This is a genomic window from Ensifer sp. NM-2, from assembly GCF_003024455.1.
Classification (GTDB): domain Bacteria; phylum Pseudomonadota; class Alphaproteobacteria; order Rhizobiales; family Rhizobiaceae; genus Ensifer; species Ensifer canadensis.
On record NZ_PVZR01000004.1, the window covers coordinates 172,188 to 228,770 of the forward strand.

The following is a 56,583-nucleotide window of genomic DNA, read 5'->3' on the forward strand; positions in this document are numbered from 1 at the left end:
TCGATCGGATCCAGTATCTGCTTGCGGCCCTGAAGCGCAACGGCATCCACTGGATTATCGACGGCCTGTCGTCGCCGCGTGGCGCCTATGGCGGTTTCGATGACCGCTGGGACACCGGCGGCGATGTAAAACTCATGCTACATCTGGACGATCGGACCTTTGAGCATTGGAGGCGGTTGCAGCAGGCGGTCCTCGGGCGCGTGAACCCTTACACAGGCGAAGCTCCGATCCGCGACGAGGCCCTGGCCCTGGTCATTCTGGCCAATGAGAATGGCCTGGAGTTTGAGGCGGTGGTTCATGATCGGCCCGGCCGGGCTCCCTATGACGACCGGTTGGCTCAGCCGTTCAATCTCTGGCTGAAGAAGCGTTACGGCACGACGGCGAGCCTGGCGAAGGTCTGGGGCGTGCTTGATTCCGGGGAAGTGCTTGAAACCGGCGGGATCAGGTTGCCTCGGGACCGCTATAACGACAGCCCGCGTCTGCGCGATCTTCAGGCATTCTTTGTCGAAACCGAGCGTGCCTCCACCGCACGCATGAGCAAGGTTCTGCGCGACCTTGGCTACACGGGCCTGATCACCAACTACAACAACTGGCCGTCGAGCCAGATGGCCCTCAGCAGGCGCGACCTCCAAGTCATCACGGCGAACACCTACCACGATTGGGTCGGCGGCTACACGCCGGGCAGCGAACTCCTTCAAACCAGCTCAATTGCCGATAGCGTCAACTACATCAGGATGATCGCTGCATCGCGCTGGCTCGGAAAACCGTTTGTCGTCAGCGAATACGACCACCTGTTCTGGAACCGCTACCGCTACGAGGGTGGTCTTGCCATGCCGGCCTATGCCGCCCTTCAGGGCTGGGACGCCCTTTGCCGCCACGGCCATGGACCGATCGCGCTCGCCTATGGTGAGCCGTTTCCGCATAAGCAAGCGATGCTGCCCTACGCGATCGCCCTCGATCCGGTTGCGCGCGCGGGCGAAACCCTGGCCGCCTTGCTCTATCGGCGCGGCGATGTCGCGACCTCGGATGTGACGATCCCATTTTCCGTGCGCGGCGAGGAGGATCTGACGGACGACATGCAGGCGCGCGAGCCGGAGTCTCTGACCGATCTTGCCCTGGTCGGTCGTATCGGTCTGGAACGCGCCGAGCGATTGGGTGATGCGATCGCGGTTACCCAGCCGCGGCGGGAAAGCAGCGACAATGTGCTGGCGCTGCTGCGTGCGAGCAGTAGGTTGAAGCCGGACAACGCAACGACCGTCGATGCCGGCATCTATCAAAGCAGCACCGGTGAAATCGTTCTCGATCGTTTCGCCAGGCAGCTGCGCGTAGCGACGCCGGCGACGGAAGCGATGGCGTTTGCGTCCCTGCGCGAACCGGTCGACCTCGGTGTGCTGCGGGTGGAGCGCGCCGACGGCAACGGTCTTGTCGCTCTCTCGGCGCTCGATCCTCCGGCAACCCTGTCCGACAGCCGGCGTTTCCTGTTGATCTTTGCAACCGACGCCCAGAACACGGACATGACGTTCCGTGACAGTGAAGAGAAGGTCATCGAGAGTTTTGGCCGGTTGCCGGTGTTGATCCGGCAGGGGACTGTCGATCTCTCCCTGTCGAAGACGGCGGCCAAGTGGCGCATTTCACCGGTGGGTCTTGACGGAACAGTTCACCCACCGGTCGTCGATGGCGCCGGTGCGGTTAAATTTCGCCTGAGCAACGACGGCCCGTCCGGCCCGACGACCTACTTCCTGCTGGAGTTGCGATAAGCGACGTTCGGCGAACAAGTCGGCCGTCAGGATCAATGATTGGCCACGATCTTCGGCTATCGTCATTCCTCCAAACCGTAGGAGGATGCAATGAGAACGTGGGAAGCGATGCACCCCGGCGCGCGCTGGATAGCGCCTGAAACGGACTTGCGCACCGTGGCAAGGATTATGCGTGACGAAGACATCGGCGCTCTGCCGGTCGGCGAAAACGATCGCCTCATCGGCATGGTGACGGACAGGGACATTGCGTTGCGGGCATGGGCAAACGGGCACGACGACGCTGCGTTGCTGACTGCGCGCGATGTCATGACAAGGGATATCGTCTACTGCCGCACCAGCGAAACGATCGAGGAGGCTGTTCGCCTGATGGAGAGCAAGAAGATACGGCGCCTGCCGGTGATCGATGACGAAAAGCGAATGGTCGGCATGTTGTCGCTCGGCGATATTTCGCATGCGAGCAGCCGTGAATTGACGACCGGATTGGTCAAGGCCGTCACCGCCCATCACGCATGACGTACGACTGTCCGTTTGGTTGCTGCCCTCGCCGTGTAACGGCGAGGGCGGAGATTTTCCACTGCATGTTTCCTTAAATCCTATTCGATTCAAGGATAAAAACATGCAGCCATTCAAAGCGCTACAGCAACCTTTGCGCGTCTAATATGGCGCGCGGCGCTATAGACCTGAAGCGGTGTCATCCGCTGGCGAAAAACGTCAGAAGCGGTAGGTAATGCCTGTGCCGATCAGCCAGGGATCGAGTTTGACCTTGCCCGTCACCGTGCCGGCGCCCGGCAGGGTCGCGTTGACCTCTGGCTCGAGAAACAGTTTCTTCACGTCGAAGTTGATACCCCAGTGATCGTCGAGCTTGATGTCGACACCGGCCTGCAGGGCCACGCCGAAGGTATTCTTGAGGTTGAAGCTGGAGAAGTCGCCCTGGGCTTTTTCATTGTAGAAGATGGTGTAGTTCACGCCGGCGCCGACATAGGGCTTGATCGTGTCGGTGAGATTGACGTGGTACTGCAGCGTCAGTGTCGGCGGCAGCAACCAGGCCTTGCCGATCTCGCCGAGACCGGCGATCGAACCGCTGCCCCTTGCGCTGTGCGGGGTCGTGCCCAGGACCAGTTCCGCCGCAAGATTGTCGGTGAAGAAGTAGGTGATATCGAGTTCGGGCACGACCGAGTTGCTGACGCCGACTTTTTCGCCGTCAAGTGACGTGCCATTCAACTGCAGCGATGCCTTGTCTTGGGGTAAAACGGCAAGCGCGCGGGCGCGGATCATCCATGGGCTCTGCTCGCTTGCAGCCGGTAGCTGAGCGGCGGCCTCGCTCGGCGCGGTAAGGTCCGAGGCTTGAGCCGCAGTGACCGAGGCCGCCAGCAAAACGAGTGCGGCGGCGGTTGGAAGGATGGAGCGAGTAGACATGATTCCGGACCCCCAGAAGAAGTTGAAAATTGCCATTCAGGGCATGCGGCGGCAGGGAATCTGCGGCCGGCGGCACTATGGGCAACTCCGCTCGACGGGGGGTTGTTCTAGATCAAGGTACTTTGTTCGTTGGTGAGGGGGTCGCTAACGGTAGATTCGTGAGTGACCGAAGCGCTCAGGCCGGCATGCGCGGAATGCTGGCAAGCAACCGCTGTGTATAGGGATGCTGGGGCCCCGTCAGGATATCGCGCGTCTTGCCGCTCTCGACCACCTGTCCCTTTTCGAGGATGACCATCTCTTCGCAAAGCGATGCGACGACACCAAGGTCGTGCGAAACGAACACCAGCGTCAGCGTTGCCGACAGCGTCTTGAACAGTTCGACGATCCGGATGCGGGTCGACAGGTCGAGAGCGCTGACGGCTTCGTCGGCAAGAATGATCTGTGGACGGGCGACGATTGCGCGCGCAATCGCGATGCGCTGGCGCTGTCCGCCGGAAAATTCGTGCGGGTAGCGTTGCATGGCATCGAGCGGCAGGCCCACAGCCTCCAGGGCTTGCGCCACCGCATCCTTGCGTGGACCGGCGATGCGCAGCGATTGCAGCGGCTCAGCGATGATGTCGAGCACCTTCTGGCGAGGATCGAGCGACGAATAGGGGTCCTGGAACACCGGCTGCACCGCGCGCCGGTAACGGCGCATGAACGCGCCATCGGCCGGATCGAGTGCATCGTCGCCGAAGCGGATCGTGCCGCTCGTGGGCCGCTCCAGACCGAGCAGCAGCCGCAGCAGTGTCGTCTTGCCCGAACCGGACTCGCCCACCAGTCCAACGCTGGCGCCGGCGCGCACGCTGAACGACACGTCGCTCAAAATCTTGCGGTGACGGGAATAGCCGAAGTTCACATTCTGCAGGTCCAGCATCACGATCCCGTCCGTCCAAGGGCCTCGTCGAACATGCGCGCGGCATCGACAAGCGTCTGCGTATAGTCGTGCGACGGGTTGCTAAACACGTCGACAACGGCGCCCTCTTCAAGCGCGATGCCGTCGCGCAGCACCATCACACGCTCGACCACTTCGGCAACAACAGGCAGGTCATGGCTGATGAAGAGCAGCGCCATTCCCGTTTCACGCACAAGCCCGTCGAGCAGCTTGAGGATTTCGGCCTGGGTGGTGACGTCGAGCGCGGTCGTCGGCTCGTCGGCGATCAGAAGTTTTGGGCGGCAGGCAAGCGCCATGGCGATCGCAACACGTTGGCGCTGGCCGCCCGACACTTCGTGCGGATAGGCGTTGGCAATGCGCTCCGGTTGCGGCAGGGCGACCTTGTCGAGCAGGTCGAGCACTTCGCGGTCGACCGCTGAACGCGTCGCGCGTCCCTGTTCGCGCACGAGCCTGCGGCGCACCGGCTCGGCGATCTGCTTGCCGATTCTCATCAGCGGATCGAGGGCTGTCAGCGGCTCCTGAAAGACGACGGCGGTTGCGACCCCGCGCAGCCGGTTCAGGCGCTTGTCTTCAGTGCCGACCACCTCCTGGCCATCGAGCACGATCGAGCCGGTGACGGAGATGTTCGCCGGCAAAAGGCCGGTAATGGCCATAGCGGTCATCGACTTGCCCGAGCCGGATTCGCCGATCAGTCCCATTCGCTCGCCGGAGCCGATGGAGAACGACAGGTCCGAGACCAATGTCTTGCCGCTAGCGCGGACGGTCAGGCCCTGAACGGAAAGCAAGGCGCTCATCGCGATCTCCCGCGTGTCGGGTCGCCGACGTCCCGCAGGCCGTCGGCAAGCAGGTTCATGCCAATGACCAGTGCGACGAGGGCAATGCCGGGTGCAATCGCGCCGACGGGGGCGGTATAGACCGTGCCCTGTGCCTCCTGCAGCAGCCTGCCCCAGGATGCGTTCGGCGGCGGTGCGCCCAGGCCGAGATAGGAGAGCGACGCTTCCGCGATCACTGCCAGGCCGAATTGCAAGGCGAAGTTCACCGAGAGCGTCGGCCAGATGTTGGGCAGTACATGGCGCACGACGACGCCGGGCCACGAGGTGCCGGAGGTCCGGGATGCGACGATGTAGTCCTGGCGCAGCACACGCTTGGCAAGGATCCGCGTCAAGCGGGCGACGATCGCCGAAATCGCCAGGCCAAGTGCCAGGGTCGCCGACCACAGGCTAGCACTGTCGCTGGCCGCGACCACCAGCATCGCCAGCAGCAGCGTCGGGAACGCGATCAGAATATCCAGGGTGGCGGCCATGACATCGTCGAGCAGGCGCGTCGCGAAAGCGGCGAGGATGCCGAGCGTCACGCCGATCGAGGCGCCGATCGCAACAGCGCCAGTACCGACGATCAACGCCGTGCGCGCGCCGATCATGATTTGCGTCAGGTAATCGCGGCCGAGCCGATCCGTTCCGACCCAATGCAGCAGCGACGGCGCTTCGAGCCGGCCGCCGGAGGCATTGAGCGGGTCATAGGGTGTCCAGAACAGGGTGAGGAGTGCAACCGCGACATTGAGGCCGACAAGGGCAAGCCCGATGGAAAGCGACAGCGAGTGTCTGCGGGCGGGTCTACCCGTCGAAAGGTCAAGCGCGGTCATGGCGCAGCTCCTGTCGCCCGTTCGCGCAAGCGGGGATCGATCAGCCGCTGAAGCAGATCGGCGGCAAAGCCGATCAGCAGCACCAGCAGGGTGGAGATGAACAACACGCCCTGGACGTTGGGGTAATCGCGCTGTTCGATCGCCAGCAGCAGCATCGAGCCAAGGCCGGGCAGGGCGAACACCCGCTCGACCACGACCGCGCCAAGCAGGGTCGTTGCAAGCTCGATGCCCAGGATCGAGACGATCGGCACGGCGCCGTTGCGAATGCCGTGCCGGATCAGCGCCTGCGAGAAACTGGCGCCGAGCGCACGCGCCGTCCGCAGATAGTCGCTGCCGAGAACATCTTGGGTTGCGGATCGGATGTAGCGGATCAGCGAGGCGGCCATGACCAGCCCGATCGTCAGCACCGGCAGCGCGAGCGCATAGAGAACCTGGCCCTCGTTCTGCCAGCCGCGCCGGGGATAACCGCCCGACGGAAAGAGCCGAAGATTGACCGCAAAGACGGTGACAAGCAGGATTCCGACCCAGAAGACCGGGATGGCGATGCCAAGCTGCGACACGGTCGATATGGCCGCGCCGTACCAGCGGTTGGCCTTGACTGCCGAAACGATCCCGAGCGGCACGGCGATCATAACGGCGAGCCCAAAGCCCAGCAGCGCCAGCGGCACCGTTACGGTTAGACGGGCGGCGATTTCCTCGATAACGGGCTTGCCGCTGACGAAGGACGTTCCGAGATCGAAGCGCGCAAGGCTGCCGACGAAGCGCAGGAACTGCTCCCAGAGCGGTAAGTTGGAGCCGACCTGTTCGCGCGCTGCCTCGATCTGCTGTTGATCGGCGCCGACGGAAAGCAGGGCGTTCGCCGGGTCGCCCGGCAGCAGGCGCAACAGCACAAACAGCACCACCGCCGCAATCAGCAGCGACAGGATCAGGATGGCGAGGCGGCGCAGGACATAGGCGAGAATGGTAGGCTTCCTTTCGTCCGACGGGTGTAATACCCGGGGCCGGAGCGCTGGCTTTTGCACAAAATCAACGAGGAGGCTACTGCATAATCCCTTATACCCTCATCGATTTCACGGGAATGATGCAGCACGTTTCGAACGCTGATGCGTCCTTGGCGCGCCATGACTGTCGTGTTGCTTGGAAAAGATCTGACGTAGCGTTGTCGACGCAATGAATCGCCGTCAGCTGCAAGGCAAAGGGAGCCCCCAACTCGCTCGGGGGCTCCTTACATGTACGCGACTATAACGGATCGCTTGGGAAACGAGCGATCAGTTCCCGCTCTTCTTGATGTTGTAGGCGAAGAACTGTGAGTTCAGGCCGTTGACGGGGTAACCGGTGACGGCGGAACTCGAAACCACGATCTGCGGATAGAGATAAAGCCAGTTGCTTGCCGCGTCCTCGGCGATGATGCGGTTTGCCTCCGTCAGCTTGGCCGCCTGCTCGTCGGTGTTGGCCGCAGCTTCCGATTCCTTGATCAGGTCGACAACCTTCGGGTTGTTGTATCCCCAGTAGAAGTCGGGATTGCCGTAGAACACGATGTCGCGGTGGTTGACGTGTTCCTGCAGCGTCGCCTGGAAGTCATGCGCCTTATAGACCTTGGTGTACCACTCGTTGGCGGTGATGATGTTGATTTCGACCTTGATGCCGACCTTCGCCAGTTCGCTCTGCAGGAACTGGGCAACGATCGGATGCGGATCATAGTTGGGCGTGTCGAGCTTGAACGAGAAGCCATCGGCAAAACCGGCTTCCTTCAAAAGCGCCTTGGCGCTTTCGACGTCATAGGCATCGACGCCGGTCAGGTCGACGTACCACGGATCGGTCGGCGGCACGAAGGAACCGATCAGCGTGCCGTATTCACCCCAGATCGACTGCAGAAGCTTCTTGTCGTCGACCGCGCGGGCGATGGCCTTGCGAACCTTGACGTTGTTGAACGGCTCGACCCTGTCGTTGAACGCCAGAAGCTCCTTGGTGGTCGACTGGCCGGCGGTCACCGTGAAATCAGGATTGTCCTTGAACTGGGCGATCGAATCCGGGCTCTGGACACTGGTGATGACATCGACGGCACCGGTCAGGAGCGCATTGTTCAGCGCAGTGGCATCGGTGAAGTACTGGAAGACGACTTCGCCATTGGTCGGCGCCGTGCCCCAGTACTTGTCGTTGCGGGTCAGCGCCAGCGACGAGCCGCGGCGCCATTCGTCCAGGCGGTAAGGGCCTGTGCCATCTTCACTGGCGTTCAGATCCTTCGCCGCGTCGTTGACGATCCAGACGTAGCTGAGGTTATAGGGCAGCGAGATGGAGCGGGCGGAGAGCTTGACCACCACCGTCTGGTCGTCGGGCGTCTGGATCTCGCTGATCGTCGCCAGGCTCTTCTTGCGCGAGCTCTTGGAATCCGGTGCCACGACGCGCTCGATGCTGTGCTTCACATCCTGCGCCGTCAGCGGGTCGCCGGAATGGAAGGTCACGTTCGGCCGAAGCTTGAACGTATAGGTCAGGCCGTCCTCGCTGATGGTCTGCTCGGCCACGAGGCCGGGAGCGACGTCACCCGCGTCGGTCAGCGTGAATAGCGCCTCGTAGACGTTGCCGTTGAAGGCTTCGTTGATGCCCTGGCCGGCGCCGGCGGTGTTGTCCAGATTCTGCGGTTCATAGAGCGAGCCGATGACGATGGAGGCATCCGGATCGAAGTTTGCGTCCTGCGCGAGCGCTACCGTGCTCGTCGACAGAACCATGGCCAAGGCCGCGGTGGCGAGGATAGAACGCCTTCCTTTCCGGCCCTGTCCTGAAAGTCTGCCAAAGTCGATCGTGTTGCCAGTCATTTCCCTAACTCCTGCATATATGCTCATTACGCGAGGTCGCGCTTGCCATCCGAATGTACACATCGGGCGGTTGCGGCGCATCATACAAATTCCCCACCAATTTAGTGGGAATTTTGGTTCGTTTTGTTTGGCGAAGTTGAAATTTGCACCCGCTGTTGGCATCGGCAAGCGAAGGGCGTTCCTAAAACCGGAGGGCCGCTCCCGCCGGTTCAGCGCTGCGCATATCGCTGCGACCACCGCCGCGGAATCATCAACACCAGCGTGAACAACAGACCGGAGAGGATTGTCGGGGCCCAGAGCGAGAGCTGTCCGAAGCGGTACTCGAGCATGGCGCCGACGATCGCCCCGCCAAGCATGCCGATCCAGGGCACGATCTGGATCGTCCATTGTATGTTGCCTGTGCCGATGATCCACCGGCCCAAGCCACGGCCGAAGCGGGACAGGGCGCCCGTTACATAGGTGAGACTGATCGGCAGGCCCTCGATATGCTCGACAGAGGCGTTCACGACGCCCATGGCAAGGACGATGAAATAGAAGCGCAGTTCGTTCGGCAGGTGGTCGCCACCTGCGGCGGTAAGGGCGAGGGTGACGGTGACGCCGAAAAGAACGCCGCCCGCACGAAACCTGCTTGAAACGATCGTTCCCATGGCATTGCCGACAACGAAGACCGCGAGCGAGCCGAGAAGGATGAGCGACCGCAGGATGTTGCCTTCGGCGACGGCTGTCGCGGCTCGTGTCGTGTTGCCGCTCATGAAAGAGACGAAGTCGCCGACTGTCAGCAGGCCGATGGCGTCGGTCATTCCGGCCAGAAAGGAAATGAGCGCGACCACAAGAAGCGCGGTCCCGGTTCGCTGGCGCCGCACGATCCGGCGCCTCCGCTGAAACGTCATGATGGTATCCTGCAGGGTTTTGCTGGGGCCGTTAAGTGATGTCGGTGAACAGGTGGCATTTGACCGCTTCGCTTTACTGTCAGCATTTCAGACTGAACCAATGGACGCGAGTCGGTGGCCGCTTGTCCACAGTCCACGGTCCGATTGGATCCACAATTTCATCCTGTGCCGGCAAAAGGATTCGACAGTTGCGGCATTCTGATATATCGCATGATTAATCGTTTAATCATCGATAACGGAAACCACGGCCTTGGCGCGTTCCGGACCAAAACTGACGAGGATTGCCAGAGCACTGGGCGTCTCCGCGGCGACGGTCTCCAACGCGCTCTCCGGTAAGGGGCGTGTCTCTGCCGAAATGGCCGAGAAGATCCGCGCGACGGCCGCCGAACTCGGTTATGTCCCGAGCCTTGCGGGCAGGGCGCTCCGCACCGGCCGAACCGCCGTCATCGGGCTCGTGCTTCCCGATATCGCCAATCCTCTCTTCCCGCAGATCGCACAGGCAATCGAGCTGGCTGCGTCGTCAGCCGGTTACGGCGTTCTGATCGCCGACTCCCGTGGGGACGTCACCACCCAGACCAAGGCCATCGAGCGGCTGATCGATCGCGATGTCGACGGCATGGTCATCGTGCCGCGGCGAGGGACCCGCATCGCCGATGTCGGCTGTCCCGTGGCGGTCATCGATACGCCGTCCACGCCAGGCAATACTGTTGCCGCCGACCATTGGGGCGGGGGCCGCCAGATCGCCGAGCATCTGAAAGCGCTCGGACACCAGCGTGTTCTCATCATCGGCAACAATCCCGCCTCCAACGTGCAGAACGACCGCATCGGCGGCATTCGCTCGGCGCTTGCCGAGGGCGCATTCGTCGAAACCCTGTGGATCGAACCGCTCGAGCGCGAGCAGGGCAAGGGCTGTCCGCTCGGCCTTGCCGAGAAGGTCGCGCAAGGTTTTACCGCCTTTGCCTGCGTCTCCGATCTTCATGCGCTCAGGGCGCTGACCGAACTGCAGCGCGCCGGCATCAACGTGCCGGAGAGAGCAAGTGTTACCGGCTTTGACGATCTCATTTGGTCGCCGGTGGTAACGCCGGCACTGACCACGGCGCGCATGGACATGACGCGGATCGCCGCGATTGCCGTCGAAGCACTTGTAAAAGCGATCGGCGAGCGCGACCCGACCGATGCCGCCATCGGCGCACCGGTGACCGCCGACAACGCCGAAGTGCCGATGCAGCTGGTCGTGCGCCAGTCGAGCGCCGCGCCGCCCAGAACACAGTTCCAGCCTGCCCAGACGATCGCCAACGCAAGTACGATTGCCGACGCCAGAACCTCAGCCCCCGAAGGAGAACACCAGCCATGAAGAAGATCCTGCTCGCCTCCAGCGCGCTTTTGCTCGTCGCTGCACATGCCGCTTCCGCCCAGGAAAAGACGCTGACCATTTCCGTCTACGGTTTTGCCCAGGACGCTTTCAAGGAACTGGTCTACACGCCCTTCGAAGCCAAGTGTGGCTGCAAACTGGTGGTCGAGACCGGCAACAGCGTTGAGCGCCTCGCAAAGATGGAGGCCAACAAGGCAAGCCCGGTCGTCGATATGGCCGTCGTCTCCATGGCTGACGCTCTCTCGGCCTCGCGCGCCGGCCTGATCGAAAAGATCGACAACACGAAGCTCACGAATTTCAACAAGCTCTACGATCTCGCCAAGGATCCGAACGGCGACGGCATGAGCGTCGGCTACACCTTCTACGCAACGTCGATCGTCTACCGCTCCGACAAGATGGAAGTGAACTCCTGGGCTGATCTGCTCGACGAGAAGAACGCCAGCCATGTCGCCTTCCCGAACGTCACCACAAATCAGGGCCCGCCGGCGCTCTACATGGTCGGTGAGGCGATCGGCAAGAATACGCCGGATCTGAAGGAAGCCATCGCCGCCGTCGGCGCCAAGAAGGACGAAATCGTCACCTTCTACGTCAAGTCTTCGCAGCTCGTGCAACTGATGCAGCAGGAAGAGATCTGGGCCGCCCCGATCGGGCGTTTCTCCTGGGAGGGCTTCACCAAGCTCGGCCTGCCGATCAAGTGGGCGACGCCGAAGGAAGGCCAGACCGGCGGCATGAACGTCATGGTTCTGACCAAGGGCGCCAAAAACCAGGACCTGGCGCTGGAATTCATGGACTTCTGGCTCTCGACCGAAATCCAGACGGCACTTGCAGAAAAGCTGGTCGACAGCCCGGCCAACAAGGACGTCAAGGTCGCGCCGGAAATCGCTGAAAACCTCACCTATGGCGAGGAAACCGTGAAGAGCCTCAAGCTCATTCCGTCGGCCGTCGCTCTCGACAACCGCGAAGCCTGGCTTTCCGAGTGGAACGCCCAGGTCGGACAGTAACAGCCATCGACAAACGCCCCCATCGCCGTGATGGGGGCAATTTTGCGGGTCGGCCGGCAACCTTTGAGCCGATCCCGCAGTGAATGAACGCGACGAAAGGAAGACCAGGGATGTTTCAGAACCGCGCCGAGGCACTGGCGCTCGCTTTGCCGGCGGCGGTCTTTGCGGCGATCGTCTTTCTGGCGCCCGTCGTCATTCTGCTCGCCGAAGGCTTTCGTAGCGCCGACAGCTGGTCGCTGACCGCTTATGTCGATTTCTTCACCGACCCGCTGAACCGCACGGTCTTCCTGCGCACGTTCCGGCTCGGTCTGATGGTGACTGCCGTCTCGGCCGTGCTCGGCTATGCCGCTGCCTTTGCGATCGTCAATCTTTCGCCGCGCAGCAAGGGGCAGATGATCGGCCTTGTCGTGCTGCCGCTGATGATTTCGTCGGTCGCCCGCACCTATGCCTGGATCGTCATTCTCGGGCGCACCGGCATTGTCAACCAGGCGCTGCAGCTCATCGGCCTTTCGGACGAACCGATCCGCTTTCTCTTCACCGAGACAGCCGTGTTTATCGGCCTGTTGCAGCTGTTCCTGCCGCTGATGATCCTGTCGCTGATCAGCGCGCTCGAGAACATGCCGAAGGATGCCATTCCGGCGGCGCGCGTGCTGGGTGCCAACTGGTTCCAGGTGTTCTGGAAGGTCATTCTTCCGCTCACAAAGGAAGGTCTCGTCATTGGCGGTACCCTGGTCTTCACCGGTTCGCTGACTGCCTATATCACCCCGGCAATCCTCGGCGGCTCCAAGGTGCTGATGCTCGAGACGCTGCTCTACCAGCGCGTCACCGTCGCCAATGATTTCGTCTCGGCGAGCGTCATTGCCTTCATCCTGATCGTCATGAGCTTTGCCGCCAATCTACTCCTGAAACGGCTCGCCACCGCGAGGAACAAGCGATGACCCCCCGCGTCTTTTCTCCCCTCGTCCTGTTTCTGGTGATCGCCTTCCTGATCGGGCCGTTCTTCATCATCGTCGCGGCATCGCTGTCGGGCGGCGAGACCCTGGCTTTCCCGCCGCAAGGCTTCTCGCTGAAATGGGTCGCCAAGGTCTTCACCGTCGAAAGCTTCCGTGAAAGCTTCGCCGTGTCGATGTTCCTTGCCATCGGCGGTACCGCAATGGCGCTGGTGCTTGGCATTCCCGCTTCATACGCGCTTTCGCGCTACAAGCTGCCCTTCGGCGAAACCATCCGCACGATCGTGTCGTTGCCGATCATCGTGCCGGGTATCATCGTCGGCCTGGCGCTGCTGCGCTATATCGTCGTACCGTTCGGATTCAACATCACGCTCGCGCTCTTCCTTGCGCATACGGCGCTGGTGCTGCCCTATGCTGTGCGTGTCGTCTCGGCGAGCCTCAACAATCTGCGCTCCGACATCGAGGAGGCAGCGGTGCTGCTCGGCTCCTCGCGCGCCGGAGCCTTCTTCCGGGTGGTGATACCGAATATCCGCAGCGGCATTCTCGCTGCCTTCATCCTCGGCTTTGTGACGAGCTTCAACCAGGTGCCGGTCTCGCTGTTCCTGTCCGGTCCTGGCGTTCGCACGCTGCCGATCGACATGCTCTCCTATATGGAGATCACCTACGACCCGTCGGTGGCCGCTCTTTCAGCGCTGCTCGCCTTCATGTCCATCGGCATCGTTTTCCTTGCCGAACGCTTCCTAGGATTTTCCCGCTATGTCTGACGCTTCCTTCCTCAGCCTCGAAAAACTCACGCTCGCCTATGGCGATACCGTTGCGGTGAAGGATCTCGACCTGTCGATCCGCAAGGGCGAACTGGTGGCGTTCCTCGGTCCATCCGGCTGCGGTAAGACGACGACGATGCGCTCGATTGCCGGGCTGCTGACGCCCGCCTCGGGCCGCATTAGCCTCGACGGTGTCGACATCACGCGGGTTTCCGCCAACAAGCGTTCGGTCGGGCTCGTCTTCCAGTCCTATGCGCTCTTTCCGCATCTGTCGGTTTTCGAAAACGTCGCCTTCGGCCTGCGGCTGAAGAAGCTGCCGGCAAACGACATCGAGAGGCGTGTGACCGCCGGCCTCAAATCCGTCGGCTTGTCGAAGTTCGCCACGCGCAAGCCGGCAGAGCTTTCCGGCGGCCAGCAGCAGCGCGTCGCGCTTGCCCGTTCGATGGTGATGGAGCCGAAGGTCCTGCTGCTCGACGAGCCGCTGTCGAACCTCGACGCCCGGCTTCGTTTGGAGATGCGCACCGAGCTGCAGCGCGTGCAGAAGGAAACCGGCGTGACGATGATCTTCGTCACCCACGACCAGGGCGAGGCGCTGTCGCTTGCCGACCGGATCGTGGTGATGCTCAACGGCGCCATCGAGCAGATCGGCACGCCCGAGGATATCTACAACCGCCCGGTTTCCCGCTTCGTTGCCGACTTCGTCGGCTTCGAGAACATTTTTGCAGCCGAAGGCGGCAAGCTCAAAGCCGCAAACGGCCCGATTTCTCTTTCCGAATCCCTGCCGCCTGACACGGCAGGGCTTGCGTGGCGTCCGCGCATGGTGACCCTTGGTTCAGGTCCTTTCCAAGGCACTGTGCGCGGAGCCTCTTTCTCAGGCAGCACACGCGAATACCTGCTCGATACGCCGCTCGGCGCGATCAAAGCCGAAGAGGATGCGGGCCTGGTTGCGCACCAGCCGGGCACGGAACTTACCTTCGATCTGCCGGTCGCCAAGGCGGCCCGGCTTGAGCGGTTCGGGTAACCAACTATGGGCATCTGGATCGATACGGATATGGGTTTCGACGACATCGCTGCGGTGCTCGTCGTTCTCCATGCCAATGAAACGATTGACGGCATCTCGCTCGTGTTCGGCAACACGCCGCTCGAGCAGGTCAAGCGCAATGCGGCGAGTGCGGCCATGGCATTCGGCTGGTCGTTTCCCATCCATGAGGGCCGCGCCTTGCCGGTGCTCGGCAGGCTCGAAACCGCGGAGCGGATCCTCGGGCAAACCGGCATGCCGACCGCCGGCCAGACGCTTCCGGCGGCCCCACCGCTGCCGACGGGCGACGCCTTCGCCGCGCTCTGCCGCTGGTTGGAGGAGGAGACCGAGGAGCCGCGCCGTATCCTGGCGCTCGGGCCGCTGACCAACCTCGCCGCGCTCTGCCTTGCTCGCCCGGATCTGGCCGCGAAGATCACCGACCTGACCTGGATGGGCGGTGGCGTGACCAGCGGCAACCATACGGCCTCCGCCGAATTCAACGCTTTCGCCGACCCGGAAGCACTGGCGATCGTGCTGGCGCACGAATTGCCGCTACGCATGGTCGACCTCGACCTTTGCCGCAAGGTCTTCGCCTATCCCGATGATATTGCACCCATTCGTGCCACGGGCGGTGTCAATGCCACGCTGATCGCCGATCTCTTGTCCGGCTACGTTTCCATCGGCACCAGCCGCGGGCGGCCGGGCATGGCGATCTACGATCCGACGGCCGCAGTCGCGTTCGTCAATGCCGGCGCGGTCTCCTTCCGCAAGGCGCGCATCGATGCTGAGCTTGCAGGATCGCTGACCCGTGGGCGTACAGTGGTCGAGACGCGAGAAAGCCATGCGGCCTTCAACGCCGAATACGCGACCGACGTGCATGCGGAAACGGCACGCGCCCAGATCCTCGGCGCGTTGATGAAGGAAGCCGCCAAGTGAGCCGTGTGCAGGAGCCGATGGACCTGATGGATGCCGAACTGCGCGCGCGTGCCGTTGCAGCCGCGCGTGGCGTGGCGGCGTTCGACGTACTCATCTCCGGCGGCGTTGTCGTCGACATGGTCACCGGTGAAAGGCGGGCTGCCGATGTGGGCCTCGTCGGTTCGCTGATTGCCAGCGTGCATGCCCCCGGCAGCCGCAGCGATGCCGCCTCGTTCGTCGATGCCTCCGGCGCCTTCCTGTCGCCGGGCTTGATCGACACGCACATGCATGTCGAAAGCTCGATGGTGACGCCCGCGACCTATGCCGATGCGGTGCTGCCGCGCGGCGTCACGACTGTTGTCTGGGATCCGCACGAGTTCGGCAACGTCAGCGGCATCGCCGGGGTGCGCTGGGCTGCCGATGCCATCGCTGACTTGCCGCTGCGTTGTGTTCTGCTGGCGCCGTCGAGCGTACCATCTGCGCCGGGCCTGGAACTGGCGGGCGCCGACTTCGATGCCGATGTCATCGCCACGATGCTTTCCTGGCCGGAAATCGGCGGCATCGCCGAGATGATGAACATGCGCGGCGTTATCGATGGCGATCCGCGTATGCAGGCGATCGTCCAGGCGGGGCTTGCCGCGGGCAAGCCGGTCAACGGCCATGCGCGCGGCCTTGCCGGCGCGGACCTGCAGGCTTTCGTGACCGCGGGCGTCAGCTCGGACCATGAACTGGTTTCCTCTGACGACCTGATGGCCAAGCTTCGCGCCGGGCTCTCGATCGAACTGCGCGGCTCGCACGATCACCTATTGCCCGAGTTCGTCGAGGCGCTGAATACACTCGGCCATCTGCCGCAAACCGTGACGCTTTGCACTGACGATGTCTTTCCTGATGATCTCGATCGCTCGGGTGGGCTCGACGACGTCGTGCGGCGGCTCGTGCGCTATGGCCTAAGGCCCGAATGGGCGCTTCGCGCCGCGACGCTGAACGCCGCGACCCGCCTCGGCCGTGCCGACCTCGGCCTCATCGCCCCCGGACGGCGCGCCGATATCGTGATCTTCGAGGATCTTGCCGATCTCGCGGCCCGTGCCGTGATCGCCGGCGGCAAACAGGTCGCCGATGCCGGACGGATGATCGATGCCCTGCCGAGGACCAATGTAGAAGCGCTCGCTGGCACGATGAAAATCGAGCCATTGAGCGAGACCGATTTCGCCATTGCGTCGACCGGTTCAAAGGTGAGGGTCGCTACGGTCGATCGCCCGCGCTTCACGCAGTGGGGCGAGGTTCTGGCCGCGGTCGAGAATGGCTTCGTCGTTCCGCCGCAAGGCGCAACGTTGATCGCCGTCGCTCATCGCCACGGCCGCGCCGACAGCAAGCCGCGCGTCGGCCTGCTTACCGGTTGGGGAGAGTGGCGCGGTGCATTCGCGACCACCGTTTCACACGACAGCCACAACCTGACAGTCTTCGGCGGCAATGCCCGCGACATCATGGAGGCGGCCAATGCCGTCATCGCCGCCGGTGGCGGCATGGCTGTCGCATCGGCGGGCAAGATCGACGCGGTCCTGCCGTTGCCGCTCTGCGGCCTCGTCTCCGATGCACCGTTGGCCGATGTGTCTGCCGGCTTTGCCGCCCTGCGCGATGCTGTCGGGCGGATCGTCGATTGGCAGCCGCCTTACCTCGTCTTCAAGGCCTGCTTCGGGGCAACGCTTGCCTGCAATGCAGGGCCGCACCAGACCGATCGCGGCATCGCCGATGTGCTAACCGGAAAGCTTCTCGAAAATCCGGTGCTCGAAGTCCTCTGAGGCATCAAGCACGGCGACGATTGTCGCCCTCAGACTGCTGACAACGTCAGTACGAGGAGTAAGGAAGGCTCGGCGTTAGCCAAATTCTCCTTCATTCCTGTGCCTGTCACAGGAATCTGGCCAGCCCAAGTCCTTGGGCTGAACGGTCTTTTGACCTGACGGACGTCAGCTCGCTGGATTCCGGCACGGGGCAGGAATGAGGCAGAACTGAGCGAGCCTTTCGTCAACCAGGCATTCTCAAGCTTTGTCATCATGCTCAGGCGTCGATTGACGCCCCGCTGATCCCTTCGGCAACCACCGGCCTCTACCGAAGGGGCGCGACGTTTCGGAGCAGCGGACATTCTGAGCGACGGCGATACATGTTCAGAGGCCGGCCGAAGCACTCAGTTCCTGTTCCACCAATGTCGTCCAGAAGGTGGTGCCCGGACCAATCGCGTCGTCGTTGAAGTCATAGGCCGTGTTGTGGTGCAGTGCGCCGTCGACGGCGGGTCCGTTGCCGAGCCAGACGTAGCAGCCGGGAGCTTCGAGACCAAAGAAGGCGAAGTCGTCGCCGGCGGTCGATGGCGGAAACTGCGTGCGGGTCTTTTCGCCGAAGACGGCACGGGCTGCCGAAAGGGCGCGTTCGCTGGCGCCGGCGTCATTGACCACGGGCGGAATGCGACGCTCGAACGCGTAGTCGACCTTGATGCCATACATCTCGGCCGTACCGCGCGCCAGCCGGCCGATCTCTTCCTCGAGCTGATCGCGAACATGAGGCGTGTAGGCGCGCGCCGTGCCGCCGATCTCGACCGTATCGGGAATGACGTTGAGCGCCTTCGGGTCGCCGGCGCGAACGGAGCAGGCGCTGACGACGGCCGGCTGTAGCGGATCGACGACGCGGCCGACGATCGATTGCAGTGAGGCGAGGAACGTGCCGGCTGCCGTCACCGGGTCGCGGCCGAGATGCGGCTTGGCGCCGTGGGTGCCGACGCCGCGGAAAGTCAACCGCCAGCTGTCGGACGAGGCGAGCTGCGGTCCGGCGACGACGGCCATCTCGTCGGGGGCAAGGCCAGGCATGTTGTGCAGGCCGTAAACCGCGTCGCAGGGGAAGAGCCGGAAGAGGCCATCCTCGACCATGCGCTTGGCACCGCCACGACCTTCTTCGGCCGGCTGGAAGATGAAATGCACCGTGCCGGAAAAATTGCGCGTCCTGGCGAGATGGCGGGCGGCGCCAAGCAGCATGGCGGTGTGGCCGTCATGGCCGCAGGCATGCATCTTGCCGGCTTCCTTCGATTTGTATGGCCGCTCGGCCAACTCCGGCATGGCGAGGGCATCCATATCGGCGCGAAGGCCGATGGAGCGGGTGCCGTTGCCGATCTGCAGCGTGCCGACGACACCGGTTTTTCCAAGGCCCCGGTGGATTTTAAGCCCGGCTTCTTCAAGCAGTTTCGCGACCAGATCGCTTGTGCGAACCTCCTCGAAGCCAAGCTCCGGATGGGCGTGGAGATCACGACGGAATTCGGTGAGGAAGGGCAGATCGTTGGTGATCCCATCTGGCACGCGCATTGTCTGGCAGTTCCTTGCATGTCTGTCGGAGAAGGGCCGTCGAATTCCCCAGATTTGCGTCTGCCGGGGCGCCCTTTCGGTTTGATCGAAGTGGTAAACGGTATAGACGAAAACCGCCGGAACCAGAACAGTGCGCCGGCGTTTTCATTGCCTTTCGTTCGAAGCCTTGGTGGCGCAGAAGAGGACAGTACCGATGCAGCCGCATGAATTCTGGCAGGATGTGTTCCCGCCGAAAAGTTTCGATACTGGAAGCGGTTATCGGGATTTCTTCCCGGCAACTCTCGAAGACGGTCGCCAGATCCTGTTGCCGATCCGGCAGCTCTCCGATGGCAAACACGCGCTGGCCTCGCTGATCATCAACCAGGCGAGTTTTGCGGTCGAAGAAGCGCTGGCAACGGAACTGGCCACCAGGCTCGCGCCGTTAAAACCGGATGTCATCGCCGGTCTGCCGACGCTGGGGCTGACCCTCGCAGCTGCCGTCGCCCGCAAGCTCGGCCATGCCCGTTACGTGCCGCTCGGAACGTCGCGCAAATTCTGGTATGTCGACGATCTCTCTGTGCCGCTGTCGTCGATCACCACGCCCGACCAGAAGAAACGGCTCTACGTCGATCCGCGCATGCTGCCGCTGCTTGAGGGCAAGCGCGTTGTGCTCGTCGACGACGTCATCTCCAGCGGCACGTCGATCGTTGCCGGCTTGACGCTGATGGAGACTTGCGGCGTCGAGCCGATCGCAATCGGTGCAGCCATGCTGCAGACCGAGCGTTGGCGACAGCCTCTGGCCGATCTTGCGCCGCGTTGGCCGGAGTGCGTGGTCGGTGTGTTCCGCACGCCGTTGCTGGCCCGAGGGGAAGACGGCGCCTGGCGCGCCGCCTGAGCCTTATCGCCGATAAAGTGCCCGCGCTATTGCGCCGGCCGGACCTCGTAATAGACGGTCGCAGCAGTGCCGGCGGTCTTGGCGATGGTGTAGACGTCGTAGGACGCCTGCGGATCGTTGCCCATGCCAAGCGAACCTGCGGGCATGCCGGGCACGGCAATGCCAGCAATGTCCGGCTTTTCGGACACAAGCTTCTGTACTGCCTCAAGCGGCACATGCCCTTCTACGACATAACCGTCGATGACGGCGGTGTGGCACCCCTCCATGTCGGCCGGCACGCCGAGCCGGGACTTGATCGGCGTCATGTCGGCTTCGTCGCGGATATCGACCTTGAAGCCTGCTGCCTCCATGGCTTCCGCCCATTGTTCGCAGCAGCCGCATTGCGGATCCTTGTAGATCGTCATCGGGCCTGCTGCGATCGCCACACCGGCCGTGAGCATCGTCATGCCCATGATCGCACCGGCGATGAAATGTCTGCGGTTGAGGTCCATCATCGGACGCTCCTTTCTTTTCAGTTCGGCCTCGTCGTCCAAGGCCCGGAATTGTCGTTATACCGGGCCTTGGACATTGGATTACTTGATCTCGGTCACAGTGAGCTTGCCATCGACCCGGTCGGCGACGAATTCGATCGCAGTGCCTTCCTTGAGCTTGGCCAGTATCGCATCATCCTTGACCCGGAACACCATGGTCATCGCAGGCATGTCGAGGTTCTTGAGATCTTCATGGGCGATGGTCACCTTCTTGGCCGAGGCGTCGAGCTTCTTGACTGTTCCCTTGGTGAATTCCGCAGCTTGGGCGGAAGCGGCGATGGCGAGCGCGGCAAACAATGTGATGAGCGTTTTCATAGTGTCATCCTTTCAGTGGGTTACAGTCACTTCTTCACGACTTCGAGCGGCCCATGCATGCCGGCGTCGTAGTGGCCGGGGACCAGGCAGGCGAACTGGAACGTGCCATTGTTGGTGAAGGTCCAGACGATCTCGCCGGATTTGCCGGGCTCGAGCCGGATGGCGTTCGGATCAGCGTGTTCCATGTCCGGAAACTTCTCCATCGCGGCCTTGTGCTCCTGGATCTGCGCCTTGTCGTCGAGCACGAACTCATGTTCGAGTTCGCCGACATTCTTGATGGCGAAGCGCACGGTCTGCCCCTGGCGGACCTTGATGCTTGCCGGCGTGAAGATCATCTTGCCGTCGTCGGTTTCCTTCATCGTCACGCGTACGGTCTGGGTCGCCTTCTTGGCGTCGCCCGGTTTGCCGACCGACATGACATCATGACCGCCGGCGTGAGAGCCGCTGGCCAGCATCGGCGAGGCGAGCGAGGAAGCGGCGAGGAACGCCAGCGCGAAAAGTGTCGTCTTCATCTTTGTTTCCTTGGTTGCATTGGAAGAGGTCATTGCGGTCAGCCCTTTTTTGCGGGAGGCGGCGTAATCACTGTCTTGGCATCGGTTGCCCGGTTGGTTTCCGGCAACGCGCCGGTCCATTCCCAGGCCTGCGTTCCCGGCGGGTTTTCGTACCAGCCGGGGTCGCTGTAATCGCCGGCGGAGATGCCTTCGCGCACCTTCACCACCGAGAACATGCCGCCCATCTCCAACGCGCCGTGCGGGCCCCAGCCCGTCATCATCGGGATGGTGTTGTCGGGAAGCGGCATTTCCATTTCGCCCATGTCGGCCATCCCGGCCGTGCCCATGGGCATGTAGTCGGGCTTGATCTTGCGGATCTTGGCCGCGACCTGGGTCTTGTCGGCGCCGATGAAGGTCGGGATGTCGTGGCCCATCGCATTCATCGTGTGGTGCGATTTGTGGCAATGGATCGCCCAATCGCCTTCGTACTTGGCGTCGAACTCGTAGGCGCGCATGGCGCCGACGGGGATGTCGATCGAGACCTCCGGCCACCGGGCTTCCGGGCGAACCCAGCCGCCATCGGTGCAGGTCACTTCGAAATCGTAGCCGTGCATGTGGATCGGATGGTTGGTCATCGTCAGGTTGCCGACGCGCACCCGCACCCGGTCGTTCTTGGCAACAACCAACGGATCGATGTCCGGGAAGATGCGGCTGTTCCAGCACCACATGTTGAAGTCCGTCATCTCCATGATGCGCGGAACATAGGTGCCGGGGTCGATGTCATAGGCGTTGAGTAGGAAGACGAAGTCGCGGTCGACCCGCATGAAGGCCGGATCCTTCGGGTGAATGACGAAGAAGCCCATCATGCCCATGGCCATCTGCACCATCTCGTCGGCGTGCGGGTGGTACATGAAGGTTCCGGACTTCACGAGATCGAACTCGTAGACGAACGTCTTGCCCGCAGGGATATGCGGCTGAGACAGTCCACCGACGCCATCCATCCCCGAAGGCAGGATCATGCCGTGCCAATGGATCGTCGTGTGCTCCGGCAGCTTGTTGGTGACGAAGATGCGCACCCGGTCGCCTTCGACCGCCTCGATCGTCGGCCCGGGGGACTGGCCGTTATAGCCCCAGAGATAGGCGGTCATGCCGTCGGCCATCTCGCGTTCCACCGGTTCGGCGACGAGATGGAATTCCTTGACGCCGTTGTTCATCCGGTGCGGCAGCGTCCAGCCGTTGAGCGTAACGACCGGGTTGTAGTCCGGCCCGCTCGTCGGCACGAGCGGCTTCTGGGTGGCGGCGTTGTCCATGCCTGCCGCCTCCGGCAGGCCGGATGTCGAGGTTTGCGCCCAGGCGGTGGTAGAAACGAGTGCCGCGCCGGCACCGAGGATTTGTCGTCTGTTGAACATGGTCATCGTTCCTTTCAATCCGCATCCGCTGCGGCAGGAGCGGCGGTCTCGACCGCAGTGCCTTCTTCCCCGCCGCCATGGATGGCCGTCATCAGATCGGCGTCCGCCAGCCAGAAATCGCGTTTGGCGTTGATGGAGAGGATCACCGAGTCCACCTTGGCGCGCGTGTCGGCGAGCATTTCGAAGGTGCTGGTGATCATGCCGTTGTAGCTGAGGGTGGCCTCTTCCTCGATCTTGCTGCGCAAGGGCACGACGTTGTTGCGATAATGTCTGGCGATATCGTAGCGCGATCGATAGGCCTGATAGGCCGAGCGAGCTTCCGAGCGGACGTTGACGGCCTTCTCGGCAAGCAGGTTGGCAGCGCGCATATGCGCCAGTTCCGCCTTGCGCAAGCGCGCCTGGCCGGTGTCGAAGATCGGGATGGAGAACTCCAACTCACCCTGGCCGGTGGTCTCGACCTTGGTGTCCCCGTCTTCGCGTTCGCGCTCGGCTTCTGCCCCTGCGACGAGCGTGAGTTCGCTGACGAAGCGTGTCGCGTCGGTCAACCGATAGGACTTTGCCACGGCCTCAAGCTCGAGGCGGGCCATCTGCAGGTCGACACGGCGCTTGAGCGCTTCGCCCTCGATGCTGTTCCGGTGGGCGAGGGTCTTCGGCAGGTCGGGCAGTCGGTTCGGGACCTGGTAGTCGGCGTCCGCTCCCCAGAGACCCATTTTCCGGGTGAGGCTTTCCTTGGCAAGTCGTGCCGCAAGCCGGGCTTGCGCCACCTGGCCGGCGAGTTCGGCATTGAAGACGTGCTCGCGTGCCTGGTCACCCTTGCCCATAGAACCGGTTTCGCCCAGCTTGGCGGCGAGTTCGGAGGATGCGTCGGCTGCGGCCTGCGCCCGGTTGAGCTGCCCGACCGTTTCCCAGGCCGAAACCGTCTCGACCCATGCGCGCCGGGTTTCTGCCGCAAGCGCAAGCGTTCGAAGGGCCGCCGCAAGTTGCGCCTGGCGAAAGCGGGTGTCGGCAACGGCGATGGTCTTCTCCCGCGTCATGAGCGCCAGGATATTGGTGGTGATCAGCCCCTCAATGGCGCGATAGGCTTGAAGCTCCGGCGCCCCGATCCCGGTGGTACCGATCGAAACAGTCGGGTTGAGGAGCATCGTTGCCTGCCAGGCATCCGCCGACGCATCGCCCAGATCCGCATAGGCGGCCTGCAGGCCCCTGTTGTTGAGAAGCGCGATCTGCACGGCGGTGTCGGCATCGACCGATTTGCGTGCCAGCAGGGCTTTCACCTGTGCTTCAGCCTTTGCGGCCTGCTCGCGGTTCTGGATCCAGACGCTTCTCTTCGCAGTGCCTGCGCTGACCTTGGCCTCGACCGCGGTAAAGCCGGCGTCCTTTGCCGAATATTCTGCGGTTGTGGTGCAGCCGGCAAGCGCCAGCGGCAAGCCGATGATCGCGGCGAGCTTGAACCTTTGCCTGCTCATGATGCGCCTCCCTTGGCGGGAGACTGGGCGTCGTTGAGCGGCACCCAGCGTTTTGGACCGACAGGCTCACGGTGGACATAGCCGGCAACAGGGCTTCGGTAAGCCTGACCGCCGGCGCCAGTGGAACTTTGCGAGGGATCGGCGAGGCTTGTGACCTCGGCAGGCATCGTGGTGGCGCATCCGCCCAAAAGGATGGGCAGGAGCGCCATGGGAAACAGACGTTTCATGGTTCAACCTGAAATGTGAATGATGGATATCGGCGTCCGACCGGCAAAGCCGGGCAGGCCAAGACCGCGCGTGCGGTCAGCTGTTCACGAAATCAGGCTCTTGGAGGGCGATGCAGACCAGCGGGCTCGCCTGGGCTGAGTTGCGACTGCAGGCCGAAGCTTAAAGCGGAGCGTGGAAGACCGAAGCGGGCTTCACCGGCGTCGGCAAGAACGGCAACGGACGCACAGAAGGTCTTGCAGCAATCCTTCTTGTCGGCCTTGCTGCTATCGCCGATGGGTTTTGCCTTGCCGCTTTCGGCACTTGGGCAATGCTCGTTCAGCGCTGAGGCACTGATATCGACCGAGGCATCTGTCTGCATCGCCGCGTGCTTTTGCATCGCCGCGTGCATCTGCATGGCTGTGTGTGATGCGACATGGGTCATGCCGGCGGCGCTGGAAAAGGGCAGCACAGCCAGCGACAGCATCGTCACCAGCTTGAGCATCGTCAGCAGACGCTGATATGCAGTTCGTACCTTTTCCATCATCAATCCGTAGAAACGCTGTCGATTCCTGTCAATGCTACCGGCGGGACCGAGGCTCACGAATGCGTGAGCCTCGGTCAGTTTCGGTCTTCAGGCCTGTCGGCGATTGCGGACCGGGTCGATGCCGGCCGGGCCGAAGCGCGCGGGCTCGAGGGCCTTGCCCGGTTCGTTGGCCATGTCGGCGAGATCGTCGAGGATCGGGCAATCCGGTCGTCCGTCGCCGTGGCAGTTGGCGGCCAGATGCTTGAGCGTCCGGCTCATAGCCTTCAACTCCTCCGCCTTGCGCTCGAGGATATCGACGTGTTCGAGCGCGATCTTCTTCACCTCACTGCTGGCGCGCGAACGATCGCGCCAGAGTGTCAAGAGGTCGGTCATCTGCTCGACGGTGAAACCGAGATCGCGGGAGCGGCGGATGAAGCGCAGGGTGTGGACGTCGTTGTCGCCGTAGTTGCGATAGCCGGCCTCGCTGCGATCGGCCGGAGGAATGAGGCCGATCGTTTCGTAATAGCGGATCATCTTCGTCGAGACGCCGGAGGCGCGTGCGACTTCGCCGATGTTCATGGCTTCACCTTTCAAGAGGCGCGCAGAGCGCGGGCATTCATGTCGAATATAGGAACTCTCCCCGGCGGACGCCATGCGGGCGTGTCCCGCCGGGGAGAGGCTTTGATGTTATCGCGCCGCTGGCGTTTGCGCGACGACGCCGCGAAAACCCCTCAGCCGAAGCGCGTTTCCGAGCACGAAGACGCTGGAAAGCGCCATGGCACCGGCGGCGAAGATCGGCGACAGCAACAGGCCATAGGGCGGATAAAGCGCGCCCGCTGCAACCGGGATCAGGACCGCGTTATAGGCAAAGGCCCAGAACAGGTTTTCTTTGATGTTGCGGATCGTTGCCTTCGACAGCGCGATCGCGTTGGGCACGCCCAGGAGATCGCCGGACATCAGCACAACATCGGCGCTTTCGATCGCGACATCGGTGCCGGTACCGATCGCAAGTCCGACATCGGCTTCGGCAAGAGCAGGCGCATCGTTGATACCGTCGCCGACGAAGGCGACGGCGCAGCCGTCAGCCTTCAGGCGCTTCAGAGCGGCAACCTTGCCGTCGGGCAGCACCTCGGCGATGACTTCGTCGATCCCGAGCTTGGCGGCGATCGCTTCGGCCGTCCGGCGGTTGTCGCCGGTAATCATCGCCACCTTGAGACCGAGATCGTGCAACATGCGGATCGCCTGCGGCGTCGTTTCCTTGATCGGGTCGGCAACGGCGATGATGGCGGCAAGCTTGCCGTCGATTGCTGCATAGAGCGGGCTCTTGCCTTCCGACCCGAGGCGGGCTGCCTGGTCGGCAAACACCGAGACGTCGAGCTTCAGCCGGGTCATCAGCCGATCGGCGCCGACATGGATGCTCCGCCCATTCACCGTGGCGCTCGCGCCGAATCCGGGAACAGCCTCGAAGTTCGCGGCGGTCGGAATGGCGATGCCTTCGGACTTCGCCGCTTCGACGATTGCCTCGGCGATCGGGTGTTCCGATCGGGTTTCGACGGCGGCGACGAGTGCAAGCACCTCGCTGCGCTCAAAACCGGCTGACGTGTCGAGATCGGTCAGTTCCGGGCGACCCTTGGTGAGCGTGCCCGTCTTATCGACGGCAATGATCTCGGCATTGCGCAGTGTCTGCAACGCCTCTCCCTTGCGGAACAGCACACCCATCTCGGCGGCACGACCGGTGCCGACCATGATGGAGGTCGGGGTCGCTAGGCCCATCGCGCAGGGGCAGGCGATGATCAGCACCGCGACGGCGTTGACGAGCGCGAAGGTCAGCGCGGGATCCGGGCCGAAGACGAGCCAGATCGCGAAAGTAAGGACTGCCATGGCGATGACGGCCGGAACGAACCAGGCCGTCACCTTGTCGACCAGCGACTGGATCGGCAGCTTGGCGCCCTGGGCCTGTTCGACCATGCGAATGATCTGGGCAAGCACAGTGTCGGCACCGACCTTGGTGGCGCGGAAGGTGAAGGAGCCTGTTTTGTTGATGGTGCCGCCGACGACGTCGGCGCCGGCGATCTTCTCGACGGGAACCGGCTCGCCGGTGATCATCGATTCGTCGACGTAGGAATTGCCATCGACAACGGTACCGTCGACTGGCACGCGGTCGCCGGGGCGCACCAGCACGGTGTCGCCGGCATGCACGTCGGCGAGCGGAATCTCGATCGTTTCCCCATCGCGAACGACGCGCGCCGTCTTTGCCTGCAGGCCCATCAGGTGCTTGATCGCTTCCGAGGTGCGGCCCTTGGCGCGGGCTTCAAGCACCCGACCGAGCAGGATCAGCGTCACGATGACGGCCGCGGCTTCATAATAGACGTTGGCCGTGCCCTCGGGCAAAAGCCCAGATGCGAAGGTGGCAACGACCGAATAGCCCCAGGCGGCGGCCGTGCCGATGGCGACGAGCGAATTCATGTCGGGCGCGAGACGCAACAGGGCCGGTATGCCCTTCTGGTAGAAGCGCAAGCCCGGGCCGAAGAGCACGAGCGTCGTCAACACGAACTGCAGATACCAGCTCTCCTGCATGCCGATATTGATCATGACGAAGTCGTGCACGGCCGGGATGAAGTGCGAGCCCATTTCCAGGACGAAGATCGGCAGCGTCAAGGCTGCGGCAACCAGCAACGCGCGGCTGAGACGCCGGCTTTCGCGCTCGCGCTTTTCGGCCTCCTCATCGGTGTTCGCATCGCCGGTGATGCGCTTGGCGTCATAACCGGCGGCGCGCACGGCCTCTTCGAGACTGGCGACTGTTGCAATGCCCTTGGTGAGGCGCACCGAGGCGCGCTCGGTCGCCAGGTTGACGCTGGCGTCAGCGACGCCGGGCACCGCTTTCAATGCCTTTTCGATACGGGCGACACAGGAGGCGCAGGTCATACCTTCGATTGCCAGCTCGATCGATTCCTCAGCGGCGCCATAGCCGCTGTTTTCGATTGCCTTGACGATGTCGGCGGTCTTGGTCGATCCATCGAACCTGACATCGGCCCGTTCCGTTGCAAGGTTGACAGAGGCGGATGTCACCCCTGGGACTGCTCGGATGGCATTCTCGACGCGCGCGACGCACGAGGCACAGGTCATTCCCTCGACCGGTATGCTGGCCGTCAGGGCGTTGCCGGCGATTGCTACGGCGCTCTTCGTTTCGATGGTGGTCACGGATCCCATGATCGTGCTCCTTTTCCTTTTCTTTTATCGGAAGATGGGGCTTCCAACGATGGGAAGGTCAAGGGCGGTTTGAAACATTTCTTCATGCAGCAAGGCATCGCATTCAAATGCTCAGTGCTGGTGATGCGAATGCACGACGGCGTGACCCTTGCCACGTGCAATCAGCCAGCGATTGACGGGAAACGCGGCGGCCCCGGCAACAAGGAGCGCGACCGCAAGGCTCGCCCAGAAGAGGAGAGACGTTACGCCTGCATCCATCGCTCCGGGGATGAACAGCATCAGGGCGTTGTCGACGATTTCCATGATGACGATGGACGCCGTGTCGGCGGCAAGCGCCAGCTTCAGGACCACCGCGAACGGCATGCCTGCCTTCAGCAGCGGAAACATGGTCAGGCCGTAGCCGAAGACAAAGGCAAGGAAGACGGCGAGTGCAATGGTCTGGACATTGCCCCAACCAAGCGCCGAGCCGATGACCATGCCGAGCACCTCGCCGATGGCGCATCCTGTCAGGCAATGCACCGTGGCAGAGAGCGCGAGACAGTTGAGTGACATGCTTTCGGGTTTCGAGGGACTGGCGGTCACGCTGCGGTGATCATGTCGGTGCCCGTCGTGTTCGTCGTGTTGCATGCTCGGTCTCCGTGAAGATGCGGAGCCGGCAAGCTAGAGCTTCCCACCGTTGTAGGGTCAAGGCGTGCGGCGGCGTCAAACGACAAACGCCCCGGCTTTGGGAGCCGAGGCGCGCCAACCGGTGACTGGAGGCACCGTTGCGATCTTGATTTAGAGCTGGCGGCCCTCATAGCCTGCCGTCTTCAGCGCGTCGGCAATCGGGCCGGATGCGGCGGCGGTGCAGACGCTGATTTCGCGCGCGCCGAGATCGATCTTGACGGTTGCCTGCGGATCAACGCTCAGGATCGCCTTTTGCACGACGCCGGCGCAATGTCCGCAGGTCATGTTGTCGATCTTGTAATTCTGCATCGCTTGTCTCCTTCTTTTCGATGTGAGACAAACATGAGGTTTCCCACCGTTGGAAGGTCAAGAGGCCATTCCACTATATTTATTCGGCGTGCTTCGGCCGCCGAACCCGGTGGCGAAAGTGCCAGGAATCGGCCTGCCAATCGGCCGCAACTGCTCCGAAAAATTTGAAAGTCTTTCCTTGTCGAACCCTGGAATAGACGGCTAGCAGTCGGCCGCCGGACGACGCACAATCCGAAGGCTGTGCACAAGGGCATTCGCGTCGTCTCAAGGGGGCGGACGATCGCCCGCCCGGCACGGACCGGAAATGGTCCGTGATGCGATCGCACCGGATAATTCGGGGATGATCGAAATGCACTGGTCGGGTACTGGAGGAGACTGTGGCCCGATCTCTGTCGTTCGGCTGCGTCGTCGCGACGCCGCCAAGGGAGGAAATATGTTTGAACGACTATTCAAGTTAAACGAGCATGGGACGTCCGTGCGCACTGAGGTGATCGCCGGCGTCACGACATTCCTGACGATGTCCTACATCATCTTCGTCAACCCCGACATTCTGTCGTCCACGGGCATGGATAGGGATGCCGTCTTCGTCGCGACCTGTATTGCCGCGGCGCTCGGCTCGGCCGTCATGGCGCTCGTCGCCAACTGGCCGATCGGCATGGCGCCAGGCATGGGCCTCAACGCCTTCTTTGCGTTTACCGTCGTCGCAGCCCTCGGCTTTACCTGGCAGCAGGCGCTGGGTGCCGTGTTCATCTCGGGCATGATCTTCCTGATCCTGACGGTAACAGGGGTCAGAAGCTGGTTGATCGCCGGTATCCCGCATTCGCTCAGAAGCGCGATTGCGACCGGTATCGGTCTTTTCCTCGGCATCATCGCGCTGAAGAATGCCGGCATCGTCGTCGACAATCCGGCGACGCTGGTCGGTCTCGGCGACCTGAAGCAGACCGGACCGCTGCTGGCGATCCTTGGCTTCTTCGTCATTGCAGTGCTCGATTCGCTCAAGGTCCGCGGCTCGATCCTGATCGGCATCCTCGTCGTCACCATTCTGTCGATGCTACTGGGGGTGAGTGAGTTCAAGGGCATTGTTTCCGCGCCGCCGAGCATCGCGCCCACCTTCATGCAGCTCGATATCATGGGCGCGCTCCATGGCGGCTTGCTCCACGTGATCCTCGTCTTCGTGCTCGTCGAAGTCTTCGATGCCACGGGTACGCTGATCGGTGTGGCCAAGCGCGCCAAGCTGGTGGAAGAAGGAAAGCCAAGCCGCCTCGGCCGGGCGCTTCTGGCCGACAGCACCGCCATCGTTGCCGGCTCGCTGATCGGCACCAGCAGCACCACCGCCTATGTCGAAAGCGCCTCCGGCGTCCAGGCAGGCGGTCGCACGGGCCTGACGGCGCTGACCGTCAGCGTGCTCTTCCTTGCCGCCCTGTTCTTCTCGCCGCTGGCAGCGGCCGTTCCGTCCTATGCGACGGCACCGGCTCTGCTCTATGTTGCCGGCCTGATGATGCGCGAACTGACGGAAGTTGACTGGGACGACCTGACGGAAGCGGCGCCTGCCGCACTCACGGCACTGGCCATGCCCTTCACCTACTCGATCGCCAACGGCCTTGCCTTCGGCTTCGTGAGCTATGTCGTGCTCAAAGTGTTCACCGGCAAGTGGAGCGTCATCCATCCGGCAACGCAGCTGGTCGCAGCGCTCTTCATCGTGCGCTTCGCCTTCTTCGCCGAATAGGAAAAAGGCCGGGGCAGACAACGCCCCGGCCTCACATAACTTCCCCCGCGAAGCTGGCCGGACTGCAGGCGTTTCCTGCGGCTCCGGTCTTTTTGCGTTTGGCGGTGGTTGGTGGCGCGAGCGCTCCTCAATCAGTATTGCCCGGCCGGCAGATGCACCACGAGGCCGTCAAGCGCGTCGGAAACAGTGATCTGACAGCTGAGCCGGCTTCTTTCGTCCGGATTGACGACGCAATCCAGCATATCCTGCTCCTGATAGTCGGGCGATGGCAGCCGGCCGGCCCATGTCCCGTCGATATAGCAGTGGCAAGTGCCGCAAGCGCAGGAACCGCCGCATTCGGCGGCGATGGCATCTATGCCGTTCTGCACGGCTGCCGACATCACCGACTGGCCGATTTCGGCCTCAACCTCGGTCGATTTCCCCTCGGCATCCACAAAGACAATTCTGGGCATTGCATGGTCTCCACTCAAATCTGAAATCGTGCGAATTGCTTCGCGCTGGAGGGCGCATCTGTTGGCGTTCAGGCCGGCTTGATGGCGATCTGCAGCCGCTTGGGGCCGCGCACCGAAAGGCCTCGCTTGTATTCGGGCTCTTCGTCGACAAGCTCGATCGTCGGGAAGCGCCGCAGCAAGGTGCTGAAGATGATGTCCATGTCGAGCCGGGCGAGATGGTTGCCGAGACAGAAATGCACGCCACCGCCAAAGGCCAGATGCCTGTTGGGGGTGCGACCGATGTCGAACGCATCGGCGTTTTCGAACTGCTTGGGATCGCGGTTGGCAGCGCCATAAAGCACTCCGAACTTCGTGCCGCGCGCGAAAGTCCGCCCGCCGATTTCCACGTCCTCGATGCAGTGGCGATGGAAGAACGGCAGCGGTGACTCGTAGCGGAACATCTCCTGCACGGCCGTCTGGATCAATGCAGGGTCCTTTCGCAGCCGCGCCATCTGTTCGGGAAACCGCAGCAGCGCATGCATGCCGCTTCCAAGCACGTCGATGGTCGATCCATGGCCGGCCATCAGGATCAGCATGCAGGTCGAGATGAACTCGTCTGAATTCATCGCGCCGGCACGTTCGGCCTCGATCAGGACCGAGATGAGGTCGTCCTTGGGGTTTCGCTCGCGCTCGTGTTTCAGAACCGTCAGGTATTCGTAGAATTCGGTGGTGTTGGTCTCGGCGATGCGCTTGCGTTCATCCGACCGGTCGACGTCGAAAAACTGGACGATGTTCTCCGACCAGATGCGCAACTGGGGACAGTCTTCGTCCGGAACGCCGAGCAGTCGGCCGATGATGTGACCGGGCACGTGGGCGGCGAGATCATCGACGAAATCGATCTGGCCGCGATCGGCGAGGCTGTCGATCAGCCTGTCGACATAGGCCTGGATCTGATCGCGTAGCTTGGCAATCATCGCCGGCGTGAACAGTTTGAAGACCTGTCTGCGCAGCCGGTCGTGTACGGCGCCATCGCTGTCAAGCAGGCTAAACTGCACAAAGCGGGAGTGGTGCGGCATGTCGTGCCAGTTGCCGGCGCGCTGGATCCTGGCGATTTCCTCTGATGTCGCGATGTCCTCGAGCGAGCGAACCATACGCTTGTCCATGACGATTGCCGAGACATCCTCGAAGCGCGAGGCCAGCCAGATGTCGAAGTCCTCGTAATAGTGCAGACCGTCCTTGTCGCGCAGCGCCTTGTAGGTCGGATAGGGATCGCGCGCGAAATCGGGGGACAAGGGAGTAAACGCGACCTCCACCTGGCTCTCCGTCGATAAGGTCTCTGCCATTTGCCGCACTCCCTGCAAAAACTGCATGATAGCGTCATCAGGCAGTACTGGGAAATGCAGCAATCTCGCGAGATAATGGACAAAACTCGCATCGCCATGCAGAGTGTCGCGCATGTTGGCTGAGCGCGAAGAGATCTATTTTCACACACCGGCACGTTTTGCAGGCGCGTTCCCCTACAAGGCGCTGGTTGCCGGCGCGCGGGTGGCGTTGCCGGAGGAGTCGCCGATACGCAAGCGCTTCCATCAGCACGTGCTCGTTCACACCACCTCGGGGCAGGGGCTGATAGAAGTGCGCGGGCAGCGGTTCGTCGCCGAGGAGGGCCTGTCGGTCTGGCTCGACACGTCGCAGGCCTATGAACATCGCTGCGCGCCCGACGCCCGTGAATGGCGATATCTCTGGATGGGTGTCGAGGGACATGGGTTGGACGAGGTCTATGCCTTCCTCAATGTGCAGCAGTCGCCGTTGTTCGAGCCGTCGGATCGCGAGGCGGCCCGCGTCGCGTTCCAGGCCGTCATCGGCTATCTCGACGATCGCTCGTCGGCAACGGATGCGCTGGTCAGTGCGGCGATTGCCGGCCTGATCGCCAACCTGAGTGCGCCGCGATTGGTGGGTGCTGCCGCACCCGACGATTCTGCCTCACGCGATCGCATAACCAGTGTGCTTGCCGCAGTCCGAAAAGACCTTGCCAAAGCCTGGACGATCGATGAGCTTGCGGTCCTCGCGCATCTCAGCCCATCGCAACTGTTTCGGAGATTCAAGGACACCATCGGTACGACGCCGATGGACTGGCTGCGCCATGAGCGCATCAACCAGGCAAAACGTCTGCTGGTCGAGCCGGAGGCGAAGGTTTCGGCAGTCGCGGCGCACTGCGGCTATCCCGATCCCTATCATTTCTCCCGCGATTTTCGCCGTTTGACCGGCTACACCCCGACGAGATTCAGGCGTGACGGTGGGTACTAGGGCTCGTGAACGAAAGGATGACGGGACCCACTCCGGTAGAGCGGGTCCGTCCTCTGGTGTCAAACCCGCCGTCAGCGCAGCAGGAATGGTTGCTCGAAGAAATGCTCCTCGAGATTGACGCCTTCGCCGCCGCGGTCGACCACGGCAAAGTCCGAGACGTCTTCCAACGGCGTCAGGATGCCGTGCCAGACATTGCGGGCGATATTGACGCCCTGGCCGGGCGCGGTCCGGAAGGCGATCGGTTCGCTCGGACCTTCAGCCGTCTCCTCCGAAACGACAACCAGGAACGGATTGTCGGTCAGGGGAATGAAGGCCTGACTGCCGAGCGGATGCCGTTCGACCATGGTCAGCTTCAACGGCAGCGGATAGGGCTCGCCGCGCACGAGGCTGATCATCGGCCGGGCCTTTTCGCCGGCGGTTTCGATCTTGGCGAGATCATGGTAGCGGGTGCATTTTCCACCGTTGATGGGAAAGCTGTGGGCGTTTTCAGTCTCGATCACGTCGCCGAATGGCGCGAATGCCTCGCGTGTCAGCGGCTTTATCTCGATCTCCTTCATGTGACGCTCCTCCGTCCTATGTTGGTCGTTTACGGGGTGCCGGCCCTTGCAATGCGCCCGAAGACACGCAGCCGGCTGACGCCGCCATCGGGGTAGATGTTGAGACGAACATGGGTGGCGCAACCGACCTCTTCGATCAGGTCAGGGCCGTACTCATGAATGCTGTCGGCGCTCAGTTTCTGGCGCGGGAGCACGTCCCGCCAATAGAGCGAAGATGCTGTTAGCGCCGCATCGACCGTACAGTCCGTCTCGCCGTGGTCGGCCGCCTGCACCGAACAGGCGTCGGGATAGTTGCCCTTGAAATGGGCGGTATCGACGATGATGCGTTCGATCGACGTGCGTGCGGCCAGCCTGACGATGATCCAGTCGTTGCCGGGTTCGCGCCGCCGTCGCGTCTCCCAGCCGTCGCCCATGTTGATCCCCCGCCCGGGTGCCAGCAGTCGTTGATGGCCGTAGTGGCCGTTGGAGAAGACGACGATCCGGCCGCCGAGCAGCGAGGATGCGAGATCGACCACGTCGTCGCCGATCCGATCCCGGTCGAGGGCGGGCGTGCCATAGACCCGCAACCGGGCAACGCCACCGTCGGGATAGATCCGCAGCCTGATATGGCTCCAGGTCCCATCTGCAAGGGCTGCGAAGTAGTGATGGGCGCTTGGACCAAGCGGGCTCATGCCCAAGAGCTCGGTCCAAGCGGTTGCTTCATCCGGCCCATCAGGCGCCAGACAGGCGTCGATTGCGCAGGCGGAGGGGTAGTTGCCGGTAAAATGCGTCGTATCGACGTCGAAGCCGGCGATCCGGCCGGTGGCGGCAAGCGCGACGATCGCATGGTCGTGGCCGGGACCGCGTCGACGCCGCGTTTCCCAGCCATCCATCCATTTGCCGTGTTCGTCGTAGACGCCGGGATGAAAGACAGCGGGACAATCCTGCAACAGCCGTTCGAGCGGGGCGAAGAACTCGTCGGTGGCAAACACCGGCCTTGCCCCGAGGCCGGCGGAGGCGAGATTGATCGCCTTGCGCGCGAAGTCAGGCAGGCCGACGCTGTCGATCGTCATCGCCTGCACTCAGCTCGGCAGCATGTCTTTGAGGCGGAGAAGAGCAATCCTTTCCACCTGCCGGCAGGCCGTCTCGAGCTCGCTGTCGCGATCGTTCTCGATCCGGGTTTCGAAGGCCGCCAGGATGTCCTCCTTGCTGCGGCCTCTGACCGCGATGATGAAGGGAAAGCCGAATTTTTCGACATAGGCGCTGTTGAGTTCGGTGAAACGCGTGCGTTCAGCATCGGTCAGGGCGTTAAGGCCGGCGGAAGCCTGCTCGCTGGTCGAGCTTTCGGTCAGCCGCTTTGCCTGCGCCAGCTTGCCGGCGAGATCCGGGTGGGCGTTGAGCACGGCAAGACGCTCTTCCGGCCTCGCCTCGCGGAAGACTGCAGTGAGCGCTGCAGCAAGCCCGATCGCCGTGTCGTTGGCGGCCGATAGCTCGCTGGCAAAGGCGCGCCTGGCGATCCAATCGGAATGTTCGAAAACGCCACCGAAGCGAGCGACGAAATCAGCCTCGGAAAGCTGCGATGGACGGTCGTCCCAGGCCTTGAAGGGATAGGTCTTTGCCCAATGCCGTGCGATATCGACGCGACGAGCTAACCAGACCTTTTCGTGGCCCTTCACGTAGTCGATGAAACGCGCAAGCGCTGCGGCGCGACCCGGCCTGCCGACAAGGCGGCAGTGCAGGCCGATGCTGAGCATCTTTGGTGCGCCGGCCGCACCTTCCGCATAGAGCACGTCGAAGCTGTCTTTGAGATAGCTGAAGAACTGGTCACCGCTGTTGAAGCCCTGCGCCGTTGCAAAGCGCATGTCATTGGTGTCGAGCGTGTAGGGAATGACCAGCTGGTGGCGGCCCGCATGTTCATGCCAGTAGGGCAGATCGTCGGCATAACTGTCCGAGACGTAGTCGAAGCCGCCAGTCTCGGTCACCAGATCGAGCGTGTTGTCCGAACAGCGACCGGTGTACCAGCCGCGCGGCGGTTCGCCGGTGACGATCGTGTGCAGCCAGATCGCCTCTGTGATCTCTGTCCGCTCCCGCTCAGGGCTGAATTCCTTGTGCTCGATCCACTTCAGACCGTGCGAGGCGATCTCCCAGCCGGCGTCTTGCATCGCGGCCAGCTGCGCCGGGGAACGCTTCAGCGCTGTTGCGACGCCATAGACTGTCGCGGGCACGCCCTTTTCCGTGAACATGCGATGAAGCCGCCAGAAGCCGGCGCGGGCGCCGTATTCATAGATCGATTCCATATTCCAGTGGCGCTGTCCGGGCCAAGCCTGCGCACCGACGATTTCCGAGAGAAAAGCCTCTGATGCGGCGTCGCCATGCAGCACGCAGTTCTCGCCGCCTTCCTCGTAATTGATCACGAATTGCACGGCAATCCGCGCCTCGTCGGGCCAGACGATGGTGGGGTTCGGGCCATGGCCGTGAAGATCGCGGGGGTATCTCATGCAAGCAGTCCTCCAGACATTTGTCTCTGCACCTCGATTCCTAACGGGATTTTTCCGCCGTCATTCCCCCCAAAAATTTTGAAAGTCTCGAATGATCCGCCCGCTTCTCAATGCACTGGCTCACCGGGATACTGCGAAATGGAAAGATGACTTCGGGAGGAGCAAGACGCATGCAATCTCATGGTGGAAACGACGGCCGTCTGACGACCCATGTACTCGATACGGCCAGTGGCAAACCGGCCAAGGACCTGCGCATCGAGCTGTATCGCATCGAGGGCGAGCGCCAGACGCATCTGCGCTCGGTCAGGACGAATGATGACGGACGCTGCGATCAGCCGCTGTTGAGCGGATCGCTGATGCAGGCCGGCACCTACGAGCTGCATTTCCACGCCGGCGACTATCTTGGGTCCGAAGCTGCGCGCGGCGCCAACCCGTTTCTCGATGTCATCCCGATCCGTTTCGGTATCGACGATCAGGCGGCGCACTATCATGTGCCGCTGCTCTTGTCGCCCTACGGCTATTCGACCTATCGCGGGAGCTGATCAGCAATGACCATTCAGATACGCAACACGATCCGTTTTCTCCTGAACCACCGCCTTGTCGAGCTTTCCGACGTTTCTGCGGTGCAGACATTGCTCGATTTCCTGCGCATCGATCGCAACCTGCGCGGAACCAAGGAAGGCTGTGCCGAGGGAGACTGCGGCGCCTGCACGGTGCTGGTCGGCCGCCTGCTCGGCGGGCAGCTCAAGTATGAATCCGTCAATGCCTGTATCCGCTTTGTCGGTTCGCTCGACGGCTGTCACGTGGTGACGGTGGATTCGCTGGCAACACCGGGTGGTCCACTCCATCCCGTCCAGCAGGCGATGGTCCAGACGCACGCGTCGCAATGCGGCTTCTGCACGCCTGGCTTCGTGATGTCGCTCTACGGGCTTTGGATGGAAAACGCCAAGCCGTCGGTCACCGAAATCGAGAAGGCGCTGCAGGGCAACCTGTGTCGCTGTACTGGCTATGCCGCGATCATTCGCGCGGCCGAGGCGATTTCGACCATCGGCGATCTGGGGAAGGATCCATTGTTTGCCGAACGCGATCGTATCGCCGGCGAACTCGCAGCCCTTCAGGATGGCCGCCGCGTGGTGATCGGCGAGGGAGCGGAACTGTTCATGCTGCCGGCTTCCGTCGATGATTTTGCCGATGTGCTCGAAGCCAATCCGAAAGCGACGATCGTTGCCGGCTCGACCGACGTCGGCCTCTGGGTCACCAAGTTCATGCGCGATATCGCGCCGGTCGTGCATCTCACGCACCTGGAAGAACTTCGTCGCATCACCGTCGACGACAAGGGTGTGACGCTTGGCGCTGGTGTCAGCTATGCCGAAGCCTATCCCGTCATTACCGAACATTTCCCGCAATTGCGCGAGCTTTGGGACCGGATCGGCGGACAGCAGGTCCGCAACATGGGTACGGTCGGTGGCAACATCGCCAACGGATCGCCGATCGGCGACACGCCGCCGGCATTGATTGCGCTCGGCGCGTCGGTGACGCTGCGCAAGGGCGCTCGCCGCCGTACCGTGGCGCTCGAAGATTTCTTCATTGCCTACGGCAAGCAGGATCGCGAGCCCGGTGAATTCGTCGAAGCGGTTCACATTCCTTTCCTCGAAGCTGACACCAGCTTTGCCGTCTACAAGATCACCAAGCGTCTGGATGAAGACATCACCGCCGTCTGCGGCGCATTCCGCCTGACATTCGACGGTGCCGGTGAAGTCGCTGACGCGGTGATCGCCTTTGGCGGCATGGCCGGAACACCGAAGCGGGCTGTTCATGTCGAGGCGGCGCTGAAGGGCAAGGCCTGGCAGGAGCCAACGGTCGAGCAGGCGATCTCCGCCTTCGATCAGGACTTCACGCCGCTTACCGACTGGCGCGCCTCGGCGGAGTATCGCCAACTGGTGGCCAAGAACCTGTTGCGCCGCTTCTATCTTGAAACGCAGGCGACCGGAAACATCCGGATCGACCGCAACATTGCCGTAGCCGTCTAGGAGGTGAGACCCATGAATGTGATGCAGCCCATCGACCGCATCCGCGGTGGCGTCCACGAAAACGAACGGCACGAGTCCGGCCACAAACATGTGTCGGGAACGGCCGAGTATATCGACGATATTCCGGAACCGGCCGGCACATTGCACGGCTATCTCGGTCTGTCCCAGCGCGCCCATGCCGATATCCTGTCGATCGATTTCGACGCGGTCAGCGCCAGCGAGGGCGTCATCGGTATCCTCACAGCTGACGACATCCCGGGTGAAAACGACATCAGCCCCGCCCACAAGCACGACGATCCGGTGTTTGCAACCGGCAAGGTCGAGTTCTACGGCCAGCCGATGTTCGCCGTCATCGCCACGTCGCGTGAAGCCGCGAGGCGTGCAGCCGTCAAGGTCGAGGTCGAATACCGCGATCTGCCGCATGTGACCGACGTGCTTGAGGCTGCTGCCGCGAACTATCCTCTGGTCATCGATCCGCTGAAGCTGGAGCGTGGCGACATCGAAGCCGGTTTTGCCAAGGCGAAGAACATCGTCGAAGGCGAGATGCGCATCGGCGGTCAGGACCACTTCTATCTCGAAAGCCAGATTTCCTTTGCCATTCCCGGCGAGGACGATGAGGTCCTGGTTTATTCGTCGACCCAGCATCCGAGCGAAACCCAGCACATGGTGGCAACCGTGCTTGGCGTGCCGTCCAACGCCGTGACTGTCAATGTGCGCCGCATGGGTGGCGGCTTCGGCGGCAAGGAAACGCAGGCCAACATCTTCGCCGCCGTGGCGGCCCTGGCCGCAAAGAAATACCGTTGCGCCGTCAAGGTCAGACCTGACCGCGACGACGACATGTCGGCAACCGGCAAGCGTCACGACTTCCACGTCGACTACAAGGTCGGCTTCGATGACGAGGGCCGGATCGAGGCGGTCGATGCGGTGTTTGCGGCGCGCTGCGGCTTTTCCGCCGATCTCTCTGGACCCGTGACCGATCGCGCGCTCTTTCATGCCGACAACTGCTACTTCTATCCGAACGTCCGTCTTCGTTCGAAGCCGTTGAAGACCAACACCGTCTCGAACACTGCGTTTCGTGGCTTCGGCGGCCCGCAGGGCATGGTCGGCGGCGAGCGCATGATCGAGGATGTCGCCTATGCTGTCGGCAAGGATCCGCTCGAGATCCGCAAGCTCAACTTCTATGGCGGCGAGGGCCGCAATCTCACGCCCTATCACCAGACGGTCGAAGACAACATCATCGGGCGCATCATCGAGGAGCTCGAAACGTCGGCCGATTACGCTGCGCGTCGAGAGGCCGTGATCGCCTTCAACCGCGAAAACCACATCATCAAGCGCGGCATCGCGCTCACCCCGGTCAAGTTCGGCATCTCCTTCACCAAGACCGAGTACAATCAGGCAGGCGCCCTGGTGCACGTCTATACCGACGGGTCGATCCACCTCAACCATGGTGGTACCGAGATGGGGCAGGGGCTTTACACCAAGGTTGCCCAGGTGGTGGCCGACGAGTTCCAGGTTGATCTCGATCGCGTCAAGGTAACGGCGACGACGACGGGCAAGGTGCCGAATACGTCGGCGACAGCAGCGTCCTCCGGTTCGGATCTCAACGGCATGGCGGCCGCCAATGCGGCGCAGCAGATCAAGGCGCGGCTGGTGCGCTTTGCCGCCGAACGCTGGAATGTTGCCGAGGCCGATGTCGCCTTCGAGCCGAACACAGTGCGGATCGGCGCGGAACGCTTGCCCTTTGGCGAGTTCATCAAGCTTGCCTATGGCGCCCGTATCCAGCTGTCCGCCGCCGGTTTCTACAAGACGCCGAAAATCCACTGGAACCGCTCGGAAGGCCGCGGCCGTCCGTTCTTCTATTATGCCTATGGCGCGTCCTGCTCCGAAGTCAGCGTCGATACGCTGACCGGCGAATATCAGGTCGATCGCACCGACATCCTTCACGATGTCGGCCGATCGCTGAACCCGGCACTGGACCTGGGTCAGGTCGAAGGCGCGTTTGTTCAGGGCATGGGCTGGCTCACGACAGAGGAACTGTGGTGGGACGCCAAGGGTCGGCTGCGCACGCATGCGCCGTCGACCTACAAGATCCCGCTTGCCTCCGATCGACCGCGCGTGTTCAACGTTCGCCTGGCGGAATGGTCGGTCAACCGGGAGGAAACGATCCGGCGGTCAAAGGCCGTCGGGGAACCGCCGTTCATGTTGGGCATTTCGGTTCTGGAGGCGTTGTCGATGGCAGCGGCGAGCGTTGCGGAGTATCGTATTCCCCCGCGCATCGACGCACCGGCGACGCCGGAGCGGGTGCTGATGGCGATCGAGCGGCTGCGAGCCGCCGCAAGGCAAGGGGCTGTAGCACAGGCTTGATGGCGATGGTTGCGAGCCGAGAGGATATCAGGGACTTCCTGCGTCGCGAACCGGACTGCGTTCTGGTCGAGGTGACGGGTGCCGCAGGCTCGACGCCGCGCGACACCGACGCCTGGATGCTGGTGGCGCCGGACGGCCTCTTCGGCACCATCGGCGGCGGCCAGCTCGAATATATGGCGATCGACCACGGTCGTCGCGCGATGAAGCGCGGCGATGGCGCCGACACGATGACGGTCCCGCTTGGCCCCGAGATCGGTCAGTGTTGCGGCGGGCGCGTCGCGCTCGCCTTCACGCGCATCGATCGGGAGAAAGCCGCCATGTTGATTGAACGCAGCGATCTGGAGATTGCCAGCCGCCCCCATGTCTACGTCTTCGGCGCCGGGCATGTCGGTGATGCGCTGGCGATGGCGCTATCGCTTGTGCCGGTGCGCACCATTCTCGTCGACACCCGCGAGGACGAGCTTTCGGCCGCCGATATCCACGGTATCGAGACCTGCCTGACCGCGATGCCCGAGGCGGTGGTCCGCGATGCGCCGCGCGGCAGCGCCTTCGTGATCCTCACCCATGACCACGCGCTCGACTTCCTGATTGCAGCCGAGGCGCTCAGGCGTGACGACGCTTCCTATGTCGGCATGATCGGCTCGAAGACCAAGCGTTCGACCTTCAAGAACTGGCTGTCGCGGGAAATCGGCCGGCCCGATCTTTTCGATCGTCTTATCTGCCCGATCGGCGGCACGGCCGTGAAAGACAAGAGGCCGGCGGTGATAGCGGCCCTGGCCGCAGCCGAGATCATGACCGCCGCGCTCAATCATCATTGGGAGGCGCCGGCTGTCTCCTCGGTCAAGCCAGGCAAGCGCGTCGGCGCCTGACGCTCAGGCGCTTTGGCGCGGCCGGATGATGCAATCGCCGACCTGGTCGAATTCACCCAGTTCTTCGGCGTGACGCTGACCCCATTCGCACAGGGCAAGCAGGACCGGCTCGAGGCTCTGGCCCAGTGCCGTTGCCGAATATTCCACCCTTGGCGGCACTTCGCGAAAGATCTCGCGATGAACGAGGCCGTGTTCTTCCATCTCGCGAAGCTGCTGGATCAGGACTTTCTGGCTGACGGCCGGTACGAGCCGTCGCAACTCAGAGAGGCGCCTCGGACCGTCGAACAGGTGATAGAGGATCACTGCCTTCCATCGCCCGGAGATCACCTTGAGCGCACGCTCGGATGGCAGTGATGGCAGTCTCTTGATGATATCGGCCATGGTTACCAATCGGTCAGTATGGAACAAAAGGGTGTGTAGAGCCAAACGGGAGTCTAAGGCTAATTATGGATCAAGGCCAGTCAAATGAGGTTGAGATCCATGAAAGCAATCCGGTACCGCTCCTTCGGGAGCCCTGAAGTCCTTGAGCTGATCGATATGCCGAAGCCGGTGCCCGCGCACGGCGAAGTGCTGGTGCGGGTCGGGGCGATCGGGCTCAATTTCTTCGAAGTTCTGATGCGGCAGGACCGATACGCGGTGACACCTGGTTTGCCGATGGTGCCGGGTGTCGAGATCGCGGGCATTGTCGAGGCGCAGGGCGAAGGCGTGAAAACGCCGGCGGTCGGCACGCGTGTCGCCGTGCCGATGTTCGCCTTCGGCCGCGGGGCGGGCGGGTGCGCCGAATATGTCGCGATCGACGCTGACGCACTCGTGCCGATCCCCGGCGACGTTTCGTTCGAAGTGGCGACAGCGCTGATGATCCAGGGGCTGACGGCGCTTCATCTCGTTCGGCAAAGCAATCCGCAGGGAAAGACCGTGCTGGTGACTGCTGCGGCCGGCGGTGTCGGCTCGCTGCTCATTCAGCTTGCAAGAGAGGCTGGTGCAAAAGCGGTAATCGCGCTTGCGGGCGGCAGCGAGAAGGTCGCGTTCACACGCTCGCTCGGCGCGGACCTTGCAATCGACTACAAAGCAGCGGATTGGCGGTCGGAGCTTGGACAGCATCAGGCAGGTGGGTCAGTCGAGACGATCTACGACATGGTCGGCGGATCCTTCACCAAATCCGCGCTTGGTGTTCTGGCGCAAGGCGGTGAGCTCGTCTTCGGCGCGATGGGGCGCTTCGAACTCGAAGCCGCTGACGTCGAACAAATGCTTTCGGGCAATCAATCCCTGCGTGGGTTCGCTCTATTGCCGTTGCTCACGCCGTCCGCCCTGAAAACCGATCTCGGCGATCTGTTCCGTCGCGTGGAGGACGGGCGGCTCAAGGTCCATCTGGGTGGTCGGTTTCCGCTGGAACAGGCGGCAGAGGCGCACCGTGCCATGGAAACACGAAGCACGACCGGTAAGATCGTGCTCGTGCCTTAACCGATCAAGCAGAGCGCTGTTTTAGGCGGGGCTGTTAGGCGAGCATCTTGCCGATCAGCCGCTGACAGCGCTCCGCCATATAGTCGATCATCAGCCGAACCTTCGGGTCCTGGAAGCGCTTGTGCGGATAGATCGCCGCCAGTTGCACGCCGAGCGGCGGTGTCGAGGCAAGGATTGGCACCAGCTCGCCGGTGTTGATGTAGCTCTTCACCTCGAAGAGAGGCTTGTTGATGATGCCGCGACCATCGAGCGCCCATTGGGTCAACACATCGCCATCATCCGAATCGTAAGGCCCGGTCACTTCGAGCTTCCTGACACCCTCAGGCGTCTGCAATGTCCAGAAGTACTCCTTGGAACCGGGATAGCGCAGCAGCAGACAGTCATGTTTGTCGGCGATAAGCTCGTCGGGTGTTTGCGGCACGCCGCGCTTCTCGAAATAGGCCGGTGCGCCGCAGACGACGCGCTCGCAGTTCATGATGCCACGCATGCGCAGGTTCGAATCTTCGAGGATGCCGAGCTTGAAGGCGACATCGACGCCTTCCGACAGGATATCGACATTGTGGTCGGAGAGCCTGAGCCGCACCTCGATATCCGGATATTTGTCGTGAAACTCCGGAATGCCCGAGGCGATCAGCCGCCGACCTATCCCCAACGGAGCGGTAATCTTCAGCGCACCCTTCGGATTGTGCGACAGATCCGCGATGGCGTTCTCCGCCTCATTGACAGCTTCGAGAATCTTGACGGCACCGTCGTAGAACACACGGCCGTGCTCCGTCGGGGTCAGCTTGCGCGTCGTCCGATTGAACAGCCGAACGCCCATGTGGCGCTCCAACTCTTTGATTCTATTACTGGCAACCGCCGGCGTTACGCGCTGGTCGCGACCAGCTGCCGACAGGGTTCCAAGCTCTACGACGCGTACGAAGACGCGAACATTGTCCAGATATGACATGCCTCCCGATCTCTCCTCCGGGCACTATCTAACGCATCCATTCCGTCGCGATTTTATAGATTTTTTTGAAAGTGTTGGTGAACCAGCGACGTTCCCGCGGCCTCCAGCAATGACACATAATGCGCCACGGAGAAATGGGAGAATTGCATGTACGAGTATGCCATAGCCTGGGATTGGCTCACCTTTGCCATGAGATGGCTACACGTCATCACCGGTATCGCATGGATCGGTTCGTCGTTTTATTTCGTCGCGCTCGATCTTGGCCTGAAGAAAAGACCCGATCTGCCTGTTGGAGCCTACGGCGAGGAATGGCAGGTCCACGGCGGCGGCTTCTATCATATCCAGAAGTATCTGGTGGCTCCATCAAACATGCCGGAGCACCTGATCTGGTTCAAATGGGAATCCTACGTCACCTGGCTTTCCGGTTTCGGCATGCTGTGCATGGTCTATTACGCCGGCGCTGACCTTTACCTGATCGACCCCAATGTGCTCGACGTATCGAAGACGACGGCGATCGCCATTTCGCTGGCATCGATCGGCTTCGGCTGGCTTGCCTATGATGCGATCTGCAAGTCGCCGGCCGGCCGCGACAACACCAAGCTGATGGTGCTCCTGTATTTCATCCTCGTCGGCATGGCCTGGGGCTATACGCAGCTTTTCACCGGCCGCGCCGCCTTCCTGCATCTGGGCGCCTTCACCGCGACGATCATGTCGGCGAACGTCTTCTTCATCATCATCCCGAACCAGAAGATCGTCGTTGCCGACCTGATCGCCGGCCGCACGCCGGACGCCAAATACGGCGTCATCGCCAAGCAGCGTTCCACGCACAACAACTACCTGACGCTGCCTGTGCTGTTCCTGATGCTGTCGAACCATTATCCGCTGGCCTTCGGCACCCAGTACAACTGGATCATCGCCTCGCTGGTGTTCCTGATGGGCGTCACCATCCGCCACTATTTCAACACCCGTCACGCCGACAAGGGCAATCCGACCTGGACGTGGCTTGCGACCGCGCTGCTCTTCATTGTCATCATGTGGCTGTCGACCGTGCCGAAGATCCTGAGCGGCGACGAGGAGGCGAAGGTTTCGGCGGCGCAGCAGCCGTTCGTTACCGCCGAGGCCTTTCCGAAGGTTCGCGACACCGTGCTTGGCCGCTGTTCCATGTGCCACGCCAAGGAGCCCGGCTGGGAAGGGCTGGTCGTGCCGCCGAAGGGCGTGACGCTGGAGACCGACGGCGAGATCGCCGCCCACGCACGCGAAATCTATCTGCAGGCCGGCCGTTCGCACGCGATGCCGCCGGCCAATGTCACCGGCATATCGGACGAGGAGCGCAAGCTCCTCGTCGCCTGGTATGAGACGGTCGTAAAGGGAGAGAAGGTTCAATGACCGATTTGCTGATCCGCGGCCGCGTGCTGACGTTTGTCGAGGCGCCCAAAGGCATCGACGACCACGCCTCCTATCGCTACTTCGAAGATGGCGCCGTGCTGGTTCGCAACGGCAAGATTGCCGATATCGGCGAGCATTCGGACGTTGCCCGCAGGGCCGGGCCAGCAGTCAAGGTTGCCGATCATCGACCGAACCTGGTGTTGCCGGGCCTGATCGACACGCATCTGCATTTCCCGCAGACGCAGGCTATCGCGTCCTATGGTGCGCAATTGCTCGAATGGCTGAACACCTACATTTTCGTCGAGGAACAAAAGTTCCGCCAGCCGGAGCATGCTCAATTCATTGCCGGCCGGTTCATGGACGAACTGCTTTCCAACGGCACCACCACGGCCGTTGCCTATTGTTCGGTGCATCCGGAGAGTGTCGATGCCTACTTCGGCGCTGCGGAAAGCCGCGGCATGCTGATGATCGGCGGCAAGGTAATGATGGATCGCAATGCGCCCGATGCGCTGCGCGACACGCCTCAACTCGGATATGACGAGACGAAGCAACTGATCGGCAAGTGGCACGGCCGCGGCCGCGCCCACTACGCCATCAGCCCGCGTTTCGCCATCACCTCGACGCCGGAACAGATGGAGATGAGCCGGGCGCTCGTCGCCGAACATCCGGAATGCTACGTCCAGACGCATCTGTCCGAAAACAAGGACGAGATCGCCTTTGCGACGTCGCTCTACCCGGAAGCGAAGGACTATACCGACATCTATGCACGCTACGATCTTTTGACCCGCAAGACGTTGCTCGGGCACTGCATTTACCTCAGCGATCGCGAGATCTCGGTTCTCGCCGAGACCGGCGCCGTCGGCACTTTCTGCCCGACCTCGAACCTGTTCCTCGGTTCGGGCCTCTTTGACCGCGACCGTTTCGACAAACTCGGCGCGCGCTGGTCGGTGGCAACGGACGTCGGCGCCGGCACCAGCTTCTCGATGCTGGAAACCATGGATGAGGCCTACAAGGTTCTTCATCTGCAGGGTCAGCGGCTTTCGCCGTTCAACTCGTTCTACATGATGACGCTCGGCAACGCGCGGGCGCTCGATCTCGACGACCGCATCGGCTCGCTGCATATCGGCGCCGACGCCGATATCGTCGTGCTCGACAGTCGCGCCAAGCCGTCGATGGAGCTGAGAATGCGCGTGGCCAAGACGCTCGCCGAGGAACTCTTCATCCTGCAGACGATGGGCGACGACCGATCGGTGGCCGAAACCTATGTTGCCGGCAAGCCGATGAAACATCTTGCCAGCAACCAGGCAGCCGAGACAGAAGCCACAGGCGGCCGGAAATTCGAGACGGTCTGAACCATCGCGGAAGCGTGGTCTCCCAACGTTCGACGCTGAACGTTCCAATCAACGCCGTACGCAAGCCTCCCCCACAAGGGGAGGCTTTCTTGTCAAAGATCTCCTTATCAGAGATCTTCGGGGCGCTTGCCGCCCATGGCCCGGGTCAAGGCATCGGCGCGCTCGCGCACGACCGGTCCCAGCACCAAGAGCTTGTCGTCATTGACGCGCACGGATGGTCCTGAGATCGAGATCCCGGCGATCGTTTCCCCATATTCGTTGAAGATCGGCGCTGCCACGCAGCGCATGCCGAGCGTGTGTTCCTCGTCGTCGATCGACCAGCCGCGCTGGCGGATCTTCTGGATGTCCTGCAGCAGCGCCGACAGGTTGTCGCGTGTCTTGTCGGTGAAATGCGCCAGGTCGCGTCCAGCCAGCAGATGCGCGACATCCTTGTCGGCCCAGGTCGACAGGATCGCCTTGCCGATTCCGGAGGCATGGATCGGCCCGCGCCGGCCGGGGCGGAAGAAGGCCCGCATCGGGGCATGGCTTTCCACCTGCGAGATGAAGACGACATCGCCGCCTTCTTCGATGCCGATATTGGCAGTCTCACCGCTTTCTTCCATCAGCTGTTTCAGAAACGGACGGCTGATGGTGCCGAGCTTGCGGAAGCGCAGATAGGCGTTGCCGATCTCGAATGCCTTGAGGCCGATCGTCCAGGCGCCGGTGTCGGGGTCGTTCATCACCATGCCGTGGTTGGCCAGAGACGTCAGCAGCCGGTGCACGGTCGATGGCGCCATGCCTGTGACATCGGACAAGTTCGTCAATGTCGAGCCGTCGCTTTCGGCAACGACCGCCAGCAGCGTCAGGCTACGGTCGAGCACCTGCACGGAGCCGGGCGCTGCGTTTTCGCCCGCCTTTCGGCCGCGTTTTCCCTTGCCTGTCGCATCCATGATCCATCCTCCAGCAGCCGAGTCATTCCTATCATCCTCTAGCAGGACCAGGATTGATTGTTTCGAAATTCTTGAAGATGTTTATTTCCATCTGGTGGAAATGAATTCCATTTAAATGTTGAACATTGATGACAATGGGGTATCGTCTCATCAAATAGGAGGAGTTCCCATGGCTAAGATGCGTGCCGTTGATGCGGCTGTTTACGTTCTTGAGAAAGAGGGCATCGATTGTGCTTTCGGCGTGCCCGGTGCGGCAATCAATCCGTTTTATTCCGCTCTGAGGGCGCGCGGCTCGGTTCGCCACATCCTTGCCCGCCACGTAGAGGGCGCCTCGCATATGGCGGAAGGCTACACCCGCGCCAAGCACGGCAACATCGGCGTTTGCATCGGCACGTCAGGCCCGGCCGGCACCGACATGATCACCGGCCTTTACTCGGCTTCCGCCGACTCGATCCCGATCCTCTGCATCACCGGGCAGGCGCCGCGCGCCCGCCTGGACAAGGAGGATTTCCAGGCCGTCGATATCTCCAAGATCGCAGCACCTGTCACCAAGTGGGCTGTCACCGTCATGGAGCCGGCGCTGGTGCCATTCGTCTTCCAGAAGGCTTTTCACCTGATGCGCTCCGGACGACCGGGGCCGGTGCTGATCGACCTGCCGGTCGACGTCCAGCTGGCCGAGATCGAATTCGATCCCGAGACGTATGAGCCGCTCGAGCCCTACAAGCCGAAGGCGACGCGCGCGCAGGCCGAGAAGGTCATTGCGATGCTGAACGAGGCCGAGCGGCCGTTGATCGTCGCCGGTGGCGGCATCATCAATGCCGACGCCTCGGATCTCTTGACCGAATTTGCCGAGATCACCGGCGTTCCTGTCATTCCGACACTGATGGGCTGGGGTACGATCCCGGACGATCATCCGCTGATGGCCGGCATGTGCGGCCTGCAGACGTCGCATCGCTACGGCAATGCCAGCATGCTCGCCTCCGACTTCGTGCTCGGCGTCGGCAACCGTTGGGCAAACCGCCACACCGGCAACATACCGACCTATACCGAGGGTCGAAAGTTCGTTCACGTCGATATCGAACCGACGCAGATCGGACGCGTCTTCGCGCCGGATTTCGGCGTCGTCTCAGACGCGGGGGCAGCGCTGAAGCTCTTCCTTGACGTTGCGACGGAATGGAAGACCGCCGGCAAGCTGCGCGACTGGTCGGGCTGGGCGCAAGAATGCCGCGAGCGCAAGCGGACCATGCTGCGCAAGACCCATTTCGACCAGACGCCGCTAAAGCCGCAGCGCGTCTATGAAGAGATGAACAAGGCCTTCGGCCGCGACACCTGCTATGTGTCGACCATCGGCCTCAGCCAGATCGCCGGCGCGCAGTTCCTGCACGTCTACAAGCCGCGCAACTGGATCAATTGCGGCCAGGCCGGTCCGCTCGGCTGGACCCTGCCGGCTGCCCTTGGCGTGCGTGCCGCCGATCCCGATAGGCCGATCGTCGCACTTTCCGGCGACTATGATTTCCAGTTCATGATCGAGGAACTGGCGGTCGGCGCCCAGCACAAGCTGCCCTACCTGCATGTTGTCGTGAACAATTCCTACCTCGGCCTCATCCGCCAGGCGCAGCGCGGCTTTAACATGGACTTCGAAGTCAGCCTCGCCTTCGACAACATCAATGCGTCTGAAGACGCGGAGAAGGGCTATGGCGTCGACCATGTCGCCGTTGCCGAGGGTCTCGGCTGCAAGGCGATCCGGGTGCGCAGCCCCAACGAGTTCCAGGAAGCGTTCGACCGCGCCCGCGCCCTGATGGATGAGCACCAGGTTCCCGTCGTCATCGAGTTCATCCTCGAGCGCGTCACCAACATCGCCATGGGTGCGGACATCAACTCCGTCGTCGAGTTCGAGGAACTGGCGGCGCGTGGCGAAGATGCACCGACCGCGATCGAAGCGCTTCTCGATTGAAAACTATCACAAGGAGGAAAAATCGCATGGCGAAGTTCGCTGCGAACCTGACAATGCTGTTTACCGAGGCGCCGTTCCTCGATCGCTTTGCCCTTGCTGCAAAAGCCGGCTTCGAAGGCGTCGAGTATCTCTTCCCCTACGAGTTCGAGAAGGTCAGCCTGCGCGCCGAGTTGCAGCGTTACGGTCTGAAACAAGTGCTGCACAACCTGCCGGCCGGCAACTGGGCCGGCGGCGAGCGCGGCATCGCCATCCTGCCCGACCGGATCGACGAGTTCCGCAAGGGCGTGGCGAGCGCCATCGACTATGCGACCACGCTTGATTGCAAGCAGGTCAACTGCCTGGTCGGCATCGCGCCGGACGGGGTCTCGGAAGCCGTGCTGCGCACCACGCTGGTCGCCAACCTCAAGCTGGCCGCGAGCGAACTGGGCAAGCAGGGCATTCGCCTGCTGATCGAGCCGATCAACCACTTCGATATTCCCGGCTTCTACCTCAACACGGTCGAGCAGGCCGCTTCGATCATCGACGAGGTCGGCAGCGACAACCTCTTCATCCAGTACGACCTCTACCATCAGCAGCGCACGCAAGGCGAACTCATCGGTACCTACAGGCGCTTTGCCGGCCGCATCGCCCACGTCCAGCTTGCCGATAACCCGGGCCGCAACGAACCGGGTACGGGCGAGATCAACTATCCCTACGTCTTCGATGCGCTCGAAGAGGCGGGCTACGACGGCTGGATCGGCTGCGAATACAAGCCGCGCACGACCACGGTCGAGGGCCTTGGCTGGCTTGGCACCGAGCGCAAGCGCACGCAATCCGCAGACATCATCAAGATCAGGAGTTAAGCACAATGGCAACGATCGGCTTTATTGGACTGGGCATCATGGGTACGCCGATGGCACGCCATCTGCAGGATGCCGGGCATACGATCATCACTTCGAAATTTGCGATCCCGCCGCGGCAGGAACTGCTCGACAATGGCCTGACGTTTGTCGAGACGCCGAAGGCACTTGCCGAGGCGGTCGACACGATCATCCTGATGCTGCCGGACACGCCTGAAGTGAAGGACGTTCTCTTCGGCGAGAACGGCGTCGCCTACGGCCTTTCCAAGGGCAAGTTGGTCATCGACATGAGCTCGATCTCGCCGATCGAGACCAAGGAATTCGCCAAAAAGGTCCGCGAAACCGGTGCGGAATACGTCGACGCACCAGTCTCCGGCGGCGAAGTCGGTGCCAGGAACGCTTCGCTTTCGATCATGGCCGGCGGCTCTCAGGAGAGCTTCGACCGGGCCTTGCCGTTGTTCCAGCTGATGGGCAAGAACATCACCCTCGTCGGCGATTGTGGCGATGGCCAGGTGACCAAGGTCGCCAACCAGATCATCGTTGCGCTGACGATCGAGGCGGTGTCCGAGGCGCTCGTCTTCGCGTCGAAGGCCGGCGCCGATCCGGCACGGGTTCGCGAAGCGTTGATGGGTGGTTTTGCCTCCTCGCGTATTCTCGAAGTGCATGGCGATCGCATGATCAAGCGCACCTTCGATCCGGGCTTCCGCATCTCGCTGCACCAGAAGGATCTGAACCTGGCGCTGCAGGGCGCAAAATCCCTCGGCATTTCGCTACCGAACACGGCAGCGACGCAGGAGCTGTTCAACAACTGCGCCGCCAATGGTGACAGCGGGCTTGACCATTCCGGCCTGGTGCGTGCCCTTGAGCGCATGGCGAACCATCAGGTCGCCTGAAGCACCGCTACGACAGCATGAAAATACGCATGATCGACCGGCGGCCCGTTCCGTCTGCCGATCGTGCCTCCGGGCGGCGGAAGGAGGAGCCGCCGCCCGAGATCTTGGATGAAGGGGAGAGACATGGCAGCCATTGCCGATCCGCGCACGTTTCTGGAAACGCTGTTCACATCGGCGGTTGCCGCTGCCGACCCGGCACTGGTGATTGCCGCCAACCTGCCGGAGCGGCCGAAGGGCCGGACCGTCGTCGTCGGCGCCGGCAAGGGTGCGGCGCAGATGGCACAGGCCTTCGAGCGACATTGGGATGGTCCGCTTTCCGGCGTCGTCGTCACCCGCTACGGCTACGCAGCCCCTTGCCAGCGTATCGAGGTGCTGGAAGCATCGCATCCGCTGCCGGATGAAAGCGGTCTGCAGGCCTCTCGGCGCCTGATCGCCGAGGTCAGCGGCCTGTCGGAAGACGATCTGGTCGTTGCTCTTGTCTGCGGTGGTGGATCGGCCCTGCTGCCGTCACCACCTCCAGGCCTTTCGCTGGACAATGAAGTCGCCGTCAACCGGGCGCTGCTCGCCTCGGGCGCGCCGATCAGCGCCATGAATGCGGTGCGCAAGCACGTCTCATTGATCAAGGGTGGCCGGCTCGCGGCCGCGGCCTATCCGGCGAAGGTCGTTTCACTCATCGTATCTGATATTCCCGGCGATGACCCGGCGCTGGTCGCCTCCGGTCCGACCCTGCCCGACGCAAGCACTCGTGCCGACGCCCTGAAGATCATCGAGCGCTATGGCCTGCAATTGCCCGAAAAGGTTCTGGCGTGGCTCGCCGATCCGGCTGCCGATGCGCCGTCGCCGTCCGACCCGCGTTTCGCTGCCAACGAAGTACGCCTGATCGCATCCGCTTCCGTCTCGCTCGAGGCGGCTGCCGCCAAGGCGCGGGAGGCCGGCATCGAGGCAATCATTCTCTCCGACGCGATTGAAGGCGAGGCGCGTGACGTCGGCAGTGTTCACGCGGCAATCGCCCGTGAGGTCGCAGGCCGCGGCCGCCCCTTCGCGAAGCCCGTTGTCGTTCTTTCCGGCGGCGAGACGACCGTTACCATGCGCGGGGCAGGCAAGGGCGGACGCAACAGCGAGTTCCTGCTGTCGCTGGCCCTTGGCATTGATGGCGCCGTTGGCGTTGCGGCGCTTGCCGCCGATACCGATGGCATCGACGGTTCCGAGGACAATGCCGGCGCCTTTGCCGACGGAACGACGATCGCCCGGCTCGCCGCACAGCGGCTCGACGCCTCAGCACTCCTGCAGCGGAATGATAGCTGGAGTGCCTTCGACGCGCTCGGTGATATCTTCAAGCCCGGGCCGACCGGCACGAATGTCAATGATTTCCGCGCAATCCTGGTGCAATAGGACGCGAGGATGGGTGCCTAAGACATTGGTGCCGCTGGGTCAGGCGGCGCTTCGGGCGAAGTGGCAGCTGACCGTGCCGTGATTGCCGAAATCCGCAACGAAGGTGTCGCCGCTGCGCGCCTCCACCGCACGCACGAACGAGCCGGAAAGCACGATCTGGCCCGGTTCGATCGCGTCGCCATACTGCGCCAAGCGGTTGGCGAGCCAGGCGATGCCATGGGCGGGATGATTGAGAACGCCCGCCCCCAATCCGGCTTCTTCCACTTCGGCGTTGCGCGAGAGGATGGCGCCCATCCAGCGCATATCAACCGCGTCGGGGCGCATCGGTCGTCCGCCAAGGATCAGCCCGGCATTGGCCGCATTGTCGGCGATCGTATCGGCGATCCCTCGGGCTTGCTGTGTCTCGGGATCGCGTCTGACGATGCGGGTGTCGAGGATCTCAAGCGCGGGGATCACGAAGTCGGTGGCGTTGAGCACGTTCAGGATAGTGACGCGCGGCCCTTTGAGCGGCGCCTTCATCACGAAGGCGATTTCGGCCTCTACGCGAGGCTGGATGAAGCGATCGGCGGGAATGGTTGAACCATCCTCGAACAGCATGTCGTCGAACAGCACGCCGGAATCCGGCGTGTCGATATCAAGCGCCTGCTGCATGGCCTTTGACGTCAGCCCGATCTTGAAGCCGATGATCCGTCGGCCGAGGTCCCGCTTGCGCCGCACCCAGGCGGATTGAACCGCATAGGCGTCGTCTATCGTCATCCCCGGATGTTTGAGGGATAACAGGCCGACCTGGCTGCGATCGATTTCGGCCTGGTGAAGGCTCTCGGCTGCTTGCGAAATCTCGGCAGGGCTGAGCATGCGACCGTTTTCCTCTCGCACGGACGTCATCCATAGCCTTGCGATGGCATCCGAAGGACTTCGAGCTTTGCGCTGACGTTCAAGGCCCGGATATCATCGCCGAAACAATCGGGATAGGAAAGGGTTTGATCGCAAGACCCCTCGTGTCAGACGGACTGCGTTGCCAGCATCATGCCGAGGCCGATGAGGATCGAACCGCATGCCCGCGGGACCAGGCTGCTCTGGCCGGTGAAGCGACCAAGGGTCAGGGATGCGAGTATCACAGCGGCGACATCAGCGGCCGACAACGCCAGATTGACCAGCATGCCGAAGACCAGGAACTGCAGGGAGACCGGCATTGCCGCTGCCGGGTCGACGAATTGCGGCAGGAACGTCACGAAGAACAACGCCGTCTTAGGGTTGAGGATTTCGACGAGGATGCTGTCGCGCAGCACGCCGGGCTTGGCATCGGTCTTATGCGTATCATGCTTGCCGATGCCGAGCAGCATCGTGCCGCCAAGCCAGACCAGATAGACGGCGCCGGCAAGTTTGATTGCCGCATAGACAAACGGTGCATGGCTGAGAAGGGCGGCAAGCCCGAGGGTTGCGGCTGCAATATGCACATAGCAGCCGATATGGATGCCGAATGCGGCCAAAAAACCGGCTTTGCGGCCATGCGCCAAGGTCTGCGCCGTCATGTAGAGAATGGCGGGCCCCGGCATGCAGGCAAAGATCGCCGTAGCGACCGCAAACGAAATCCAGTGCTCGATCGAGGGCATCGCAGTTCCTCCGGTTTGCCGGCTGCCCCTCCGGCAGCGTGGCATTCGGCCCGACCCCGTCGGTGCGGAATCGGGTCGGCAGAGAACTACGCTTGGTTGTAGATCGGCGACATACGGCAGGTGCCGTATTTCGGAGCCTCGAACCTGCGGCCAATGATGTGGTGGTTAAGGGAATGTCACCGCTGGAGCCGGCGCGGCATGCGGATTTCAGCCAATGGGCAGGCCGATGCGCACAGCGTAGGCGGCGAGTTCGGCAGCGCTATGCAGGCTGAGCTTGCGCATCAGGTTTTCGCGGTGCTTGCGCGCGGTGAGCGGGCTGATGCCAAGCCGTTCGGCAATCTCGCGAGCCGTCAGGCCCTGAGCCGCGAGCGAAAGGATCTGCATCTCCCGCCGGGTCAGGGGAATGGGCGAAAGCGCTTCGTCGGTCGCGGACGGCAAGGTCCGTCGCTCCGGGTGGCTGACGGCAAAGCGTATCGATTGTGCGAGGTAGATTTCGTTGGCGCCAAGCGCGTCAACGGCAGAGGCAAGCTCGGCCGGGTCGCCGTTCTTCGTGAGATAACCGCTTGCGCCCGCATCTATGGCGGCGCGGACCGTTCGCGGTTCGATATTGGCGGTCAGCACTAGGATCTTCATTCTCGGAGCCAGTTCCCTGATGTCGGCGATGAACTGGATGCCTGCCACGCCCGGCATGCCGAGATCGAGGGTCAGAAGGTCTGCCGGCTCACTTCTCGCAAGCGCCAACACGGCTTCGCCGTCGGCGGCCTCGGCAACCACGGATATGCCCGCCATCGTCGAAAGTAGCATCTTCAAGCCTTCGCGAACGATGGCATGGTCGTCGGCAACGATGACGTTCATGGCCTTCGACATTTCAGCAATCCTTCATTGATATCAGCAATTGTCCGCAACCATAAACAGGTTCGCGTGCGGAGGCGATGCAAACAGCGTGAGCGACTGCAACCTCTCCTGATAGAACTACTATTTCGTCAATCTTACGCGGTGCTGGTCGCAAATTTGGTCATTCCACTACCGGTTGCCATTGATCCGAAGGAGTGGATGCGGTGAGACCCGTTGGCGGGATGCACCGTAACCCTCCATACGCGGACAGTCGGGCGCCTCGGCGGTATTCTGACCGTTCACGCCGGGTCGAGCGACGTGCGCAAACTGCAGCCGACTGAGGGTCTCATCTATTCGATAAAGACGCGCACGCTGGCGGCCCGACCCACGGCGTCGATGACCGTGAGGGTGGAATAGCCGGCGCCATCGGGCTGCCATTGCGTCGTCCGCCGGCGGGTCGGATCGGGCAACGGCTTGCCATTTGCGAGCCACCGGAAGGGCGCGCGGCCGCCCTGCAGCTTCAAAGTAAGCGGTGACATGGTCTCATGGTCGATGCCAAGTTCGACACGCGCGCCCTCGGGCGGAAAGACGATCTGTGGCGCCGGCTCGCGCGCCGAGGCGTTGACGAGGCCGCTTGCGGTCATCGAGAAGCGGCGCTGGCTGATCGGCAGCTCGATTTGGGAGATGCGCACAGCGCCCGGCGGTGCATCCGGCAGCGGCGTGATCGGCAATCCGGATTTGGCAAAGCCTTCAAAGAGAATGGGCGCGGCCGCGCCATAGCCGGTCAGCCCCGGAACGGCGCCATTGTCCGGCCGCCCGACCCAGACCCCGAGCACATAACGGCCGTCGTAGCCGACCGACCAGGCGTCGCGATAGCCATAGCTGGTGCCGGTCTTGTAGGCGATGCCGCGCTGCCGGCTTCCCGCCGGCGGCAAGACGGCCGAGAGCACATCCGAGACATGCCAGGCGGAAACGGGCGAAAGCAGCGGTTCGCCGTCGATCAGACCGGCCGTGCCGGTGATGCCATCGCCGAGCCGCACCGGGAAGCCGCGATTAGCAAGACCCGCATAGAGCTGCACGAGATCGCGCAGCGTCAGGCCGACCCCGCCAAGGCCGATTGCCAGCCCGGGTGCCTCGCCTGCGGGCAGCACAGGCTTCACCTCGGCGCGGCGGAACCTGACCATCAGCCGGGCAGGGCCGACGACGTCGAGCAGGCGAATGGCCGGAACGTTGAGCGACAGTTGCAACGCCTGGCGCACGCTGACGTCGCCTTGGTAGCTCATGTCGAAATTGCGCGGGCGGTAACCGAAGAAATCGGCCGGTCGATCCTCGATAATGGTTTCCTGGCTGACCAGGCCCTCCTCGAAGGCGAGACCGTAGATGAAGGGTTTTAGCGTCGAACCGGGC

General features: G+C 62.5%; 54 protein-coding genes (2 of these 54 running past the window's edge). 23 read left to right on the top strand and 31 right to left on the bottom strand.

The window, feature by feature from the left end:
* On the top strand, positions 1–1,757 hold the 3' portion of the coding sequence (locus C6558_RS10295; protein ID WP_107027207.1) for a glycoside hydrolase. The gene continues 409 nt to the left of window position 1, outside the view; the window shows 1,757 of its 2,166 coding nt (coding positions 410–2,166); its start codon lies off the left edge, out of view; the stop codon is at positions 1,755–1,757.
* 90 nt (positions 1,758–1,847) lie between these two features.
* Positions 1,848–2,270: a CBS domain-containing protein gene (locus tag C6558_RS10300; protein ID WP_025428557.1), complete on the top strand. Its 423-nt coding sequence runs from the start codon at positions 1,848–1,850 to the stop codon at positions 2,268–2,270.
* Between the two features lie 198 nt (positions 2,271–2,468).
* Here the strand turns inward: C6558_RS10300 and C6558_RS10305 are convergent, their stop codons facing one another.
* From C6558_RS10305 to C6558_RS10335, 7 genes are all read right to left on the bottom strand, one after another.
* Positions 2,469–3,173, bottom strand: coding sequence for an OmpW family protein (locus C6558_RS10305; RefSeq protein WP_107027261.1), 705 nt, complete (start codon positions 3,171–3,173; stop codon positions 2,469–2,471).
* A gap of 175 nt (positions 3,174–3,348) precedes the next feature.
* Positions 3,349–4,095 carry an ABC transporter ATP-binding protein gene (locus tag C6558_RS10310; RefSeq protein WP_107027208.1) on the bottom strand — a complete coding sequence of 249 codons (747 nt, stop codon included), beginning with the start codon at positions 4,093–4,095 and terminating at the stop codon, positions 3,349–3,351.
* Positions 4,089–4,901, bottom strand: coding sequence for an ABC transporter ATP-binding protein (locus C6558_RS10315; RefSeq protein ID WP_025428560.1), 813 nt, complete (start codon positions 4,899–4,901; stop codon positions 4,089–4,091). Before C6558_RS10315 ends, C6558_RS10310 begins: the two co-directional genes overlap by 7 nt.
* The gene (locus C6558_RS10320; protein ID WP_057211290.1) at positions 4,898–5,749 is read right to left on the bottom strand and encodes an ABC transporter permease; all 852 of its coding nucleotides are present in this window, start codon (positions 5,747–5,749) and stop codon (positions 4,898–4,900) included. The genes C6558_RS10315 and C6558_RS10320 overlap by 4 nt, the downstream gene beginning before the upstream one ends.
* On the bottom strand, positions 5,746–6,696 hold the full coding sequence (locus tag C6558_RS10325; protein WP_256371971.1) for an ABC transporter permease: 951 nt from the start codon (positions 6,694–6,696) through the stop codon (positions 5,746–5,748). Before C6558_RS10325 ends, C6558_RS10320 begins: the two co-directional genes overlap by 4 nt.
* 321 nt (positions 6,697–7,017) lie before the next feature.
* Positions 7,018–8,475 (bottom strand): ABC transporter substrate-binding protein, encoded by a 1,458-nt coding sequence (locus C6558_RS10330; RefSeq protein ID WP_245449152.1) that lies wholly within the window; start codon positions 8,473–8,475, stop codon positions 7,018–7,020.
* Positions 8,476–8,771: 296 nt separating this feature from the next.
* The gene (locus C6558_RS10335) at positions 8,772–9,452 is read right to left on the bottom strand and encodes a YoaK family protein (RefSeq protein WP_107027210.1); all 681 of its coding nucleotides are present in this window, start codon (positions 9,450–9,452) and stop codon (positions 8,772–8,774) included.
* A 250-nt stretch (positions 9,453–9,702) separates the two neighbouring features.
* Here C6558_RS10335 and C6558_RS10340 point away from each other — a divergent pair, with 250 nt between their 5' ends.
* From C6558_RS10340 to C6558_RS10370, 7 genes are all read left to right on the top strand, one after another.
* Positions 9,703–10,806 (top strand): LacI family DNA-binding transcriptional regulator, encoded by a 1,104-nt coding sequence (locus C6558_RS10340; RefSeq protein ID WP_025428565.1) that lies wholly within the window; start codon positions 9,703–9,705, stop codon positions 10,804–10,806.
* Positions 10,803–11,825: a polyamine ABC transporter substrate-binding protein gene (locus C6558_RS10345; protein ID WP_025428566.1), complete on the top strand. Its 1,023-nt coding sequence runs from the start codon at positions 10,803–10,805 to the stop codon at positions 11,823–11,825. The genes C6558_RS10340 and C6558_RS10345 overlap by 4 nt, the downstream gene beginning before the upstream one ends.
* A gap of 110 nt (positions 11,826–11,935) precedes the next feature.
* Positions 11,936–12,763, top strand: a complete 828-nt coding sequence (locus C6558_RS10350; RefSeq protein ID WP_025428567.1) for an ABC transporter permease — start codon at positions 11,936–11,938, stop codon at positions 12,761–12,763.
* Positions 12,760–13,539, top strand: a complete 780-nt coding sequence (locus C6558_RS10355; RefSeq protein ID WP_107027211.1) for an ABC transporter permease — start codon at positions 12,760–12,762, stop codon at positions 13,537–13,539. Before C6558_RS10350 ends, C6558_RS10355 begins: the two co-directional genes overlap by 4 nt.
* A complete protein-coding gene (locus C6558_RS10360) occupies positions 13,532–14,560 on the top strand; it encodes an ABC transporter ATP-binding protein (RefSeq protein ID WP_107027212.1) in 1,029 nt (342 codons plus the stop codon). Before C6558_RS10355 ends, C6558_RS10360 begins: the two co-directional genes overlap by 8 nt.
* Positions 14,561–14,566: 6 nt before the next feature.
* Positions 14,567–15,493: a nucleoside hydrolase gene (locus C6558_RS10365; protein WP_107027213.1), complete on the top strand. Its 927-nt coding sequence runs from the start codon at positions 14,567–14,569 to the stop codon at positions 15,491–15,493.
* Between the two features lie 17 nt (positions 15,494–15,510).
* Positions 15,511–17,271 carry an adenine deaminase gene (locus C6558_RS10370; protein ID WP_371412256.1) on the top strand — a complete coding sequence of 587 codons (1,761 nt, stop codon included), beginning with the start codon at positions 15,511–15,513 and terminating at the stop codon, positions 17,269–17,271.
* Positions 17,272–17,634: 363 nt separating this feature from the next.
* Here C6558_RS10370 and C6558_RS10375 read toward each other — a convergent pair whose 3' ends face one another.
* Positions 17,635–18,816, bottom strand: coding sequence for a M20 aminoacylase family protein (locus tag C6558_RS10375; RefSeq protein ID WP_107027215.1), 1,182 nt, complete (start codon positions 18,814–18,816; stop codon positions 17,635–17,637).
* A 193-nt stretch (positions 18,817–19,009) separates the two neighbouring features.
* Here C6558_RS10375 and C6558_RS10380 point away from each other — a divergent pair, with 193 nt between their 5' ends.
* Complete coding sequence (locus C6558_RS10380; protein WP_057211279.1) at positions 19,010–19,690, top strand: phosphoribosyltransferase; 681 nt, start codon at positions 19,010–19,012, stop codon at positions 19,688–19,690.
* Between the two features lie 26 nt (positions 19,691–19,716).
* Here C6558_RS10380 and C6558_RS10385 read toward each other — a convergent pair whose 3' ends face one another.
* The 11 genes from C6558_RS10385 to C6558_RS10430 form a co-directional block, all read right to left on the bottom strand.
* On the bottom strand, positions 19,717–20,181 hold the full coding sequence (locus C6558_RS10385) for a DUF411 domain-containing protein (protein WP_057211389.1): 465 nt from the start codon (positions 20,179–20,181) through the stop codon (positions 19,717–19,719).
* 81 nt (positions 20,182–20,262) lie between these two features.
* Positions 20,263–20,535, bottom strand: a complete 273-nt coding sequence (locus C6558_RS10390; protein ID WP_025428575.1) for a copper-binding protein — start codon at positions 20,533–20,535, stop codon at positions 20,263–20,265.
* A 26-nt stretch (positions 20,536–20,561) separates the two neighbouring features.
* Positions 20,562–21,047 (bottom strand): plastocyanin/azurin family copper-binding protein, encoded by a 486-nt coding sequence (locus C6558_RS10395; protein WP_057218308.1) that lies wholly within the window; start codon positions 21,045–21,047, stop codon positions 20,562–20,564.
* Between the two features lie 38 nt (positions 21,048–21,085).
* Complete coding sequence (locus tag C6558_RS10400) at positions 21,086–22,435, bottom strand: multicopper oxidase family protein (RefSeq protein ID WP_057218306.1); 1,350 nt, start codon at positions 22,433–22,435, stop codon at positions 21,086–21,088.
* A gap of 14 nt (positions 22,436–22,449) precedes the next feature.
* Complete coding sequence (locus tag C6558_RS10405) at positions 22,450–23,901, bottom strand: TolC family protein (protein ID WP_057211275.1); 1,452 nt, start codon at positions 23,899–23,901, stop codon at positions 22,450–22,452.
* Positions 23,898–24,128: a hypothetical protein gene (locus C6558_RS39640; protein WP_063963374.1), complete on the bottom strand. Its 231-nt coding sequence runs from the start codon at positions 24,126–24,128 to the stop codon at positions 23,898–23,900. Before C6558_RS39640 ends, C6558_RS10405 begins: the two co-directional genes overlap by 4 nt.
* Before the next feature lie 92 nt (positions 24,129–24,220).
* Positions 24,221–24,649 (bottom strand): hypothetical protein, encoded by a 429-nt coding sequence (locus tag C6558_RS10410; RefSeq protein WP_113567519.1) that lies wholly within the window; start codon positions 24,647–24,649, stop codon positions 24,221–24,223.
* Positions 24,650–24,739: 90 nt separating this feature from the next.
* Positions 24,740–25,210, bottom strand: a complete 471-nt coding sequence (cueR, locus tag C6558_RS10415; RefSeq protein WP_025428581.1) for a Cu(I)-responsive transcriptional regulator — start codon at positions 25,208–25,210, stop codon at positions 24,740–24,742.
* Between the two features lie 108 nt (positions 25,211–25,318).
* Positions 25,319–27,841: a heavy metal translocating P-type ATPase gene (locus C6558_RS10420; protein WP_107027216.1), complete on the bottom strand. Its 2,523-nt coding sequence runs from the start codon at positions 27,839–27,841 to the stop codon at positions 25,319–25,321.
* Between the two features lie 111 nt (positions 27,842–27,952).
* The gene (locus C6558_RS10425) at positions 27,953–28,468 is read right to left on the bottom strand and encodes a DUF4396 domain-containing protein (RefSeq protein WP_057211269.1); all 516 of its coding nucleotides are present in this window, start codon (positions 28,466–28,468) and stop codon (positions 27,953–27,955) included.
* 150 nt (positions 28,469–28,618) lie between these two features.
* Positions 28,619–28,816 (bottom strand): heavy-metal-associated domain-containing protein, encoded by a 198-nt coding sequence (locus C6558_RS10430; protein ID WP_107027217.1) that lies wholly within the window; start codon positions 28,814–28,816, stop codon positions 28,619–28,621.
* A 433-nt stretch (positions 28,817–29,249) separates the two neighbouring features.
* Here C6558_RS10430 and C6558_RS10435 point away from each other — a divergent pair, with 433 nt between their 5' ends.
* Positions 29,250–30,542, top strand: coding sequence for an NCS2 family permease (locus C6558_RS10435; RefSeq protein WP_025428585.1), 1,293 nt, complete (start codon positions 29,250–29,252; stop codon positions 30,540–30,542).
* Positions 30,543–30,673: 131 nt separating this feature from the next.
* On the opposite strand, the gene C6558_RS10440 is transcribed toward C6558_RS10435, so the two are convergent.
* On the bottom strand, positions 30,674–30,994 hold the full coding sequence (locus tag C6558_RS10440; RefSeq protein ID WP_025428586.1) for a 2Fe-2S iron-sulfur cluster-binding protein: 321 nt from the start codon (positions 30,992–30,994) through the stop codon (positions 30,674–30,676).
* Positions 30,995–31,062: 68 nt separating this feature from the next.
* A complete protein-coding gene (locus C6558_RS10445; RefSeq protein ID WP_107027263.1) occupies positions 31,063–32,316 on the bottom strand; it encodes a cytochrome P450 in 1,254 nt (417 codons plus the stop codon).
* Positions 32,317–32,428: 112 nt separating this feature from the next.
* On the opposite strand from C6558_RS10445, the gene C6558_RS10450 reads away from it, so the two are divergent.
* Positions 32,429–33,277: an AraC family transcriptional regulator gene (locus C6558_RS10450; protein WP_057211266.1), complete on the top strand. Its 849-nt coding sequence runs from the start codon at positions 32,429–32,431 to the stop codon at positions 33,275–33,277.
* Between the two features lie 71 nt (positions 33,278–33,348).
* On the opposite strand, the gene C6558_RS10455 is transcribed toward C6558_RS10450, so the two are convergent.
* Genes C6558_RS10455 through puuE form a run of 3 tightly spaced genes read right to left on the bottom strand, consistent with a single transcriptional unit; the run spans position 33,349 to position 36,311 of the window.
* Positions 33,349–33,834, bottom strand: a complete 486-nt coding sequence (locus C6558_RS10455) for an ureidoglycolate lyase (RefSeq protein WP_057211263.1) — start codon at positions 33,832–33,834, stop codon at positions 33,349–33,351.
* A gap of 29 nt (positions 33,835–33,863) precedes the next feature.
* The gene (gene alc / locus C6558_RS10460; protein ID WP_084814347.1) at positions 33,864–34,886 is read right to left on the bottom strand and encodes an allantoicase; all 1,023 of its coding nucleotides are present in this window, start codon (positions 34,884–34,886) and stop codon (positions 33,864–33,866) included.
* A gap of 9 nt (positions 34,887–34,895) precedes the next feature.
* The gene (gene puuE, locus C6558_RS10465; RefSeq protein ID WP_084814348.1) at positions 34,896–36,311 is read right to left on the bottom strand and encodes an allantoinase PuuE; all 1,416 of its coding nucleotides are present in this window, start codon (positions 36,309–36,311) and stop codon (positions 34,896–34,898) included.
* A 170-nt stretch (positions 36,312–36,481) separates the two neighbouring features.
* On the opposite strand from puuE, the gene uraH reads away from it, so the two are divergent.
* From uraH to xdhC, 4 genes are read left to right on the top strand one after another with little or no spacing between them, the layout of a single operon-like run.
* Entirely contained in the window at positions 36,482–36,853 is a 372-nt protein-coding gene (uraH, locus tag C6558_RS10470; protein WP_025428592.1) for a hydroxyisourate hydrolase, read from the top strand.
* Between the two features lie 6 nt (positions 36,854–36,859).
* A complete protein-coding gene (gene xdhA / locus C6558_RS10475; protein ID WP_057211257.1) occupies positions 36,860–38,341 on the top strand; it encodes a xanthine dehydrogenase small subunit in 1,482 nt (493 codons plus the stop codon).
* A gap of 12 nt (positions 38,342–38,353) precedes the next feature.
* Positions 38,354–40,705, top strand: coding sequence for a xanthine dehydrogenase molybdopterin binding subunit (gene xdhB, locus C6558_RS10480; RefSeq protein ID WP_107027218.1), 2,352 nt, complete (start codon positions 38,354–38,356; stop codon positions 40,703–40,705).
* A complete protein-coding gene (gene xdhC / locus C6558_RS10485; protein ID WP_025428595.1) occupies positions 40,705–41,574 on the top strand; it encodes a xanthine dehydrogenase accessory protein XdhC in 870 nt (289 codons plus the stop codon). The genes xdhB and xdhC overlap by 1 nt, the downstream gene beginning before the upstream one ends.
* Positions 41,575–41,577: 3 nt before the next feature.
* Here xdhC and C6558_RS10490 read toward each other — a convergent pair whose 3' ends face one another.
* Entirely contained in the window at positions 41,578–41,955 is a 378-nt protein-coding gene (locus C6558_RS10490) for a helix-turn-helix domain-containing protein (RefSeq protein WP_025428596.1), read from the bottom strand.
* 99 nt (positions 41,956–42,054) lie between these two features.
* Here C6558_RS10490 and C6558_RS10495 point away from each other — a divergent pair, with 99 nt between their 5' ends.
* Positions 42,055–43,035: a zinc-binding dehydrogenase gene (locus C6558_RS10495; protein ID WP_057226689.1), complete on the top strand. Its 981-nt coding sequence runs from the start codon at positions 42,055–42,057 to the stop codon at positions 43,033–43,035.
* A 34-nt stretch (positions 43,036–43,069) separates the two neighbouring features.
* Here C6558_RS10495 and C6558_RS10500 read toward each other — a convergent pair whose 3' ends face one another.
* Positions 43,070–43,984 carry a LysR family transcriptional regulator gene (locus tag C6558_RS10500; RefSeq protein ID WP_025428598.1) on the bottom strand — a complete coding sequence of 305 codons (915 nt, stop codon included), beginning with the start codon at positions 43,982–43,984 and terminating at the stop codon, positions 43,070–43,072.
* 147 nt (positions 43,985–44,131) lie between these two features.
* Between C6558_RS10500 and C6558_RS10505 the strand changes: the two genes are divergently transcribed.
* On the top strand, positions 44,132–45,370 hold the full coding sequence (locus C6558_RS10505) for a urate hydroxylase PuuD (protein WP_025428599.1): 1,239 nt from the start codon (positions 44,132–44,134) through the stop codon (positions 45,368–45,370).
* Positions 45,367–46,722: a guanine deaminase gene (gene guaD / locus C6558_RS10510; RefSeq protein WP_057211253.1), complete on the top strand. Its 1,356-nt coding sequence runs from the start codon at positions 45,367–45,369 to the stop codon at positions 46,720–46,722. Before C6558_RS10505 ends, guaD begins: the two co-directional genes overlap by 4 nt.
* Positions 46,723–46,829: 107 nt before the next feature.
* Here guaD and C6558_RS10515 read toward each other — a convergent pair whose 3' ends face one another.
* Entirely contained in the window at positions 46,830–47,651 is an 822-nt protein-coding gene (locus C6558_RS10515) for an IclR family transcriptional regulator (RefSeq protein ID WP_025428601.1), read from the bottom strand.
* 169 nt (positions 47,652–47,820) lie between these two features.
* Here C6558_RS10515 and gcl point away from each other — a divergent pair, with 169 nt between their 5' ends.
* From gcl to C6558_RS10535, 4 genes are all read left to right on the top strand, one after another.
* A complete protein-coding gene (gene gcl / locus C6558_RS10520; RefSeq protein ID WP_025428602.1) occupies positions 47,821–49,605 on the top strand; it encodes a glyoxylate carboligase in 1,785 nt (594 codons plus the stop codon).
* Positions 49,606–49,631: 26 nt separating this feature from the next.
* A complete protein-coding gene (gene hyi, locus C6558_RS10525) occupies positions 49,632–50,447 on the top strand; it encodes a hydroxypyruvate isomerase (protein ID WP_057211251.1) in 816 nt (271 codons plus the stop codon).
* 5 nt (positions 50,448–50,452) lie between these two features.
* On the top strand, positions 50,453–51,337 hold the full coding sequence (gene glxR / locus C6558_RS10530; RefSeq protein ID WP_057211249.1) for a 2-hydroxy-3-oxopropionate reductase: 885 nt from the start codon (positions 50,453–50,455) through the stop codon (positions 51,335–51,337).
* 123 nt (positions 51,338–51,460) lie between these two features.
* Entirely contained in the window at positions 51,461–52,729 is a 1,269-nt protein-coding gene (locus C6558_RS10535; protein ID WP_057211247.1) for a glycerate kinase, read from the top strand.
* A gap of 39 nt (positions 52,730–52,768) precedes the next feature.
* Here the strand turns inward: C6558_RS10535 and hpaH are convergent, their stop codons facing one another.
* The 4 genes from hpaH to pbpC form a co-directional block, all read right to left on the bottom strand.
* Positions 52,769–53,584: a 2-oxo-hept-4-ene-1,7-dioate hydratase gene (hpaH, locus tag C6558_RS10540; RefSeq protein ID WP_057211245.1), complete on the bottom strand. Its 816-nt coding sequence runs from the start codon at positions 53,582–53,584 to the stop codon at positions 52,769–52,771.
* 146 nt (positions 53,585–53,730) lie between these two features.
* The gene (locus C6558_RS10545) at positions 53,731–54,342 is read right to left on the bottom strand and encodes a LysE family translocator (RefSeq protein WP_025428607.1); all 612 of its coding nucleotides are present in this window, start codon (positions 54,340–54,342) and stop codon (positions 53,731–53,733) included.
* Positions 54,343–54,549: 207 nt separating this feature from the next.
* Positions 54,550–55,209, bottom strand: a complete 660-nt coding sequence (locus C6558_RS10550; RefSeq protein ID WP_057211243.1) for a response regulator transcription factor — start codon at positions 55,207–55,209, stop codon at positions 54,550–54,552.
* A gap of 317 nt (positions 55,210–55,526) precedes the next feature.
* Positions 55,527–56,583, bottom strand: the 3' portion of a protein-coding gene (pbpC, locus tag C6558_RS10555; RefSeq protein ID WP_057218119.1) for a penicillin-binding protein 1C. It continues 1,025 nt past the right edge of the window; only the last 1,057 of its 2,082 coding nucleotides appear in the window; the start codon falls outside the window, past its right edge — the gene reads right to left on this strand; it ends in the stop codon at positions 55,527–55,529.

Excerpts from the sequence above, each read along its gene's own strand:
- C6558_RS10300 (WP_025428557.1), top strand. The coding sequence starts at position 1,848 with ATGAGAACGTGGGAAGCGATGCACCCCGGCGCGCGCTGGATAGCGCCT.
- C6558_RS10305 (WP_107027261.1), bottom strand. The coding sequence starts at position 3,173 with ATGTCTACTCGCTCCATCCTTCCAACCGCCGCCGCACTCGTTTTGCTG.
- C6558_RS10315 (WP_025428560.1), bottom strand. The coding sequence starts at position 4,901 with ATGAGCGCCTTGCTTTCCGTTCAGGGCCTGACCGTCCGCGCTAGCGGC.
- C6558_RS10320 (WP_057211290.1), bottom strand. The coding sequence starts at position 5,749 with ATGACCGCGCTTGACCTTTCGACGGGTAGACCCGCCCGCAGACACTCG.
- C6558_RS10330 (WP_245449152.1), bottom strand. The coding sequence starts at position 8,475 with ATGGTTCTGTCGACGAGCACGGTAGCGCTCGCGCAGGACGCAAACTTC.
- C6558_RS10335 (WP_107027210.1), bottom strand. The coding sequence starts at position 9,452 with ATGACGTTTCAGCGGAGGCGCCGGATCGTGCGGCGCCAGCGAACCGGG.
- C6558_RS10345 (WP_025428566.1), top strand. The coding sequence starts at position 10,803 with ATGAAGAAGATCCTGCTCGCCTCCAGCGCGCTTTTGCTCGTCGCTGCA.
- C6558_RS10350 (WP_025428567.1), top strand. The coding sequence starts at position 11,936 with ATGTTTCAGAACCGCGCCGAGGCACTGGCGCTCGCTTTGCCGGCGGCG.
- C6558_RS10355 (WP_107027211.1), top strand. The coding sequence starts at position 12,760 with ATGACCCCCCGCGTCTTTTCTCCCCTCGTCCTGTTTCTGGTGATCGCC.
- C6558_RS10360 (WP_107027212.1), top strand. The coding sequence starts at position 13,532 with ATGTCTGACGCTTCCTTCCTCAGCCTCGAAAAACTCACGCTCGCCTAT.
- C6558_RS10365 (WP_107027213.1), top strand. The coding sequence starts at position 14,567 with ATGGGCATCTGGATCGATACGGATATGGGTTTCGACGACATCGCTGCG.
- C6558_RS10370 (WP_371412256.1), top strand. The coding sequence starts at position 15,511 with ATGGACCTGATGGATGCCGAACTGCGCGCGCGTGCCGTTGCAGCCGCG.
- C6558_RS10375 (WP_107027215.1), bottom strand. The coding sequence starts at position 18,816 with ATGCGCGTGCCAGATGGGATCACCAACGATCTGCCCTTCCTCACCGAA.
- C6558_RS10380 (WP_057211279.1), top strand. The coding sequence starts at position 19,010 with ATGCAGCCGCATGAATTCTGGCAGGATGTGTTCCCGCCGAAAAGTTTC.
- C6558_RS10385 (WP_057211389.1), bottom strand. The coding sequence starts at position 20,181 with ATGGACCTCAACCGCAGACATTTCATCGCCGGTGCGATCATGGGCATG.
- C6558_RS10390 (WP_025428575.1), bottom strand. The coding sequence starts at position 20,535 with ATGAAAACGCTCATCACATTGTTTGCCGCGCTCGCCATCGCCGCTTCC.
- C6558_RS10395 (WP_057218308.1), bottom strand. The coding sequence starts at position 21,047 with ATGAAGACGACACTTTTCGCGCTGGCGTTCCTCGCCGCTTCCTCGCTC.
- C6558_RS10400 (WP_057218306.1), bottom strand. The coding sequence starts at position 22,435 with ATGTTCAACAGACGACAAATCCTCGGTGCCGGCGCGGCACTCGTTTCT.
- C6558_RS10405 (WP_057211275.1), bottom strand. The coding sequence starts at position 23,901 with ATGAGCAGGCAAAGGTTCAAGCTCGCCGCGATCATCGGCTTGCCGCTG.
- C6558_RS39640 (WP_063963374.1), bottom strand. The coding sequence starts at position 24,128 with ATGAAACGTCTGTTTCCCATGGCGCTCCTGCCCATCCTTTTGGGCGGA.
- C6558_RS10410 (WP_113567519.1), bottom strand. The coding sequence starts at position 24,649 with ATGGAAAAGGTACGAACTGCATATCAGCGTCTGCTGACGATGCTCAAG.
- cueR (WP_025428581.1), bottom strand. The coding sequence starts at position 25,210 with ATGAACATCGGCGAAGTCGCACGCGCCTCCGGCGTCTCGACGAAGATG.
- C6558_RS10420 (WP_107027216.1), bottom strand. The coding sequence starts at position 27,841 with ATGGGATCCGTGACCACCATCGAAACGAAGAGCGCCGTAGCAATCGCC.
- C6558_RS10425 (WP_057211269.1), bottom strand. The coding sequence starts at position 28,468 with ATGCAACACGACGAACACGACGGGCACCGACATGATCACCGCAGCGTG.
- C6558_RS10430 (WP_107027217.1), bottom strand. The coding sequence starts at position 28,816 with ATGCAGAATTACAAGATCGACAACATGACCTGCGGACATTGCGCCGGC.
- C6558_RS10435 (WP_025428585.1), top strand. The coding sequence starts at position 29,250 with ATGTTTGAACGACTATTCAAGTTAAACGAGCATGGGACGTCCGTGCGC.
- C6558_RS10440 (WP_025428586.1), bottom strand. The coding sequence starts at position 30,994 with ATGCCCAGAATTGTCTTTGTGGATGCCGAGGGGAAATCGACCGAGGTT.
- C6558_RS10445 (WP_107027263.1), bottom strand. The coding sequence starts at position 32,316 with ATGGCAGAGACCTTATCGACGGAGAGCCAGGTGGAGGTCGCGTTTACT.
- C6558_RS10450 (WP_057211266.1), top strand. The coding sequence starts at position 32,429 with ATGTTGGCTGAGCGCGAAGAGATCTATTTTCACACACCGGCACGTTTT.
- C6558_RS10455 (WP_057211263.1), bottom strand. The coding sequence starts at position 33,834 with ATGAAGGAGATCGAGATAAAGCCGCTGACACGCGAGGCATTCGCGCCA.
- alc (WP_084814347.1), bottom strand. The coding sequence starts at position 34,886 with ATGACGATCGACAGCGTCGGCCTGCCTGACTTCGCGCGCAAGGCGATC.
- puuE (WP_084814348.1), bottom strand. The coding sequence starts at position 36,311 with ATGAGATACCCCCGCGATCTTCACGGCCATGGCCCGAACCCCACCATC.
- uraH (WP_025428592.1), top strand. The coding sequence starts at position 36,482 with ATGCAATCTCATGGTGGAAACGACGGCCGTCTGACGACCCATGTACTC.
- xdhA (WP_057211257.1), top strand. The coding sequence starts at position 36,860 with ATGACCATTCAGATACGCAACACGATCCGTTTTCTCCTGAACCACCGC.
- xdhB (WP_107027218.1), top strand. The coding sequence starts at position 38,354 with ATGAATGTGATGCAGCCCATCGACCGCATCCGCGGTGGCGTCCACGAA.
- xdhC (WP_025428595.1), top strand. The coding sequence starts at position 40,705 with ATGGCGATGGTTGCGAGCCGAGAGGATATCAGGGACTTCCTGCGTCGC.
- C6558_RS10490 (WP_025428596.1), bottom strand. The coding sequence starts at position 41,955 with ATGGCCGATATCATCAAGAGACTGCCATCACTGCCATCCGAGCGTGCG.
- C6558_RS10495 (WP_057226689.1), top strand. The coding sequence starts at position 42,055 with ATGAAAGCAATCCGGTACCGCTCCTTCGGGAGCCCTGAAGTCCTTGAG.
- C6558_RS10500 (WP_025428598.1), bottom strand. The coding sequence starts at position 43,984 with ATGTCATATCTGGACAATGTTCGCGTCTTCGTACGCGTCGTAGAGCTT.
- C6558_RS10505 (WP_025428599.1), top strand. The coding sequence starts at position 44,132 with ATGTACGAGTATGCCATAGCCTGGGATTGGCTCACCTTTGCCATGAGA.
- guaD (WP_057211253.1), top strand. The coding sequence starts at position 45,367 with ATGACCGATTTGCTGATCCGCGGCCGCGTGCTGACGTTTGTCGAGGCG.
- C6558_RS10515 (WP_025428601.1), bottom strand. The coding sequence starts at position 47,651 with ATGGATGCGACAGGCAAGGGAAAACGCGGCCGAAAGGCGGGCGAAAAC.
- gcl (WP_025428602.1), top strand. The coding sequence starts at position 47,821 with ATGGCTAAGATGCGTGCCGTTGATGCGGCTGTTTACGTTCTTGAGAAA.
- hyi (WP_057211251.1), top strand. The coding sequence starts at position 49,632 with ATGGCGAAGTTCGCTGCGAACCTGACAATGCTGTTTACCGAGGCGCCG.
- glxR (WP_057211249.1), top strand. The coding sequence starts at position 50,453 with ATGGCAACGATCGGCTTTATTGGACTGGGCATCATGGGTACGCCGATG.
- C6558_RS10535 (WP_057211247.1), top strand. The coding sequence starts at position 51,461 with ATGGCAGCCATTGCCGATCCGCGCACGTTTCTGGAAACGCTGTTCACA.
- hpaH (WP_057211245.1), bottom strand. The coding sequence starts at position 53,584 with ATGCTCAGCCCTGCCGAGATTTCGCAAGCAGCCGAGAGCCTTCACCAG.
- C6558_RS10545 (WP_025428607.1), bottom strand. The coding sequence starts at position 54,342 with ATGCCCTCGATCGAGCACTGGATTTCGTTTGCGGTCGCTACGGCGATC.
- C6558_RS10550 (WP_057211243.1), bottom strand. The coding sequence starts at position 55,209 with ATGTCGAAGGCCATGAACGTCATCGTTGCCGACGACCATGCCATCGTT.